The organism is Mucilaginibacter lutimaris (assembly GCF_042676625.1).
Taxonomy (GTDB): Bacteria; Bacteroidota; Bacteroidia; order Sphingobacteriales; family Sphingobacteriaceae; genus Mucilaginibacter; species Mucilaginibacter lutimaris.
The window spans coordinates 516,892-574,562 of sequence record NZ_JBHTIA010000003.1 but is presented as its reverse complement, the minus strand read 5'-3'; the positions used below and the strand labels follow the sequence as shown (position 1 = coordinate 574,562).

At 40.4% G+C, this 57,671-nt stretch carries 50 protein-coding genes (2 of these 50 only partly in view); 11 read left to right on the top strand and 39 right to left on the bottom strand.

Annotated features, from left to right (window positions below):
• Together tamL and ACFQZI_RS03400 are read left to right on the top strand one after the other, a co-directional pair.
• Window positions 1-1,463, top strand: the 3' portion of a protein-coding gene (tamL, locus tag ACFQZI_RS03405; RefSeq protein WP_377138414.1) for a translocation and assembly module lipoprotein TamL. 799 nt of this gene lie to the left of the window's left edge; 1,463 of the gene's 2,262 nt are visible here — the last part of the coding sequence; its start codon lies off the left edge, out of view; the stop codon is at window positions 1,461-1,463.
• A gap of 70 nt (window positions 1,464-1,533) precedes the next feature.
• A complete protein-coding gene (locus ACFQZI_RS03400; protein WP_377138408.1) occupies window positions 1,534-1,965 on the top strand; it encodes an aspartyl protease family protein in 432 nt (143 codons plus the stop codon).
• Here ACFQZI_RS03400 and ACFQZI_RS03395 read toward each other — a convergent pair whose 3' ends face one another.
• The 3 genes from ACFQZI_RS03395 to gyrB all read right to left on the bottom strand — a co-directional run bounded on the left by ACFQZI_RS03395 (window position 1,966) and on the right by gyrB (window position 5,055).
• Window positions 1,966-2,634 carry a hypothetical protein gene (locus ACFQZI_RS03395; RefSeq protein ID WP_377138405.1) on the bottom strand — a complete coding sequence of 223 codons (669 nt, stop codon included), beginning with the start codon at window positions 2,632-2,634 and terminating at the stop codon, window positions 1,966-1,968. It abuts the gene before it with no gap.
• Window positions 2,631-2,969, bottom strand: coding sequence for a PadR family transcriptional regulator (locus ACFQZI_RS03390; RefSeq protein WP_377138403.1), 339 nt, complete (start codon window positions 2,967-2,969; stop codon window positions 2,631-2,633). Before ACFQZI_RS03390 ends, ACFQZI_RS03395 begins: the two co-directional genes overlap by 4 nt.
• A 127-nt stretch (window positions 2,970-3,096) precedes the next feature.
• On the bottom strand, window positions 3,097-5,055 hold the full coding sequence (gene gyrB, locus ACFQZI_RS03385) for a DNA topoisomerase (ATP-hydrolyzing) subunit B (protein WP_377138400.1): 1,959 nt from the start codon (window positions 5,053-5,055) through the stop codon (window positions 3,097-3,099).
• A 181-nt stretch (window positions 5,056-5,236) separates the two neighbouring features.
• Here gyrB and ACFQZI_RS03380 point away from each other — a divergent pair, with 181 nt between their 5' ends.
• On the top strand, window positions 5,237-5,830 hold the full coding sequence (locus ACFQZI_RS03380) for an OmpH family outer membrane protein (RefSeq protein WP_377138397.1): 594 nt from the start codon (window positions 5,237-5,239) through the stop codon (window positions 5,828-5,830).
• Between the two features lie 73 nt (window positions 5,831-5,903).
• Window positions 5,904-6,383, top strand: coding sequence for a nucleoside deaminase (locus ACFQZI_RS03375; protein ID WP_377138394.1), 480 nt, complete (start codon window positions 5,904-5,906; stop codon window positions 6,381-6,383).
• Between the two features lie 93 nt (window positions 6,384-6,476).
• Here ACFQZI_RS03375 and kdsA read toward each other — a convergent pair whose 3' ends face one another.
• From kdsA to ACFQZI_RS03225, 30 genes are all read right to left on the bottom strand, one after another.
• Window positions 6,477-7,256 carry a 3-deoxy-8-phosphooctulonate synthase gene (kdsA, locus tag ACFQZI_RS03370; RefSeq protein ID WP_377138391.1) on the bottom strand — a complete coding sequence of 260 codons (780 nt, stop codon included), beginning with the start codon at window positions 7,254-7,256 and terminating at the stop codon, window positions 6,477-6,479.
• Window positions 7,243-7,983, bottom strand: coding sequence for a 3-deoxy-manno-octulosonate cytidylyltransferase (gene kdsB, locus ACFQZI_RS03365; RefSeq protein ID WP_377138389.1), 741 nt, complete (start codon window positions 7,981-7,983; stop codon window positions 7,243-7,245). Before kdsB ends, kdsA begins: the two co-directional genes overlap by 14 nt.
• Before the next feature lie 3 nt (window positions 7,984-7,986).
• Entirely contained in the window at window positions 7,987-8,922 is a 936-nt protein-coding gene (locus ACFQZI_RS03360; protein ID WP_377138386.1) for a KpsF/GutQ family sugar-phosphate isomerase, read from the bottom strand.
• A gap of 106 nt (window positions 8,923-9,028) precedes the next feature.
• Window positions 9,029-10,984, bottom strand: a complete 1,956-nt coding sequence (locus tag ACFQZI_RS03355) for a polysaccharide biosynthesis protein (protein WP_377138383.1) — start codon at window positions 10,982-10,984, stop codon at window positions 9,029-9,031.
• Between the two features lie 297 nt (window positions 10,985-11,281).
• Window positions 11,282-12,229: an MraY family glycosyltransferase gene (locus ACFQZI_RS03350; RefSeq protein ID WP_377138381.1), complete on the bottom strand. Its 948-nt coding sequence runs from the start codon at window positions 12,227-12,229 to the stop codon at window positions 11,282-11,284.
• 12 nt (window positions 12,230-12,241) lie between these two features.
• Window positions 12,242-13,174: an NAD-dependent epimerase/dehydratase family protein gene (locus ACFQZI_RS03345; protein ID WP_377138378.1), complete on the bottom strand. Its 933-nt coding sequence runs from the start codon at window positions 13,172-13,174 to the stop codon at window positions 12,242-12,244.
• Window positions 13,174-14,340: a glycosyltransferase family 4 protein gene (locus ACFQZI_RS03340; protein WP_377138376.1), complete on the bottom strand. Its 1,167-nt coding sequence runs from the start codon at window positions 14,338-14,340 to the stop codon at window positions 13,174-13,176. The genes ACFQZI_RS03345 and ACFQZI_RS03340 overlap by 1 nt, the downstream gene beginning before the upstream one ends.
• Window positions 14,340-15,938 (bottom strand): heparinase II/III domain-containing protein, encoded by a 1,599-nt coding sequence (locus ACFQZI_RS03335; RefSeq protein WP_377138374.1) that lies wholly within the window; start codon window positions 15,936-15,938, stop codon window positions 14,340-14,342. The genes ACFQZI_RS03340 and ACFQZI_RS03335 overlap by 1 nt, the downstream gene beginning before the upstream one ends.
• Window positions 15,938-18,070 (bottom strand): hypothetical protein, encoded by a 2,133-nt coding sequence (locus ACFQZI_RS03330; RefSeq protein WP_377138370.1) that lies wholly within the window; start codon window positions 18,068-18,070, stop codon window positions 15,938-15,940. The genes ACFQZI_RS03335 and ACFQZI_RS03330 overlap by 1 nt, the downstream gene beginning before the upstream one ends.
• A 14-nt stretch (window positions 18,071-18,084) precedes the next feature.
• On the bottom strand, window positions 18,085-19,176 hold the full coding sequence (gene wecB, locus ACFQZI_RS03325; RefSeq protein ID WP_377138367.1) for a non-hydrolyzing UDP-N-acetylglucosamine 2-epimerase: 1,092 nt from the start codon (window positions 19,174-19,176) through the stop codon (window positions 18,085-18,087).
• 4 nt (window positions 19,177-19,180) lie between these two features.
• Window positions 19,181-20,197, bottom strand: a complete 1,017-nt coding sequence (locus ACFQZI_RS03320; RefSeq protein ID WP_377138364.1) for a glycosyltransferase — start codon at window positions 20,195-20,197, stop codon at window positions 19,181-19,183.
• A gap of 15 nt (window positions 20,198-20,212) precedes the next feature.
• The gene (locus tag ACFQZI_RS03315; RefSeq protein ID WP_377138362.1) at window positions 20,213-20,560 is read right to left on the bottom strand and encodes a serine O-acetyltransferase; all 348 of its coding nucleotides are present in this window, start codon (window positions 20,558-20,560) and stop codon (window positions 20,213-20,215) included.
• An 89-nt stretch (window positions 20,561-20,649) separates the two neighbouring features.
• Entirely contained in the window at window positions 20,650-21,717 is a 1,068-nt protein-coding gene (locus ACFQZI_RS03310; protein ID WP_377138359.1) for a glycosyltransferase family 4 protein, read from the bottom strand.
• Window positions 21,707-23,038 (bottom strand): O-antigen ligase family protein, encoded by a 1,332-nt coding sequence (locus ACFQZI_RS03305; RefSeq protein WP_377138356.1) that lies wholly within the window; start codon window positions 23,036-23,038, stop codon window positions 21,707-21,709. The genes ACFQZI_RS03310 and ACFQZI_RS03305 overlap by 11 nt, the downstream gene beginning before the upstream one ends.
• The gene (locus ACFQZI_RS03300) at window positions 23,035-24,039 is read right to left on the bottom strand and encodes a hypothetical protein (RefSeq protein WP_377138353.1); all 1,005 of its coding nucleotides are present in this window, start codon (window positions 24,037-24,039) and stop codon (window positions 23,035-23,037) included. The genes ACFQZI_RS03305 and ACFQZI_RS03300 overlap by 4 nt, the downstream gene beginning before the upstream one ends.
• Window positions 24,032-25,219: a glycosyltransferase family 4 protein gene (locus tag ACFQZI_RS03295; protein ID WP_377138350.1), complete on the bottom strand. Its 1,188-nt coding sequence runs from the start codon at window positions 25,217-25,219 to the stop codon at window positions 24,032-24,034. The genes ACFQZI_RS03300 and ACFQZI_RS03295 overlap by 8 nt, the downstream gene beginning before the upstream one ends.
• A 5-nt stretch (window positions 25,220-25,224) precedes the next feature.
• On the bottom strand, window positions 25,225-25,779 hold the full coding sequence (locus tag ACFQZI_RS03290) for an acyltransferase (RefSeq protein WP_377138347.1): 555 nt from the start codon (window positions 25,777-25,779) through the stop codon (window positions 25,225-25,227).
• Window positions 25,780-26,033: 254 nt separating this feature from the next.
• Complete coding sequence (locus ACFQZI_RS03285) at window positions 26,034-27,521, bottom strand: lipopolysaccharide biosynthesis protein (protein ID WP_377138344.1); 1,488 nt, start codon at window positions 27,519-27,521, stop codon at window positions 26,034-26,036.
• Between the two features lie 59 nt (window positions 27,522-27,580).
• A complete protein-coding gene (locus tag ACFQZI_RS03280; protein ID WP_377138341.1) occupies window positions 27,581-29,182 on the bottom strand; it encodes a capsular polysaccharide export protein, LipB/KpsS family in 1,602 nt (533 codons plus the stop codon).
• A 22-nt stretch (window positions 29,183-29,204) separates the two neighbouring features.
• Window positions 29,205-29,840 (bottom strand): acyltransferase, encoded by a 636-nt coding sequence (locus tag ACFQZI_RS03275; RefSeq protein WP_377138339.1) that lies wholly within the window; start codon window positions 29,838-29,840, stop codon window positions 29,205-29,207.
• Between the two features lie 17 nt (window positions 29,841-29,857).
• Window positions 29,858-30,856 carry a hypothetical protein gene (locus ACFQZI_RS03270; protein ID WP_377138336.1) on the bottom strand — a complete coding sequence of 333 codons (999 nt, stop codon included), beginning with the start codon at window positions 30,854-30,856 and terminating at the stop codon, window positions 29,858-29,860.
• A gap of 20 nt (window positions 30,857-30,876) precedes the next feature.
• A complete protein-coding gene (locus ACFQZI_RS03265) occupies window positions 30,877-31,347 on the bottom strand; it encodes a hypothetical protein (RefSeq protein WP_377138333.1) in 471 nt (156 codons plus the stop codon).
• On the bottom strand, window positions 31,347-32,519 hold the full coding sequence (locus ACFQZI_RS03260) for an N-acetylneuraminate synthase family protein (RefSeq protein ID WP_377138331.1): 1,173 nt from the start codon (window positions 32,517-32,519) through the stop codon (window positions 31,347-31,349). Before ACFQZI_RS03260 ends, ACFQZI_RS03265 begins: the two co-directional genes overlap by 1 nt.
• Before the next feature lie 5 nt (window positions 32,520-32,524).
• On the bottom strand, window positions 32,525-33,385 hold the full coding sequence (locus ACFQZI_RS03255; protein WP_377138329.1) for a hypothetical protein: 861 nt from the start codon (window positions 33,383-33,385) through the stop codon (window positions 32,525-32,527).
• A gap of 11 nt (window positions 33,386-33,396) precedes the next feature.
• A complete protein-coding gene (gene pseB / locus ACFQZI_RS03250; protein ID WP_377138327.1) occupies window positions 33,397-34,410 on the bottom strand; it encodes a UDP-N-acetylglucosamine 4,6-dehydratase (inverting) in 1,014 nt (337 codons plus the stop codon).
• Window positions 34,410-35,126, bottom strand: a complete 717-nt coding sequence (locus ACFQZI_RS03245; RefSeq protein WP_377138325.1) for a cytidylyltransferase domain-containing protein — start codon at window positions 35,124-35,126, stop codon at window positions 34,410-34,412. The genes pseB and ACFQZI_RS03245 overlap by 1 nt, the downstream gene beginning before the upstream one ends.
• 15 nt (window positions 35,127-35,141) lie before the next feature.
• Window positions 35,142-36,470 (bottom strand): nucleotide sugar dehydrogenase, encoded by a 1,329-nt coding sequence (locus ACFQZI_RS03240; RefSeq protein WP_377138322.1) that lies wholly within the window; start codon window positions 36,468-36,470, stop codon window positions 35,142-35,144.
• A 55-nt stretch (window positions 36,471-36,525) separates the two neighbouring features.
• Window positions 36,526-38,883 (bottom strand): GumC family protein, encoded by a 2,358-nt coding sequence (locus ACFQZI_RS03235; RefSeq protein WP_377138319.1) that lies wholly within the window; start codon window positions 38,881-38,883, stop codon window positions 36,526-36,528.
• A gap of 33 nt (window positions 38,884-38,916) precedes the next feature.
• The gene (locus ACFQZI_RS03230; RefSeq protein WP_377138317.1) at window positions 38,917-39,738 is read right to left on the bottom strand and encodes a polysaccharide biosynthesis/export family protein; all 822 of its coding nucleotides are present in this window, start codon (window positions 39,736-39,738) and stop codon (window positions 38,917-38,919) included.
• 219 nt (window positions 39,739-39,957) lie between these two features.
• A complete protein-coding gene (locus tag ACFQZI_RS03225; protein WP_377138314.1) occupies window positions 39,958-40,353 on the bottom strand; it encodes an RNA-binding S4 domain-containing protein in 396 nt (131 codons plus the stop codon).
• 164 nt (window positions 40,354-40,517) lie between these two features.
• Here ACFQZI_RS03225 and ACFQZI_RS03220 point away from each other — a divergent pair, with 164 nt between their 5' ends.
• The 7 genes from ACFQZI_RS03220 (at window position 40,518) to ACFQZI_RS03190 (ending at window position 47,711) form a co-directional block, all read left to right on the top strand.
• Window positions 40,518-41,333, top strand: coding sequence for a 2,3,4,5-tetrahydropyridine-2,6-dicarboxylate N-succinyltransferase (locus tag ACFQZI_RS03220; RefSeq protein ID WP_377138312.1), 816 nt, complete (start codon window positions 40,518-40,520; stop codon window positions 41,331-41,333).
• 116 nt (window positions 41,334-41,449) lie between these two features.
• On the top strand, window positions 41,450-42,427 hold the full coding sequence (locus tag ACFQZI_RS03215; protein WP_377138309.1) for a glycosyltransferase family 9 protein: 978 nt from the start codon (window positions 41,450-41,452) through the stop codon (window positions 42,425-42,427).
• Window positions 42,420-42,986: an L-threonylcarbamoyladenylate synthase gene (locus tag ACFQZI_RS03210; RefSeq protein ID WP_377138306.1), complete on the top strand. Its 567-nt coding sequence runs from the start codon at window positions 42,420-42,422 to the stop codon at window positions 42,984-42,986. Before ACFQZI_RS03215 ends, ACFQZI_RS03210 begins: the two co-directional genes overlap by 8 nt.
• A gap of 55 nt (window positions 42,987-43,041) precedes the next feature.
• Complete coding sequence (locus tag ACFQZI_RS03205; RefSeq protein WP_377138304.1) at window positions 43,042-44,454, top strand: CCA tRNA nucleotidyltransferase; 1,413 nt, start codon at window positions 43,042-43,044, stop codon at window positions 44,452-44,454.
• Window positions 44,455-44,491: 37 nt separating this feature from the next.
• A complete protein-coding gene (locus tag ACFQZI_RS03200) occupies window positions 44,492-45,136 on the top strand; it encodes an IS1096 element passenger TnpR family protein (RefSeq protein ID WP_377138301.1) in 645 nt (214 codons plus the stop codon).
• Between the two features lie 82 nt (window positions 45,137-45,218).
• Complete coding sequence (gene miaA, locus ACFQZI_RS03195; RefSeq protein ID WP_377138299.1) at window positions 45,219-46,112, top strand: tRNA (adenosine(37)-N6)-dimethylallyltransferase MiaA; 894 nt, start codon at window positions 45,219-45,221, stop codon at window positions 46,110-46,112.
• Window positions 46,113-46,208: 96 nt separating this feature from the next.
• Entirely contained in the window at window positions 46,209-47,711 is a 1,503-nt protein-coding gene (locus ACFQZI_RS03190) for a N,N-dimethylformamidase beta subunit family domain-containing protein (protein WP_377138297.1), read from the top strand.
• A gap of 28 nt (window positions 47,712-47,739) precedes the next feature.
• Here the strand turns inward: ACFQZI_RS03190 and rfbA are convergent, their stop codons facing one another.
• The 6 genes from rfbA to rpoB form a co-directional block, all read right to left on the bottom strand.
• Window positions 47,740-48,603, bottom strand: a complete 864-nt coding sequence (gene rfbA, locus ACFQZI_RS03185) for a glucose-1-phosphate thymidylyltransferase RfbA (protein WP_377138294.1) — start codon at window positions 48,601-48,603, stop codon at window positions 47,740-47,742.
• Between the two features lie 116 nt (window positions 48,604-48,719).
• Entirely contained in the window at window positions 48,720-49,580 is an 861-nt protein-coding gene (gene rfbD / locus ACFQZI_RS03180; RefSeq protein WP_377138292.1) for a dTDP-4-dehydrorhamnose reductase, read from the bottom strand.
• 36 nt (window positions 49,581-49,616) lie between these two features.
• Window positions 49,617-50,552 (bottom strand): GDP-L-fucose synthase family protein, encoded by a 936-nt coding sequence (locus tag ACFQZI_RS03175; protein ID WP_377141728.1) that lies wholly within the window; start codon window positions 50,550-50,552, stop codon window positions 49,617-49,619.
• Window positions 50,553-50,659: 107 nt separating this feature from the next.
• Complete coding sequence (locus tag ACFQZI_RS03170) at window positions 50,660-50,971, bottom strand: DUF3467 domain-containing protein (RefSeq protein ID WP_377138289.1); 312 nt, start codon at window positions 50,969-50,971, stop codon at window positions 50,660-50,662.
• 75 nt (window positions 50,972-51,046) lie between these two features.
• Entirely contained in the window at window positions 51,047-55,333 is a 4,287-nt protein-coding gene (gene rpoC, locus ACFQZI_RS03165) for a DNA-directed RNA polymerase subunit beta' (RefSeq protein ID WP_377138287.1), read from the bottom strand.
• Between the two features lie 134 nt (window positions 55,334-55,467).
• Window positions 55,468-57,671, bottom strand: partial view of a DNA-directed RNA polymerase subunit beta gene (gene rpoB, locus ACFQZI_RS03160; protein ID WP_377138285.1) — the 3' portion only. 1,600 nt of this gene lie beyond the right edge of the window; 2,204 of the gene's 3,804 nt are visible here — the last part of the coding sequence; its start codon lies beyond the right edge, outside the window; the stop codon is at window positions 55,468-55,470.

Sequence of the window (57,671 nt, the reverse complement as noted above, 5' to 3'; positions counted from 1 at the left end):
CAAAGCCATACCGCTGGTATAATATTGTTGATCCACGTAATACCGCGAGGCCATACCTTTTTGCCAATACGGTGTTGCTGCACCCTAATGATGCATACAGCCGCACCACGCATAATAATTCATTAAACAGGTTCATTAATTTAGGCCCGTACCGTTATGTTAAAAACAGGTTTGAAGATGTAACCCCAGACTCGCCAAAGCTGGATGTTTATTATTTCCTGACGCCGTACAAGCGTAAATCTTTACAAGCCGAGATCATTGGCCGTACTACCTCTGCAAATTATACCGGTACGCAAATAAATTTAAGCTGGAAAAACCGTAACGCATTCAAAGGTGGCGAACTACTCACTGTTACCCTGTTCGGTAGTACCGACGTGCAGATAGGCGGACAAAACAATGGCTTTAATGTGTTTCAATATGGTGTGCAAACCAGCCTGTCGTGGCCACGCTTAATTACGCCATGGCGCGTAAGCTCTTCAAACGCTTACATCCCGCGCACGGTGTTAACCTTGGGCTATACGTCTGTAGTTAGGCAAAAATTATATTCGCTAAACTCGTTCACCGGCTCATTTGGCTACCAGTTTAAAACCAACCAGCATAAGCTCCATGAGTTAAATCTTTTGGAGGCAACCTTTGTCAAACCAAGGAATATTACAGATTTGTACCGGGATAGCATAAGCAATTCAAACAATCGTAACCCTTCTCTTAAACACGTTATAGATCCCCAATTTACCTTGGGCCCAAGCTATGCTTATACTTATGACAACACTACCGAAGATTACCGCACCAACAGTATCTTTTTCCGTGGTAAGGTAAGTTTGTCAAACAACTTATATGGTTTAATTACCGGTGCCGACACACTTGCCGGTAAAGAGAAAAAACTCTTCGGGACGATATTTAACCAGTATGCTAAAGTAGAAAGCGAGATAAGGTTCTTCCATAAATTAAGCGTAGGAAGCAAAATTGCTACAAGGCTTTTGGTGGGAGTTGGCTTACCTTATGGCAACTCCACCATATTGCCTTATAACCAGCAATTTTTTATTGGCGGCCCAAACAGTTTAAGAGGTTTCAGGCCGAGATCCATAGGCCCCGGTACGGTTGACCCTACCCCGCTTAGCGGCAACAGCTTTATTGCCGACCAAAGTGGTGATATAAAACTGGAGGCTAATATTGAGTTTCGCCAAAAACTATTTAGCATAGTGTACGGCGCACTATTTGCCGATGCGGGTAACATCTGGAATGCGAAGCCACACCAGCCAGGCGGCACATTTGGGCCTAACTTCTTATCTCAACTGGCGGTTGATGCGGGCGCAGGTTTAAGGTTTGATGCTACCATATTGGTGCTACGTGCCGACCTCGGCTTTCCATTGATGAGGCCTTACACCCCTGCGGGTGGCACACGGTCTATCAGTCCAAGCTTTAAAAACGCTATTTTAAATATCGCGATAGGTTATCCGTTCTAATTAATTAGTGAGTTAGTGATTGTAATATAACAGGTGGAATCGCGTCTAATCACTATCTACGAATTGTTACATGGCTAAAAATACGATAACCGTACCGCTCAATATCATCGACCTGCATGGCGATGGTTTCCACCCCTTACTGGATGTTGTTATATTTGGCAAGCCCTTTAAAGTTGTGTTAGATACCGGGGCATCCCGTACAGCGTTTGACAGGGACCTGCTGATGGAAGCGAATGAACAAGCAACTATTATTTTAAGTGATAGGCTTTCAACAGGATTAGGGACCAATACTATGGAATCGGCCACAGCGCTGATAGAAAACATTTGGATAGGCGACCTGTTGATACCGGAACTTGAGGTAGCTGTACTCAACCTATCTACCATTAATATAGCCTACCACGAAATGGGCCACCCGGAAGTACTGGGCGTTTTAGGCAGCGATATACTGATGAAGTATAGGGCAGTAATTGATTTCAACAAGAAGGTGTTAAAGTTGAAATAATTATTTATCCCCCTTAAGTCTCATTTCTTTCTTGTAAAGCTTAAACATCGCCATGTTATAAATTAGCGGGATTAATAAACACAACGTTGTGGCAACAGGATAAATGTTGTCCCAAACACTGAATTTGGTTATGCCCCATATGTGCGGATATATTGTGACCGCGCTAAACAAAAACATAGGTCTGTATGATAAATATCTAAAAGATTCGTCTTTTATGGTGTCCCCTTTGTCGCCAAATAAATAGCCTATACTGTAATACCTTATAAACGATAATAACGGCGGCGTAAAGATGATCGCAAAGCCAGCAAAACTTAATGCCAGTGGAGATATATTTTGTGTACTGAGCACCCTGTAAAGAATGATGCCCAGTATAAGTGGATAACAAATAGAAGGGAATGACAATATATCTTTAAGGCAAGCCCAGTAAGCTCTTTTTGCCTCAGCTATCATAGCAGTTTTAATGCTTTGCTCTATTTTCAAAAGATTGTCGTGCCCTCCAAAATCATTTTTGATAATGGTGTTTATCGCTTCCTCAAAATCAGCATCCTGAGGTAAGGTTTCCAAAGCGGAAGTGATGTGATCATAAACCTCCTCGTAACTTTCCCGATAATTCATAGTTTTCTGCATGTAATCCTGCAATACTTTCATTTGCCTTGCGTCCGGTTTCATTTGGTTACAGGTTTAAGGTTTAATACTGTTTGTAACTGCGCTATAAATGCCCGGGCTTCGTTAATTTTGCTGGTAACCTCTTTGCCTCCCTGCTCAGTTAGCCTGTAGTATTTACGCACCCGGTTATCAACTACCTGCGTAAATGTCTCTAAAAAGCCATCTGCTTCCAGTTTATGTAAAGCGGGGTATAATGCACCCTCAGTTAACATTATTTCTCCTTCAGACAGCCCTTTAACCTTTTGCGTTATTTCATAGCCGTACATCTGGCCATTATCTTCCAACAATTTTAAAATGATGGTTTGTAAACTGCCTTTTAGCATTGTGTTAGTGCTCATACTTCAAATATAAAAAATTTATGTATATACATAAGAAAATTATGTATATAAATTTAAAGGCATTGGGTTTTAGTAAATAAAAAGCCCCGATTAATCGAGGCTTTAGTAAGTTATTACGTATCTATTATTATGTATCTATACGTGCATATCGCGCGTTCTTCTCAATAAAATCGCGGCGAGGGGCAACTTCATCGCCCATCAGCATTGAGAATGTATGATCACATTCGGCAGCATTTTCTATTGTTACTTTTTTAAGCGTGCGATGTTCTGGGTTCATGGTTGTATCCCATAACTGCTCGGCATTCATCTCACCCAAACCTTTATAACGCTGTACATGCACACTATCTTCTTTACCGGCACCCTTTAGGCGTTGTATAGCAACATCACGTTGTTCGTCTGTCCAGCAGTACTCAAATTCCTTACCTTTTTTAACCTGGTAAAGTGGTGGCGAAGCGATATAAACATAACCATACTCCACAAGCTCTTTCATGTAACGGAAGAAGAAGGTTAAGATAAGCGTGGTAATGTGCGATCCATCCACGTCAGCATCCGTCATGATCACAATTTTATGGTAACGTAGTTTAGACATGTTTAATGCTTTAGCATCCTCGGGCGTGCCAATGCTTACACCAAGGCCGGTAAACATGTTTTTTATTTCTTCGTTCTCGTAAATTTTATGCTCCATGGCTTTCTCCACGTTCAGGATCTTACCACGTAACGGCAAAATAGCCTGGTACTCGCGGTTACGGCCCTGCTTGGCGGTACCACCCGCCGAGTCGCCCTCCACAAGGTAAAGCTCACATAAGGTTGGGTCGCTGTTAGCACAGTCAGACAGTTTACCGGGCAAGCCGGAGCCGGTCATTACACTCTTGCGCTGTACCATTTCACGGGCTTTGCGGGCAGCCGCGCGGGCTGTAGCAGCAAGAATAACCTTCTGCACTATCATTTTAGCCTCGCGTGGGTTCTCTTCCAGGTAATTACCTAAAATCTCGCCTACGGCCACATTAACGGCACCACTTACCTCGCTGTTACCCAGCTTTGTTTTGGTTTGCCCTTCAAACTGAGGTTCTTGCACTTTAACGGAAATTACGGCGGTAAGCCCCTCGCGGAAGTCATCACCGGTAACATCAACCTTAACATTTTTCAGTAAACCTTCTTTATCTGCATATGCCTTAAGCGTACGAGTTAACCCCATCCTGAAACCCGCCACATGCGTACCGCCCTCAATGGTGTTAATATTATTAACGTAAGAGTGTACATTCTCTGAGTATGTATCGTTATACTGGAAAGCTAACTCAACCGGGATACCCTGTTTAATACCTTCCAGGTAAATTGGCTCCGGTATGATAGGCACACGGGTACCATCAAGATATTTAACAAACTCTTTTAAACCACCTTCAGAGAAAAACTCTTCAGATGGGAATGCCCCGTCTTCATCAGGTTCGCGTTCGTCGGTTAAAGTAAGGCGGATGCCTTTATTCAGGAACGCAAGCTCGCGCAAACGGGTAGCCAGTGTTTCAAACTTATACTCTGTAGTCAAGGTAAATATCTCTGGATCGGGCTGGAAAGTTTGGCTGGTGCCGGTTTTATCGGATACACCAATCTCTTTTACCGGGAATAGTGGTTTACCACGCTCATATTCCTGCGTAAATATCTTACCCTCGCGTTGTACAACGGTTTTAACATGGGTAGAAAGCGCGTTAACACAACTTACCCCTACACCGTGCAAACCACCGGATACTTTGTAAGTATCCTTATCAAATTTACCGCCTGCGTGCAGTACGGTCATTACAATTTCTAATGCCGATTTTTGTTCTTTGGTGTTAATACCTGTAGGGATACCACGGCCATTATCTACAACCGTAATAGAGTTACTTTTGTGAATGGTAACATTGATGGTATCGCAATAGCCGGCAAGCGCCTCATCTATAGAGTTATCAACTACCTCGTAAACTAAGTGGTGAAGGCCTTTTACCCCTGTATCACCTATGTACATCGAAGGTCTTTTACGTACGGCTTCTAAACCTTCTAAAACCTGTATATTATCTGCTGAATAATTTGATTTATCCTGAATTTCTTCGCTCATAATTGATTAATACAATAACCCTCAAATTTACGAATTTAGCTCCGCATTAAGCTAAATTATGTGCAACATTAGTACGATTGTGGATAAATATGACCTATATTAAACATCTTAATTAAGAGTTAGGAAACTTGTGCCGAAAGATTATATTTGTCAAAATTTTTTTAAGACAAACCCAATGAAAATGAAGGCCTCAATTGTTACAAAATCAGTATTAGCATTACTAATTGCTGCAGGTGTTTCTGCTTGCAACCAAAATAAACCAGATACTAAGCCGGCTGCTGCTACAACCACATCAACAACTGTAGGCACTCCTGAAATTGTATATATAAACCAAGATTCATTAGTATCTAAATACGATTACATAAAAGACATGGACAAACGCCTGGGCGATAAAGGCAAAGCTGCACAGGCAGATGTTGCATCGCGCCAGCAGGCTATACAACGCGAAATTGCCGAATACCAAAAAGCAGCCCCTACTATGGCTGCAGACCAGCGTGCCGCTACCGAGCAACGCCTGCAGCGTAAAGGCCAGGAGTTTCAACAATACCAGCAAAATGCCGGTGCACAAGTACAAAACGACCAGGTAAGCGAGCAGACCAAACTTTACGATAAACTGGTTGACTTTACTAAAGCATACGCTAAAGAAAAAGGTTATAAAATGATCCTTACTTACCAAAAAGGTAACGCTACTGTGCTTTACGGCGACCCAAGCCTTGATGTAACCGCTGATGTTGTTAAAAGGTTAAACGAGGCTTACGCTAAAGACAAAAAATAATATGTGCTGCTGCACAAAATATGAATAATAAAAAACCCCGGCTTGTAGTTGGGGTTTTTTAATTTAGATGGAAATGGAAGACAAAGGCAACGAAAAGTTTATGCAGATGGCTATAGACCTGTCTGAATACAATGTTAAACAAGCGCAGGGCGGCCCGTTTGGTGCGGTAATAGTAAAAGACGGGATGGTTGTTGCACGCAGCGCTAACAGGGTGGTGCCCAATAACGACCCAACCGCACACGCAGAGGTATCGGCTATCCGTTTAGCGTGCCAGGAGCTGGGGACGTACAATTTAGAGGGCTGCGAAATTTATACCAGTTGCGAACCCTGCCCTATGTGCCTTGGCGCTATTTATTGGGCCCGGATAGGCAAAATATATTATGCCAATACTAAGAAAGATGCAGCCGAAATTGGGTTCGACGATCATTTTATTTATGATGAACTTGAGCAACCTATGGAGAACCGCAAATTACCATTCGTACAAATGATGCATAATGAAGCCCTTGCAATCTTTAAAGAGTGGCAAATATCGGAAAGTAAGAAGGAGTATTAAGCTTAATGCGGACAGCATAACGGGATTACATCCCCGATATGCTTGTCGCTCACTTATCGAAAATTGCCATGTCCTGCAACTACACGTTACAGGTTATGCTATTAACGATTTGATCAATTCTTCCAGGTCTTTCAGATATAGCATATTCGGGCCATCGCTCATCGCATGATCAGGATCGGGGTGTGTTTCTATGAAGTAGCCGCTTGCGCCAAATGCCTTTGCAGCGTGCGCCATGCCGGGTACAAATTTACGGTCGCCGCCGGTTTTGCCGCCTGCACCACCCGGGCGCTGCACCGAATGGGTACAATCCATACAAACGGGGTAGCCAAACTCCAGCATATCTGCAATGTTCCTAAAATCTACCACCAAATTATTATAGCCGAATGAATTGCCACGCTCAGTCAGTATTACCTGATCGTTGCCTGATTCTTTTACCTTTTGCGCCGGGTAAAACATATCCTGCCCCGATAAAAATTGTGCTTTTTTAACATTTACAATTTTACCGGTCTCTGCCGCTGCCACAAGCAGATCTGTTTGGCGGCACAAAAATGCCGGTATCTGCAAAATATCTACCACCTCGGCACATGCAGCTGCCTGGAATGGCTCATGTATATCTGTAGTAACCGGCAGGTTGAATTTTTCTTTCACGTTATTCAGCATTTCCATGCCTTTAGCCAGGCCGGGGCCGCGGTACGCGTTTACACTGGTACGGTTAGCCTTATCAAACGATGATTTAAAGACTACTGTTACGGGATATTTACTCCCAATTTCGGCTACTTTTTCGGCTACAGTATATAGTAATTCTTGGTTCTCCATTACGCATGGGCCAACTATAAAAAAAGGTTTCTGGGTGATGTCGTTATACAATGCCATTATCTTTTATCTTTTTACGTGCAAGTTCAAGGTCTTCGGGGGTATCTATCCCCTTTTCAATTCCCTTCACTTCAATCATTTTAATTTTATATCCGTTCTCAATCGCTCTAAGCTGCTCCAGTTTTTCGGTGCTTTCTAAAAATGAGACAGGCATAGTAATAAATTCTTTCAGGAACGATGCCCTATACGCATATACGCCCATATGCTTTTTATAAACCGTTGTATCTTCCACTTCCCTATCTCTCGAAAAAGGAATAGCGAAGCGTGAGAAATAAATGGCGTTACCATTTACATCTGTTACAACTTTAACCAGGTTAGGGTTGTTTAGCTCGCCTTTATCCAAAACAGGGGCGCATACACTTGCCATAGCTGCGTCGCTATTTTGCAGGGCGGTTATCAACCTGTCAATAATACCGGCATCAAAAAAAGGCTCATCTCCTTGCACATTTACAACTATATCGCAGGGTACGGTTTCAATTACTTCGGCAATACGGTCGGTACCGCTGGGGTGTTCCTCTTTAGTCATCAACACGTTTGGGGTAAACATCTTACAAACGTTAAAAACCTCGTCACTGTCGGCTGCTATCCATATCTCGTGATGAAAAGTGGCCTTCAGGCAAGCCTCGTAAACGCGTTGTATCAACGGCTTGCCGCCAATATCAAGCAGCATTTTGCGTGGTAACCGGGTAGATTGCAACCGGGCAGGTATAACAATAATCGCCTTCATTTGCTAAGCCTGGTTAAATATCTGGTAAACGCCTGTTAATATATTTTCGTTATTATGAACCAGCAAGGTGGTTATCTTACGCTCCATCATCAACTCTTCGGCATCATAAACCAGTTCATGTTCATTAATGATCTTTGGAGAAGGGTTCATCAGGTCGGTTATAGGCAAATGATATATATCCTGGTATTTTACTAAACCACGGCGCAGGTCGCCATCGGTAATTACGCCTTCTACTTTTTGAGGGCTACCCACAATTACCATCCCCAGTTTCCCTTCGCTCATTTGCAGCACCAATTGGGTAAAGGATGCCGTCCTGTCAATAAACGGAAGTTTATCGGTACGCATTAGATCTTTAACCCTTACTAATAACTTGCGGCCAAGCCTGCCCCCTGGGTGAAAGCGCGCAAAATCTGCAGGCGAAAAATCCCTTGCTGTCATCAACGCCACCGCCAATGCATCGCCCATAACCAATGTAGCCGTAGTTGATGAGGTAGGCGCCAATTCGAGCGGGCATGCCTCCTGCTTAACGCAAACATTTAAATGATATGTTGCATTTTTTGCCAGCGTAGATCCGGAATTGCCTGTTATGGCAATAAAAGTATTTTTATTATACTGAAGGTAAGGCACTATTTTAAGCACCTCTTCAGTTTCGCCAGAGTAAGACACTAATATTACCACATCTCCGGCGCTTATCATTCCCAGATCACCATGGAAGGCCTCGGCGGGATGCATAAAGAAGCTTGGTGTGCCGGTACTGGTAAATGTTGCAGAGATTTTGCGGCTTATATGGCCCGATTTACCCATGCCGCAAACCACTAACCGCCCGTTAGATCTTAAGATAGCATCAACGGCAAGGCTAAACTGCTCATCTATCATTGAGGCTACATATTGTAGCGATGAAATTTCTATATCGAATACTTTTTGGGCAATACTTTTCATAAGCTGTGGTAGCTCGGGATACTATTTGTATTGCAATTATACTCAATAAAATCAGATAAGATAAATAACCACCTGTAGTGCGCTAAGGCTTAAGTAATAAAATTACTTAGGCTTGTAGTACACGCAGCTTTTTAGCATCAACGTCTACCTGTACTGGCGAGGTAGGCTTGTTATTATCCAGATGCTCGAACTGTGAATTTTTACTGATAAATTCAGGGACGATCTCTTTCATTTTGTTAACCATGGCCATATCATCACCTTGTTGGTTTAACAAAATAAGCTCGTTAATATCTTCTATCACTTTTTTGTATGGGTATGATATAACTTCAGATATCTTGATCTTTTCGTGGTGCGTAGGCATGGTGTGTTCACCCTGATTAAGAAGTTCTTCGTAAAGTTTTTCGCCCGGGCGAAGGCCTGAGTATACAATCTTAATGTCGCGCTCGGGTTGCAGGCCTGCAAGCTTGATCATTTTAAGCGCTAGGTCAACAATCTTAACCGGTTCGCCCATATCAAATATAAATATCTCGCCACCAGTACCCATTGTACCCGCTTCCAATACCAGATGCACAGCTTCTGGTATGGTCATAAAATAACGGGTAATTTCGGGATGGGTTACCGTAATAGGTCCCCCTTTTTGTATTTGCGCCCTAAAACGCGGTATTACCGAACCATTAGAACCTAGTACGTTGCCAAACCTGGTTGTAATAAATGCCGTACCCTTATTAATTGGATTATCTTTAAGTGACTGTATATAGATCTCGGCGATACGCTTGGTAGTACCCATGATGTTTGATGGGTTTACAGCCTTATCTGTAGAAACCATTACAAACTTGTTAACCCCGAACGCTACAGACAGGTCGGCAATGTTTTTGGTGCCTAATACGTTCGCCCTTACTGCTTCTGACGGGTTCTCTTCCATCATTGGCACATGCTTATATGCAGCGGCATGGTAAACAACCTCCGGTTTATACTCAGAGAATAGTTTTTGCATGCGGTAATAGTTACGGATATCGCCAATAAAGATCTTAACCGGTACATGTGGAAACTTCTCTTCAACCTCTAATCTTACATCATGCAGGGGAGATTCGGCCTGGTCGCAAAGTACAACCATAGCAGGCTTATATTGCAATACCTGCTGCACTATTTCTGAACCAATAGAACCCGCCGCGCCGGTGATCAATACACGTTTGCCCTGCAGATCCTGAGAAATACGGGTAGTATCTATTTGGATGGTTTTGCGTTGAAGCAGATCTTCAATCTTAAGATCCTGAATTTGCTGCAAATTTAGCTTACCGTAGATCCATTGGTCAGACGGTGGTACGGTTAATACCTGTATGCCTAGTGCCAGGCAAGCTTCAAGCGCCGTTTTTTTAGATTGCTCATCCAAATGGTGGTTCATGATGATCATCTTATCAATAGCGCGCTTTTCTTTTAGTTTACTCAGTTTATTTATATCGTAAACCCTTACCTGCTGTATCTCCTTATTTATCTTGTTTGTATCTGTATCAACAAAACCCACAATAACAAAGTTGGCTTTCGCACTGGCCTCTAAAGCTTGTTTAACCAATACCGCGCTGGTATCTGAACCGTAAATAAGTACCGATGTTTTTTTAGAGCTGGAGTAGTTATGAATATAGTTATACGCGCTCTTTACCGCGCTTCTTAACAGGATAAGCAATGTGCTGGATACCGAAAAGTTAACCAATAACACCAGATCGATAGTAGACGAACTAATTGCTAATACAGGTTTTACCCATAAACTAACAACTATTATATATGCCACGCTACTAATAAATACTGAGCCAAAGATACGAAGCACGTCTCTGGTGTTTGAATATCTGATAAGGCCGGTATGCACCCGCATCAGGTACATTACTATAGCCGCTATAATACAATATAAACCCGTATAAATAAAAAAGTAACCTCTAAGTATATTAGCAAACTCGAAACGGTTTACAATAAGGTAAGATGAAGCAAATGACCAGGTTACGATAACAAAGTCTAATAACATTATTATCCATCTTGGTATTACCTTACTAAAAAGTAAATATTTTTTCATAATATTTTATTGTAGATATAATGAGTAATCACGTTTTATCACAACACTTGCAACCAAAGTTTTAGGTATTGTTTAATGTTTAAATACGTACCCACTCTCATTTAAAATGCCTTAATTATCGTAGCTAATAATGATAGTAAATCTCTTAAGATTCACTTTTGCTAATTACTGAGCCAACACCGGCAGTTTAATCAATACAATAACGCTATCGGGGGGAAAATGTGTTATTATGATGCAAGTATAATTATATTAAAAGAAAAAAACAATTGTAATTATTTAAATGACATCCCCTATTTATTACTTTAGTTTCATTAATTGAGGCTTAATAATTAAATAACTTAATATTAACGGACCAATAACTACGGCGCTGATGATTGCCGGCGGAAGGTCATTCTTTACTATAATTAATATAATAATAGCCAACTGAACCACCCCATAAATTGACGAAACAACCAAATGAGGCATTTTATATTCGTTAGATAATAATTGATAAAAATGCAGCCGGTGAGCCTTAAAAATATTCTGCTTTAATATTAAGCGGTGTATAATAGTGAGCACAGAATCGACCCCATAAACTGCCAGAAAAAGTATATATATATAATTATTAGTAATAAATATAAGCTTTAATAATAAAAAGGTTATCCAGAAAGCAATGGTTACGCTTCCTACATCGCCCGCAAAACACTTTGCTTTTGTTCTGAAATTAAATATCAGGAATACGGCACATGCCAGCATTGGCACCCATATCATTTCAGGCACTATAAAGTTAAGATGCTGTATGTTAATATATTGCAATCCGCCTAAAATTACAAAACTGTACAATCCGGTAATGCCATTGATACCATCCATAAAGTTATAGGCGTTAATGATCCCTATAACTAACACATATAAAAACGCGATACCGGCTACATGATATATCGAGTATACATTAAGCGATAAAAACATAAGGCTTACTGCAACCACATGCACGGCAAGGCGCAACTTATTAGGCAAGGTTAATATATCATCGGCAAAGCTTATGGCACCTATAGCTATAGCTCCAATCAGCATTAAATAAAACTCACTAAAATGCCATCCAAGTAAAATAATAGCCGCCAAAGTAAATATAATGCCACCACCACGAATGGTAATTGCACTATGTGAGCTCCGCTCGTTAGGATGATCAATAATATTATATTTGTCTGCCACCTTAAAGTACAACAACATGGCAACAAAAAACACTATAAACAAAAGCGGATATATCATTATTCTATATTATTAGTTATTAAAACTTTCGATGGTTTTTTTAAGCCCATCCTGAGTTTTAAATGGCAGGTTTGCTACCTGCAAAGCATCTTTTATTTTTTGATTTGATACAACGTAATTTTCCGTTAGTTTCTTTAACCTTTCGGAATTAAGGGGCAGCCTTAGTTTATCACCAATAGTAGCCGCAAACTTTAAAACAGCCCGGTTAACAAACCATAAATTGGGTTTGCGATTTAATGTTTGCGATATTATTGTCACAACCTCAACTGTTGACAAACTTGCATCGTCGGCAACATTATAAATACCTGATGGTACTGTGTTGCCTTTAATAAGCAGGCCAATTATAAAGTTCAAATTCTCGATATATAAGAACGACCGTCGGTTTTCAAATGCTGCCAGCGGATATGGGATGCCTTTACTAACAAACTTGTACAGTAAATTTAGGTTCCCCTTATTGCCTTGCCCATGTATCATACACGGCCTTATAATGTAAACAAACTTACCTGCCGGCAATTGCTGGTCTGATATATACTCCTCTGCCTTAAGCTTCGACTTACCATAAGGAGTATGAGGGTTGGGCTTAACTGTTTCGGTTAAAACACCATCAACCGTATCTGCCGCGGCTTTAACACTGCTAAAATATATAAAATGAGTTGCCTTGCTTTTTAAGAAATTGTCAAATAATTGTGTAGTAAGCCCCGTATTCACATCAAAATACTCTTGCGGTTTACTCGTATTTTTAAGGTCATGAGCTTTACCGGCCAAATGAATAATTACATCAACATCTGCTGTTATAAGCTTATCAAGTTCGCTCCATAATAGCTCATTATTACCGGGTTGGTTGCTCCTAACCAATTTAGTTATGCCGTAACCCAAATTTGCAAGGTGTGCGCTTAAATTACGGCCCACAAAGCCGGATGCGCCCGAAATTAATACATTACTCATTATAAGTAGCTTAATATTGAAGTTGCCATTTCCTTATTAATTTGCTCTCTTTTAAAGCTGTGCAGAAACTCATTCCTAAAGCCTAAAGAGTATTCATAATTATTAAGCTGCCCAACCATATCATTAACATCGCCGGGCAAGAAAAGGATACGGTTAGGAATATTTTTGGCAATAAACTGGTTGGCAAAGCCGGCCACACCCGCAATAATAGGTTTATCATAAGCGCCCAATTCAAACACCTTTGATGGCAGCACCTTTTTAAATGCATTGTAATCATTTAAATGCAAAAACAAAAAGTCCGACTCTGCATATATTGCAAGCAACTCCTTTCGAGATACGGGTCCCCTTAATTCAACATTTGTTACGCCGTGCTCTGCTATCCCGTCTACCAATTTCTGCTTCACTCCGCCATCGCCAATAACTAAAAATTTATACTTGCTTCCAAGCGCCTTTGCCGCCTGGGGTATAATTTTGTGCAGCCCCTGCCCTTCGCCCATGTTACCTGCATAAGTTATCAGGCGCTGCTCTTTATTAGCAAACACCGTAGGGCTCAAGTTCATAAACTCGGGATCTATTCCGTTAGAGAACGACGAGTACTTAGCTTTTTTGTACTTTGTAAAGTAAGGCTCAAACCCACCCGAGATAAGATTAATATGGCTGGCATAATTAAACACCCGCTTTTCTATACTTTTTAACACGGGTATTACGCCTGCTTTTACCGCTTTATTTTGCAGTACATCCTGCATGGTGTCAATAAAAATGTCGCGTATATCCAGGTATAGTGGAATGTTCTTCTTTTTGGCGATCTTATAACCCAAATAAGCTGTAAACAAGCGCGAAGATGATGCGAACACCAGATCGTACTTTTTACTTTTAACTATTTTTTGAGCTTCTGAAAAGTATGTTTTGAACGAATTGATCTGATCCATAAACCCGCTTTTGTGTTTTGGTATCAGGATGCGGTTTATAGTGATGTTCCCCCGCTCTTCAAAAGCCGGTGCCTCGGTATCAAACGTATTATAACGATTGGGCAACGTGGTAACTATATCAATTGTAGCTTTACCCTCGGCCTGCCTGGCAAGCTCTTTGGCTAAAGGAGAGTTTCGGAAAGATCCTGCACACAGGTCTGGTTCAAAATAAAAGCTTAGGTAGAGTATTTTTTTCATTAAATTGAGGTAAACGCAATAATACTTTTCAAATCATTATTAAATGATACGGCCAGGCAAATTGCCGGCAGGTACTTATTATAACCATCTGCCATTTCGTAGTGCTGCATTTCAAGTCGGGTTGCACCGCTAAACGCCATGGTAGCTATATTATCTATCAGTACTTTATCGTTGCCCTGTATCTGGACATTACAATTAGGGTGAAAATGGAACAGGGCTTTGCAAACCAAGTTTGCACTTCCGGATATATTATCTTCTATTTGAATAAGATCGCCGGCAAAATTAAAATTTCTTTGATGATTAGCCGCAAACTTTTTTTGATAACCGTTATGCACTGCGGTTAGCTCGTTCGCAGTATCCTTAATTATGGTAACTTCGGCGCGCCTCCCTACTCTAAAACCACCCCAAACTTCCGACTGGTTAGTTCCTTCAATTTCTACAGTATTGTGCGCGTTTGTAGACCTTTCATGGTTTCTTTTATCGCCGATCTGATAGGTTGAGGTACCGGTATCTACAATAACGGGCAAACTGTTGTTATATAATACAAATGACAAAGCATCAGAATGGCTGTGGCCCGGTTGGTATGTTGGACCTACAGCGCCAACATCAATAATACATTCGTAATTATTGAACTGATACTTACGATAGCCCGACCCGGCTAATTTTAATTGCGTTACCGGCTTAATTCCCAGTTGTTGTGCAAATTCAAACAGCTGGCTGCTGTTATAGGCTATGCCATCTGCGCTATCATTAAAATGTGGGATGTCGCCATTACTAAAGGTGATATTTTTAAGCCAGCCCAACATATTAGCTGCAGTTGTTTTAATAAAGGTTAGAAAAACCGTGTCATTACCGTCTGCATTACTGTACCAATCGGCCAGTTCTAAAACCCGGAAAAGGATGATCTGATGATACATCGGGCTTAACTCAAAGTGCGCCCCATCATTCAGTATTTGTTCTTTAAGTTCACTGTAAAGTACGGCTTTTGCTTTTTGCCGCCAGGTATCCATATTAAAAAAATGTGCGCCCATAAACAGCGCGAAAGCATTTTCTAAAAGGTGATTACCTAAAATATGATATTCGAGGTTATGATTAAGATACGATAATTGTGCGAACAGATCATCAATAATAACAGGCTCAACCTGCTTTTGGTTAGTGATAAAACGAATGGTGTTCATCACACGTAAAGATACCGGATACGGTTCGGGCTTTAAATGTCCATCTTTTAACCACCCGCCAATTTGCTTTAACCATGCCTGCTTGGTGTGGTTTGGCAAATCATGCTGCTGCAGATAATTAAAGTACTGCAGGTTATAGTTCCACAGCTTGCCATTACCCTGGTAGTCCCAATCAATATTATTATTAAAAACCACCTGCAGATTCAAAAAGTTAAATGTCGCATCATTAGTTGCAGAGGCCACCTGAGGTGTTTCTACCTTAAAGGCAAGGTGTTTATTATGTAGTGGAGCAACAAGAGGTTTTAGGCTTTTTACAGTGGCTATACGGTACTTTAGCTGGTAAAACACCTGGCTAAGTTTTAAAAATTTTACGGTGTGATATATTCTTACCCCCTTGTTTATTATTCCGTTTAAGCTCATTATCGTTTTAGTGATGCAATCATCTGGTTACGTATTTTATCGGCCTTGCTATAATCATCAGGATTATTTAAAACTGTCGCAGCTAACGCCTTCGCTTTAGCCATTCCGAATTTTTTAGCGTAAAATCTTAATAATTCATAATCGTCCATACCCAAACTAAAGGCTTCCCACCGCCTGGTAGATATAATGCTTTTACCAGGGCCCATATAAATTACCGAATAATTGGTATTATTTGTTCCGTTAAAATTTGTTAAAAAAGCTTTATTACCGGCATTGTTCCTGTAATCGGCATAGTTCCAAAAGCCTATCCCTTTTATGTCGTTTAAAAAAGCACCCCATGCCATTAAACGGTAATATGAATATGGCGACAGCGTTTCGGCGAAACCCTTTATATCGTACATCCAAATTTCCTTTTGGCTACCTTTAACGGCAGCTATCATAGCGGGGGTATTACGAATTTGAATAATGGAAAGCAATGCCCCTAATTTTTGCCACCTGGCTGTTGATGCTATTGTTGCATAAGTTTTTATTGACGGATGATCGCTTTTTAACCATGTTAAAAAATTATAAAAATCGTCCAGGTCTTTGTCTGCTACTTCGTCATAAGGGTACAGGTATATTTGCGATTCGCTAAACCCTGCCACTTTGGAGTTTTGCACTAAACTGTTATACCAGGTAATAAATTTACTCTTCCAATCGGCCGACATAAATGTTGTGCCGTTAGCATTATTTTTGTTTGGGAAATTTATATAAATAAGCAGTTTGCTAAACGCACTTACATTTGCTAAATAAGCGCGATAAGCCGTAAAATCTGAATTTACCACATAGGGTAGCGCGTTAGGCGGGATAACAATAGTATTAATATCATGGCTTATCAGGTCGGCGGCCGCCTCTTCTCTTCTGTCTGTTAGCATCGGAAAGTTTAGATAAGCCCAATTAACGGCATTTAACAACGGTTTTTTAGGCGTAACCACTCCGGCAACACTAACATTTACAGGCAGGGTTAGCGCGAATGCCTGCGAACTGATCTTGATATTTGTTAATGCACTGCCTGCAGCTTTACCAGTGATCTTAAAAAACATTACACGCGATTCGCCGGGGCTTAACGAGATAGTGTCCTTAACGTTGATCAAAGGATCGGCAATTTCATCATAGTTTTTGCCCGTCATCACATAAGGCACGGAATATAAAGCTGTACTACTAACCGCCGCAGAACTACTTGTGGCCGCTAATTTTACAACACGTTTACTATTTGCCAGATTGGTTATAACAAATGCTCCATATTGTTTACCATTTACGGTTGTAGCTATGGTGTACTTATAATTTGTAGTGTTATTAGGCTTGTAAGGAACGGCTACCCTGTCCCACGGATTTATTTTGCTTACTACAATATCATTTTTAAATGCGTTTCGTTGGTTGGCCGCCCATTTATTTTGAGCCTGTTTTAACTGTTCATCTACACTCCCGCTCCTATCGGCATTACCATTAGCAACTGTTTGCAATTTATTAATATGCGATAATGTTGAAACCATCACATCAACATTCCTGTCGATATCGGTTGCAAGCACATTTTTAGAGTTGGCATTATTGCTCTTATTACCTTTTATAACTTCAATTTCATCACAAAAAACATAAGAACCATTAGGCACAATAGCCAGCTTAACATACGCGGCCTTCGCGTTAATATTGTCTAATACAAACTTCCTTACAGCATAATCTCCAGACGTATTATTGGGATCGGCTGCAATATCACCCTGGTACTGGTAATTAATGTTATCAGTTGATGTAAATGCAAATATATGCGACGGGTACTCCACCCCGGCAGATTTCCCCCTGGCTGTGTTAAAAGTTATCTTACCAATATTACTTACATCGCCTAAGGGTATGGTTATATAAATACGGAGTGTAAATTCCCAGCCTGCAGTGGTGTTGGATTTCCAGAAAAAACCATTTGTATAGTTGCCATCGGTTAGCAGGGTATGGTTATTATCGGGCGACGTTAAGCTATAATTGCTATTTTTAGATACTGTATAAGTTTTATTTAAAGCTAAATTTTGCGCGAAAGCAGATCTTACAGCTACACTAAACAGCACTAACAAAAATGTGCAAGCTAATTTTACCTTATATACCATACAATTGTTAACGTTTAAAATAACCTTAACAATACATCAACTATACGTCCGGATGTTTTACCATCCCAAAGGTCGGGAATAGCGCCTTTTTTCCATTCGTTATTAAAAAGTATATCGAATGCGGGTGGTATAGCAACCGGATCCGTCCCTAAAAGCTCGTTAGTACCAATGGTACATGTTTCGGGCCTCTCTGTGTTGTTACGTAAGGTCATACAAGGCACATTCATAACGGTAGTTTCTTCGGTTATACCGCCAGAGTCGGTAACTACAGCTTTAGCGTGCTGTACCAAATAGTTAAATTCCAGGTAACCTAAGGGATCTATCATATGCAGGTTTGGTGCCTCTATACCCACGCTCTTTAGCATTTTAGCTGTACGGGGATGTACGGGGAATATCAAAGGTAAACCCCTGGATGAATCAACAATTGCACTCATTAGCTTCCTTAAGCCATCTTCCTCATCTACGTTGGCAGGGCGGTGAAGCGTCATAACTATATACTCTTTAGGCTTTAAACCCAATTCATTCCAAACAGGTGGTTCCTTAAAGTTTGGCATTTGTGTTAGCAGCGTGTCTATCATGGTATTCCCTACAAAAAATATGCGGCTATCATCAATTCCTGCTTTTTTAAGGTTAATGTTGGCTGTTTCTGATGTCGTGAAAAAGTAATCGGTTATGGCATCTGTAACCATACGATTAATTTCCTCGGGCATCGTCCAGTCACCGCTGCGAATACCAGCCTCTATGTGGGCAACTTTAATATTGTTTAATTTTTTGGCAGATATGGAGCAAGCCATAGTTGATGTTACATCGCCAACAACCAAAACAAGGTCGGGGCGGTGCTCCATCAATACTTTTTCGTAGCGGATCATGATGGCTGCGGTTTGCTCTGCCTGGGTGCCACCGCCAGCCTCCAAATTAATATCTGGTTCGGGGATGCCTAATTGTTCGAAAAAATCGCCCGACATTTTTTTATCGTAATGTTGGCCGGTATGTATCAAACGGTATTTAATATCTTTCCCTTCTAAAGCGGCTTTTTTGATTGCTGCAATAATTGGGGCAATTTTCATGAAGTTAGGGCGGGCACCGGCTATTATATCTACAAGCATATTTTTATATTAATAAGGTTTTAAAGATCCGTTTAGATACTACGCTGGAATCAAAATCGTAAAACTTAACGATCGCATTCTTTCTAAGTACCTGGTAATTATCATTGTTAATTTTTGTTATGGCTGCTTTTAACTCGGTTATCGACCGGGGTGTTATCAAATACCCGGTTGAACCATCATCCACTATCTCCGGCACCTGTTTCCAGTTGGTTGATATAACCGGTTTGCCACAGGCATAGGCTTCTATCAAAATGCCCGGGTACCCCTCTCCGGCATAATAGGTGGGTAACACAATTACATCGTATTTGTTTATAGTATCGTAAACATTTGCCGGCAATACCTGGCCTTTATATTCTATGTTCGGGGTACTGGTTATCAGATCAAGCAAAGCGGGCTCTACAACTGCGCCGTAAAAATGAAGGCAGTAAGAACTATCCAGATCTTTAAAAGCATTCAGTAACTCGTTAACACCTTTGCTGGCCTTTATGTGGCTTATAAATGCAAACTGTTTATTATATGTGTTAAGATCGCCATTAGCCGTATTTTTCTTTCGTACATTAGGAAACCAGTGCGTATTGACATTATATTTTTTAACCGCGTTAAGCAATAGTTTCGATTCAACAAATAACACGTCGAGCCTTTTTAAAAGAGATTTGATAATAGCGCCTTTAACGGGCTTAGTCAAATCCTGGTCAAGTTCGCCGCCAAATTTTCGTAGGGCTATTTTTTTAGGGCTAATAATATTAAAGAACAGAAATAGGGGCAGCAGGTAGATATAATCGCGAGATGAATTAAAAAACACAACATCATGTTTTTTACGCAGCAATATGTATTGATAAACAATGTTTAGGATAGACAGGCTTTTACGGCGGTAATTATTTTTATTGGTATCTATAAGGGTATAACTAAGCCCGGCTAAGTCTAATTCTTCAATTAAGTTTTCGAATAAAACTACCGCCCCCCCGGCACCTTGTTTATGGTTTATCCTTGGGCCAAGTACTAAAAACTTAATATTACTCATTGCTTTAAAGCTACGTTATACAAAATCGCGCATTACAATCCCGGTTTTTACAATTTTACCCGGTACACCTACCACAATTGACCCTGATGGCACATCAGTTAACACAACGCTATTGGGGCCAATAACCACTTCATCGCCAATAACAATGTCGCCTAAAATGCGGCACCCTGCACCTAAATAAACATTATTGCCAATTTTGGGCACCTCTACTTTTTTTGACCGGCCACCAATAGTAATACCCTGCCCAATTACACAGCCTTCGCCAATAATTGCACGGGCATGCACAACAACACCTATGCCCCCGTAAGCAAACGTGCTTTTTTTACCTATTTGTGTACTTGCAGGTAAACTGCTGTTAAACATTAAAAACTGTATATAGTATAACAGTTTAGGCAAAAGAGGGATTCTTTTGCGATGTAAAAAATTAGCTATCCGGTGCAGGTGTATTAAATTCATATCAATATTTTTTCGGCAATATCTTTGGCCCGTCTTTTATCAGAAAAATACTCGAGCGTATTTTTAGCCTGTGCTGTTATCATCTGCTTCTCTTTAGCATCCATGTTAAGCAAATAATTAATTTCTGATATTATCTCTTCAGTATTATTCAGATCAATTGCTTTGTAAGATGTGTCTTTTAACACTTCAGGTATCCCGCCAATGTTTGATGTAACTACCGGCAGGCCTGCTGCAAACGCCTCCAGTAACACTAACCCAAAACCCTCATGCCTTGCAAGGTGTACCATTACGTCGCATTGTTTCATAATGGTATATACCTCTTTGCACTGGCCAAGTAACACCACACGGTCCTCAAGTTTAAGTTGCTGTATAATGCTTATTATTTCATCGCGGTAGTTGGCCGCACCTTCTTCAATCGCTTTATCAAAGCTATCGCCGGCAATAATTAATGACACATCATGAGGCAGTTGCGATAATACATTCAATAAAATATCTATCCCCTTCCTTTTTACCAAGCGGCCAATAAATAGTAGTTTTTTCCCTTTTACCGCATTTAGCTTTTCAGTAATATCTGTTTCCTTACCAGCATCATTGGTAAAGGTATTTAGGTCAATAGAGTTATGTATGGTTTGTATTTTATCCGGGGCTATTGAAATGTATTTGAGATTTTCATTCCTGACAAAATCTGATATGGCGTAAGCTTTAAATAAACTCTTAACAACTAACGACCGCCAAAGCTTAAAACGAGGGGCTTTTGTTACCGAACCATGCGGATAATCATGCAGGGCTACTAAATGTTTAAATTTTATAAAAAACCGGGCTATCGCGGCTATTGTATCTAAACCTGTATTAGTTGTTATAACATAATTGTATTTGTTGGTTCTGATAAGATTAACCAATTTAAATACGGCAGAAAAAACACCTCCTAATGTGTTTGCATTAAGCCAAACAATTTGAGGCACGCCGGCGTCCTTCCATTTTTTAACATCATTTGGGGTGTCTAAAAACCCTAAATTGTATTGGCTTAAAATATCTGCGGGGACACCTATTTTGTTAAGCTCCACTGCTAACCTCGACTCCAACATCTCCGCTCCTCCCGCCGAAATTTTCCGAACGCATATTAGTACTCTCATCATTTAATTTTTGAGAAAAATAAAAAAACACAAAAAAGATCAATACGAAGTACATACTCCTGTCAAACGAGTGGTAGTAAGACTGGAATGTTATGATATTGAAAATAAAAAGCATTGTTAAAAAATCGGAAAGCGGTTTATACAGCGATCTCCACTTTTTGGTTTTCCGATAGAAAAAGAAGATGTTCACCAAAGCGGCAGACAATACACCAAAGCCAAGCAGGCCAAAATCTAAAAGGTTATTTATAAAGTAATTGTGGCTGTTAGTTGGCTTGTTACTTATAGTTGGCGCATATTTAAAAATTACATTTTTTCCATTGTCCAGCCCGAAGCCGAATATGGGTTTATCAGTAAAATGCTCAAGGCCTACTTTAATAGCATTCCATCTAAAACTTGATTCATCTTTATCCTCTACCTGCCGCTGGTATTTTAAGTTATATGCATTTATTTGATTTTTATAAATATCGCTTTGCGTGATGTATGTAACAGAAGCCAGGGCCAGCACAACAATTGCACCTATCAACGGAACCGATCTTTTTATATTCCCCATGAATAGTAAAGCATATACAAGAATAACCCCAAAAGAAAGGATTACAGATGTAGAGTATGAGAACAGTAAAAGAAAAGTGCATAACAGCGCGATACCCTTATATAGTAACGATAGCCTGATCTTATTTAGGTAAAAACTCAGGAAAATAACCGGGCCAAATAAAATAAATGATGAAAAATCAAACTTATCTCTAAACCCGCCTCTAATGTAAAAATTGTTATCATCAAGGCCCACTTTCATGGCGCCGCCTAAGCCCTCGGGGAAGAGATATTTGCGGGTAATAAATTCATAACTGCCAAAAATAATACTTGGAATAAGGCAGAGCATAAGCCTTTTTAGCACCAAAGTGTAATCGTCTTTCTTGATCTTGATCTTAATTAATGCAGATGAAACACATGTCACCCATACCAAATTAAACATTAATGTTAAGCAGTATAAAGCTATTTCGCCTTCATTTAAAAGCTTCACGAACGTGTATAATACAATCAACAACAAAAATCCATAAAACAACGCCAACTTATTGTAAACAAAAGACGACCAGTATTTAATGGTCATGATTATTCCTGCAATAATGGCTATTTGAATTGGTGTAACAGGTATACCACCAAAACTAACAGATAAAGGGTCGTTTATTTGCGAGGCAATAAAGTAAAGAAAAAAGGCTTTTACACCTGGGTGTTTAAAAACACTATTTTTTGTCATATACGTTCAATAAGGCTTCTTACATTATTCTTCCAACTGAAACGATCAAGAAGTTTATCAAAATCAAATGCGGTGTTATAGTTGAGCAGCAGGCTATTAATGGTTTCCTGCAAATTGTTATTATCGTACAAATATATCATACCCTGCTGAGAATGTAATTTAAAAAAATCAATATTAGTTGCCAGCACAGGCTTTTTAAAGGTTAATGCCATAAAGTAAAAACCCGATGTAGTGATCCTTCTGTAAGGCATCCATACAATATCGGCCAGTTCAAAAAAGTTGGCGAAATCGGCATCGTTCAACTTACCGTCTATTACAATTACTTGAGGAATTTTATGCAGCCGGGCTTTGTGCTCATCAGATATGCTTCCTATTAAAACGAAAACCAAATGCTCCGGCAATTGGCCGTTTATTAAAAACTCAATAGCATCTGCGCTGCCCTGATAGTCCTTTTTACTGCATTTTAAAAGCACAATCTTTTTAGTGGGTGGGACATTTAACTTCTCCTTTGTGTATCTGTGGCCAGACTTGTAAAAATCTTCGTAAGTGCCATGTTCTACCAACACATATTTGTCGCTAAAATCTGTCTGTACAACCTTTTGCAACTCGGTATAACTATTGGTGGAATGGCCTACAATAATTTCGAAGTGCTTTACAATAAACTTCCTCATCCATACCTCCAGGTTGTATGAACGGTACTCGTGTGGCAAAGCGTTATGTGCAGACCATACAAGTTTATATCCTAACGTTTTAGCCACAATGCAGTTAAACCTAAAATAAAGGCATTTAATAAAAGATCTTAACATACCACCCTTGCGCCAGCTAACCTGTGGCCAATGGAAATAACACACCTGCACCTTACCGGCGTTTTTAATAAGATTGATGATGTTAAAATTAAATACGCAAAGTTCCCATCCGTAAAAATTGAGCCATTTGCATAAAAGCGCCAGAAACGGATTATCGGAATATTGCGGTGGTGGGTATGATGCGTATTTAACCATTTATAACTGCCTCCGCCAATTTATTCCAGCTGTATGTATCTGCAACCACCTGTTTATTTATTTGATATGCTGCATAGTTGCTTCTTATTTCGGCCATAGCAGCCGCGTATGCCTCTATATTATATTGAGTAAGTATACCGGAGCCGCTGTCAATAATTTCTGAACTGGCGGTTTTTATGCCCGGCTGGTTAGAATCAAACGCTACAACGGGTTTACCCGCAAACAAAGCTTCTATAATGGTTTGCCCAAATGTTTCGTGTACAGATGGCAGCAAATAAACATCCGCAAGTGTGTAAAAAATGTTAGGGGTAAGTGTTTTGCCCATAAACAAAACCTTATCTGTCAGTTCAAGATCAGCAGCGAGTTGCTTAAGCGTACTTCCCTCTGGGCCGTCGCCTACAATTAGCAGTATTGCGTTTGTATGATCAATGGCTTTAAAGGCTCTAATTGCAATATCAATAGCCTTTTGACGCACAAGTCGTGAAAGGATGAGGTACACAAATTTATCCTTATCGATACCTATCTGTCTACGTGCCTCATCTTTACCCGGCAAGTTTGCAAAATAATTGGTATCGATACCAGGCTGGGCTATTACAATTTTATCCTTTGATGCCGGTGCCACACTTAACACTTGCTCACCCATGTTTTTACTAAACACAATTATCTTTTTGCAGGCATTTAATAACTCCACTTGAATACCCTCAAGATACTTCATAAAAACATAGCTAACTACTATGTCTTTTAGCTTCTTAACAAAGTAACTCGATGACTTAATACCGGCAAAGCCCCTGTCCTGAATTTTAACTACCCCAGGTATTATGTAAACTATGTTTTTAAATCCGGCTTTTACAGCCGCATAGCCGGTTATGTGGTTACGCGTCACTACAACATCTGGCAAAAAGTTAAGCTGCTTAAAAAAGGAAGCACAGGCCTTTACCTCATTATAGAATTTTAAAATTTTGAGTGCCGATATTTTAGGGTTATAGGAGCGGAACCTCTTTACTTTAATATTGTCAATAACTTCTTCGGCAGGCAATCTACTATCGGCCGGCCCGCTATCGCTTGCTACAATTAAAACTTCGTGCCCTTGCTGCTTGTAGGTTTGTGCTAAATAAAAAAGTGAGTTTTCTATTCCTCCAAAATGAGGCTTGTAATAATATGACGTGAGTAAAATTTTCATTTAAATTACCGGAATAAGGGTTTATAGTTCATTTCGTAAAGCAACCCGCTTCTCCTTTTGCCGATAGGTTTAGCAGGAACCCCACCCACTATTGTTAACTCTTCTACATTTTTGGTAACAACGCTATTACACGCCACTACAGCGCCGCGGCCAATGGTAACACCCGGTAGTATTGTAACCCGGGATGCTATCCAAACGTGGTCTTCAATAATTATATCATCGCCTTTAGATTTATGGTAATCGTCATGTACATCATGCTCCAGCGTCCATATGTTTGTTTCCTGGGCAATGTCAACATTGTTGCCTATAATTAGTTTGCCCCCCCGCCCGTAGAGTAAAACTTTTTGGTTTATAATGGTATTGTCACCAATACTAATATTCTTTCCCGAACGGATCTCGACGCCCATCAAAATAGTCGATTTTTTACCGAAAGAATGTATAGTTCGCCTGACAAAAAACTCCCTAAAGGTGTGCGACGGGAAATACATCGCCCATTCATTAAAAAGATAACTTTTTAGGCTTATATATACCTTTAAAAGTCTAACTAAAAAACTTTTCATATTCAGTAATTAAGATCTTCTGTTTTGGCATGTTTATGATTTACGCCAGGATATGAACTCTTGGCGCAAGAGTTACATCGTCGCCAACTTCAATATGCCAGCAATGCGAATTATCAATAATGCAACCCTGTATTATTTTATAATTTTCACTAATTGTAAGCCCGCGTGCAACTAACGCTTCTATATCAGACTCGCCCCTTAGTTTATCAGTTATTTTTTTAGCATTGGTGTAATTATTAACACTTAATCAATCCTTATCTTTTCTTCAGATTTAATAAAGCAAACACGTTTTCGCGGTATAAAAAGCCTGCAAACCCTGCTGTAAGCAGTACCATTTCTAACGATATCGTTAAAATATTGGCTTTAAATAACCAATGAGTATGATAGCCTATGGCCACTATCAAAGCCGAAGCGAATACAATAAAAGCATTAAGGTTTACGGTGAATATTTGGTTTAATTTCACCCCATACAGATCATTACCAGCCCTATAGGTAAATATACTAAGAAATACAGTTTGTATTGTTGTACCTAATATTACCCCATAAAACCCCATATAATAGGTTAGTAAAATAGAAAAGGCGCCATTCATCAATGCAGTAACCGAATCTATTCTGAATATTCTTTTAGTATCTCCTGTAACAAACATTGTACGATAAATGAGGCTGTAAAAACCTGATAATGCCCAGTTGAAAACGGCTATAAAGGCCCATAAAAAGTATTGATCATATTCGGCGGTGCGCATCCAGAGTTCAAAGAATTTTTGCCCTACAAGCGCAAAACTGGCTAATACAAATAAAAATAATGCGAATATCATTACTGTGATACGCACAATTAATTTACTGACATCTCCGCCGGATGACTTGGTTCGAATAATATGCGGCTGTAAAACCGAATAAAGGTTTGCTGTTAACGATTTTAGTAAAAAAAACGGCCGTGTAATAATGGTGTATATTGAAACCGCCGATACACTAATAAGGCTGCCTACAATAAATTTATCGGCTTGAGAAGAAAAGAACCCAACCAATGAGAGCAGGAAAATTTCTTTAGTGTATTTAAAGGATGACTGTTGAAAAAGTTTTTTGCTGATAATAACTTTTACACGGATACCATCTAATATGCCGTTCTTCTTCACCAGGAAAAAGTCTATCAGGTAGGTTATTACATAAAGTGCCATATTGGCTATACCAAACGCCGTAATAGAGGGCTTAAAGTAAAATACCCAACCAATAATGAGCACATTTACAGCTATGATTAATATCTGGTAAATATTTTTTTCGTGGAATATACCTGCCCCCTGTAATATGTTGGCAGGTATAAAATCCATAAAAACAAATAAGGTACTAAATATGGCTATAAAGAATAATATGCGCGCTTCGTCAACATCCCCGGCGCTTATTTTAAAAAATGAAGCCGCATTGAACATAATGATAAAGCATATACCTAGTACAATAACCATCGATATAAGATTAATGGACAAAGCCGTACTTAATGACGACTGAAATTTAGCCTTATCCTTATCATATAGGTACTCTGCCGTGTACTTTATAAGCGATTTACCTGCTCCAAAATCCAGAAACGTTAACGAGGTTGCCAAACTGGTTGATAGGATAAACAAGCCGTACAATGCCTTACCATAAACTATCAGATAAATAGGGGTAGTAAAAAACGCTAAAAATAATTTTATAATTAAAATGCCGTAATTACTATATGTATCTTTTATTACCTTTTTCTTATCAAACATTCTCTCGCATTATCTTGTTATCTTCTCCACTTTTAAGCATATGGCATAGCTATTGGGTATCAATCCCAAAAAATAAAATCCTGCAGGTTAGGATTATCAAGGCTTTTAATTATTTGCACTATACTGTCTGTTTGGTTAATACTTTTTAAATTATTAAAAGTATATCCATTAAATTTTCCATGTTTAAACTTAACAGGAATATTTTTTTGGTAAAGAAACATCATCATGTAAAAATACTTTTGTGCAAGTTGTGCCTGGTTTTCCAACAGATCGTTATTTACCAATAGCTTCTCTAGCATTTCAAAGTACTGTGCCGTATTAACCGGATCGTACGTGAAGCCCTTATTACGATAATGCGTTTCAGATATTAACACAATTGGTTTAGCCATCATAGCAAACTCAAGGCCTACTGTAGAAGTATTTACAACACCAATGTCAGACATGTCTATCACAGTAAACGAGTTAATATCCATCTCGGGGTCAATTACACTTACATTGGCAGGTAATTGATTGTTAAATTTCTCTCGTATTAGGTTACCATAGCGCTCGTTAGTACCTAACACCTTTTCTGCGGGGTGGCTGCGCACCAGTACATGCACACTGGGGTTATCCTTAAAATAATTGATGGTTTGTTCGATACAGTTTAAAGCAGAAGGAAAAGCAATATCGCGCGCTACGTTAGCAGCATCCCATATCAGGTTTGTAAAAATGGTTATTACTTTTGCATCTGGCTTTATTCCAAGTTTGTTTTTAACAGCTAATACATCCGCTTCTCTCGGAGCTGGGTTATACGAATATACGTCGCCTTTTTGTAATTCCCTGTCAACCATGTATTCCTGCACCATATCATGTTCTTTGGGCGTTAGTTGCTTGTCTGCGTACCTGTCCCAGGCGGTATCAAAGCTCCAGTCTGGCGATGGCTGGTTAACGTTAAAGTTAGTGGATGCGTTTCGTTTACCCCTATCGTAACAAATGTATTTGATGTTGTTACGTACACAATATTCTGCAACAGGCTGCCATGTACAATATATACCATGCGAGAACATTACATATTTGTATTCCTTTTTTTGGCAAAGGCTTTTAACCTGCATATAATTGGCCAGCGCTGTTTTCAAGAACTCTGCAGCCCTTTCAGCAGCATCCGCTTCAAAGTTGGTTGATTTGTAAAACCTATACATCACTCCCAATACAATATCACCAAAGTCTATCCCATCATATTTAAATTTTAATATTTCGTCCAGGTTATTCTTTACCGGGGCTATCATAACATCAATCTCTTTGGGGAAATTAATATATTGATACTTAACGTTTGCCGATTTTAACCAACGCCGAGCTGTTTTAACAAGATCGTTCCAAAACGTGTCCTTCCCAACGTCATTAAGAATTCTTTTTGTAATCAGTTCGTTAAGCGGGACGGCCTCATCATATATCAAATAATCAACGTTATAACCCTCCAACTTTAACAAATGGTACATCATTATCTCCAAAGGAGTTAAATACATATATCCTATACCCGAGTACAACAGAATATTACCCTTAGATGCTGGCGGCGATTTAACATCTTTATACGCATCATAAAGTTTTTTACTTTCTATTAAATTTTTTACAATACGTTTTGCTTTAGATATAATAGAACTATTTAAAGCCTTTTCATTTTTCATAGTAGGTACATTAATGGCTTAATTAAGCCCATTCAATATCATTTTTAATTATTTTAGCCGGTATGCCCGCAGCAAGAGAATGTGCAGGCACATCTTTACTTACTATACTTCCGGCTGCGATGATAGCTCCATCACCAATAGTTACTCCCTTTAATATCTTAGCGCCTGCACCTATCCACACGTTGTTACCTATTGTAATAGGCCTGGCCGATGGAAGCTTCTCTGAGTTTACAACGATGCAGTGCATATCATCATCAACTATTTCACATTTCCAGGAAATGGCACAATTACTACCTATTTTCACTTCGGTACGTGCAAATATCATCGAGTTTGGGTTGATGTATGTGCCATCACCTATACTTAGTTTGCCGGGAACATATATTTTACAATCCCTCGCAATCCTAACCTTGCCATTAATGCTAACAACGGCATTTTTATATATTCTTAATACCCCTTTTGCGTTGGGTGTTAAAGCATTTCGGTTAGTAAATGTTCCTAAGAAAAGTTGCCCGTTGATATCAAGTGTGCCCTGGTTTTTGTAATTTACTTTAAACGACCGATAAAACTTAGAGCCGTTAAATAACGCACCCCTTATAACAGACAACAGGTCATCAACCTTACTTTCGCTTTTAGCCAGTTTCTTTAATATCTGTTTCATTTAAAGCAGCTTAACTATTATGCAACCAAACTTAAGTTTTTAATAGCGGCATTAAAACGTTGTTTAGACCGCCCGTCTAACGCTTCAATTTGTTTGGTAACCATTTCTGTTTGTTTAACCATGTCGGTATAAAACTGGTTAAACGGTTTAATCATATTTAAAATATCATTGTGCTTTTGTACATAACCGGCACCACATACCAAACCCATTTGTGTTAAACCGGTATATATAAACTGCTGATTATCTACATAATAAGCGGCAAAAATTGGTTTGCGCAATGCTACAGCTTCGAAGCTTAAGGTACTTGTTGGTACAACTACAACTTTGCTTGCCTGCATATACTGCATCATCTGGTTCTGATTGAGGTTATGTAGTACGGTTATATTTTGCTGCGGATGGTAATTTTTAAAAGAAACATCTTTTGTAGCCGCTACAAAGTAAATAGGTGAACTAAAACCACTTTTTAAAAGTTCATCAGCAAAATTATAACCGATACCAAGTGGGTCTGCACCACCAAAGCATATAAATACCCCTTCACCTAATAAATCAACGCTTGTTGTTTGTTGTGCTGCTTCTAAAAAAGCCGGCCTAAGCATCGCGTATTTTAAGCCAAGTAAATACGTTTTAGGGTTGATACCTTTGTAACTTTCACTGCTTATACCGGGGCAATGGTTTACAATAACATCGCCACCATAAACATCCTGTGGCAGGTCGCTTATTTCTATAACAGATGCCACAAAGGATTTAATGGCTGCTACCCATTCTTTGGTAAAGTTGTAACCATCTATCCATAAATTGTCCTGCCTGGTAAGCAGCGTTCTTAAATGCGCGTCATCCTGTATATACTGGGTATGCCAGTCTGCCAGCAGCGGGGCACAATAATCTTTGTTCTCTGCTGCTATTAAAAATGATACTTCGAAATCATCTTTAAACATTTCGGCAAGTGCAAGCGTACGCGACAGGTGCCCCCTCCCGATAGTTTTGTTAGCATCAACCCTAAACAGCATCCTATTCATAAAGTACTATATATGATCGGTTACTCGTGTATGTAACCGCAAAAACCGGCAATTTTCCAACTGCCAACATGTTTTAGCAAAAATAAGCTGCGCCACTTTAACGGTATTATTTGGCCATTGGTAAGTGTTAAGGTGCCATCAAATACCTTATGTACCAGAACCGTATCATCATGAAAATCAAAATTTTCCAGGCGGGTAGTCTTATAAAATACTTCTCGTGGGTTTGATGCAAAATCATTTTTTGCAAATCCCTCGCTGTCTTGCATCCATTGAACTTTGTAAGACTCTAATGTTGGGAAAGTTAGTTTCCAGCTTTGCGGATCGGTACTTTTACCCATGTCTACCCCAAAAAAGCCTTCAGAAATATACCCGTCAGCAACCATATCCCAGCTTTGTGCTATAAAACCATCAAAGTCGCCGCGGATAAGCACTTCCCATATCTCATAATGATCGGTCCCTTCCTCATACGGGTTTACTTCCCAGCTTTCCATTAGTTTATTGCTGATGATTTAATGTACTCACCCTGTTCAATATCCGCATTCAATGTTTTACCAATAAGCGACGGCAATTCATAAGGTGGTAGTGCATCTTTAGGGCATGGCCTTAATACGGTAAGATCAGCCTCGGTTAAAACGTCGCCTGCCTGCAGTTTGCGGGTAGCGCGTACAGCCCTGCGTTGTACAATTACCGTATTCTTTTCGTTATCCTCTACTTCTTTAATACCGGTACCTACCGATAATTGCAGATATTCTTTATTATCTACATGCTGCGCTGTAATAGCGAAACGCTCTTCAAATGATAAACCCGGTTTCAGGTCGGCCTTTAGGGCCCTGGTTTCGTCCACCATTTGTTTCCACTCTTTAGGCATCATAGAAAAGGCATGGTCCTGGCCTTCAATTGTGCTATCGAATGTAAAGTGTTTCTCAACCGCGCAGCAATCAAACAAACCTACAGATGCCAATACGCTTAGGCTACCGTGCGTATGGTCTGAAAGGCCAACCGGGATACCCGGCCATAATTTATTATAAGTATCAAGCACCTTTAAATTAAGGTTGCTGAAACGCTCCCTGGTAACAGCCTCCGGCTCGCCATACCTGGCGGTATAGTTGGTGTTACATTGCAGCAATAAAATGTTATCAGTTTTTTTAAGCGCTACGGCCATCGCCATTTTTACTTCGTCGAGGCTGCTTGCACCGGTTGCAATTATTAAGGGCTTATCGTATGATGCCATTAATTCTATTTCCTCGTGCCAGGTAATGTCACCCGAACCAAGTTTAAATGCAGATACATAAGGTTCTACTGCCTTAACCAACTCAAGCGAGTATGGCGAGGTAAAGTACGACATGTTTAGCTTCTCGGTCAGCTCTTTTAATTCAAGCGTCCACTCAAAGGGGATCGAAGCCGCTTTGTACGAGTCGAAAACCGACGTTTTCCAACCACTTTGGTGTGTTTTAACATTCTCAAGGTTTTTAAAACCATGGTCAGACACGATAGTTTCGGCGCTAAAATTTTGCATTTTAACCGCATCCACACCAGATTCTGAACAGGCATAAATTAATTCCTTGGCTTTGCTAAGATCGCCACCGTGGTTTGATGCAATATCGGCTATAAAGTATACCGGGTTATTAACATCAATTTGCTTATTGTCTATTTTTACACTCATGGTATTTAGTGCTTAATGTATTTTCTTAATTCGGGTATTTGCAATATACCCTGTAAAGTATCTTGCTGTGTGGTCATAAAATTGTGACCAAGCACTTCGTAAATGCGTTTTGGTATGGCAACCAGGTTAACATCGCGCGTTGCACCGCCAACAATTAATTCGGTAGGGTAACCAAATAACTTTGCCTGATCCTGTAAAAAGGTATATTCTTCTGAACTATCTGTTGTACCAAAGTGAATAATCCCTGTTACGCGCTTTTCAATAAGCGCGGCTACACCATCTATCATGTGCGATGCCAGCATCCTGTTTTGCACAACCCCTCTGTCAACTGTAATGGTTTGCCCGTCTTTCAACTTTTTAAGCAAGCCCTCGTTACGGGTTATACGATGAGGCACCCAGCCCTGTAACGATGCAAATCTTAAAGCACACCAGTTAATTGACGAGGCTTGTAAGGTTTCTTCACAAGCGGCTTTAAAAGCCCCATATTCCGATATCCCGTTCGCTTTAAGATCTTCGGTAAGCGGAACACCGCTGTAACCGTCTAATGCTAATACAGACGATGCATACACATAATAGCCACTCTTTTTTGCAATGTGTGTTATGCAATACTGGTGTATACCCGCACCCTGCTCGTCCTCTCCACGCAAAAAATTAACTATAACATCCGGATCGTAATCATCAATCACCTGCTGATAATCTGACAGATCAACAGGTTTAAATTTCTTAACCGGGGAGGTAAAATCAACGTCGAGGTTATGCAGCGTACCCCCTAATGCAAAAGAAGGTTCTGATAAGGCCAGCTTGTTAAGTAATAAAAAGCCTAACCATGATGCCGCGCCTAAAACTAAAACCTTCTCTTGCTCCATTATTAAATTAATTAATATTGAAATTCTGGATCAATATGGTCTTTTATCAAAGTTCTGATGCCTTCAACATCCAACCATTCGTCGTTAGAGCCGGAGTTGTATTCAAACTCGGCAGGTACCTCTTTAGCATTATTTGCTTTAAGGTAATCTTCTTTAGTATACCTGAATGTTTGTGGTAATATTACGTAGTAGCTACCAACATCAACGGTGTTATATGAATCTGAAGCGGTGATCATTTCCTCGTGGATCTTCTCGCCGGGGCGGATACCTGTAACTACTTTCTCGCAGTTAGGGCCAATAGCCTCAGCAACATCGCCAATACGATATGACGGGATCTTTGGAACAAATATTTCGCCACCCCATGAGTGCTCTAATGCGTGTAAAACCATTTTAACGCCATCCTCAAGAGAGATGTTAAAACGGGTCATTTTTTCATCGGTAATAGGTAACACACCCGAATCGCGTTTTGAAAGGAAGAACGGAATAACCGAGCCGCGTGAACCCATTACGTTACCATATCTTACTACAGATAATTTTAAATTGCGCGAGCCTTTCATATTGTTGGCAGCAACAAATAATTTATCTGAACACAGTTTGGTTGCGCCATAAAGGTTGATAGGTGCCGCGGCTTTATCTGTAGATAAGGCAACAACATCTGTTACACCAGAGTCGAATGCCGCGTCAATAACATTTTCGGCACCAAATATATTGGTTTTGATACACTCCATAGGATTGTACTCGGCGGCGGGTACTTGCTTTAATGCAGCGGCGTGGATAATGATATCAACGTTTTCGCAAGCTCTTTTTAAACGCTCTTTATCCCTAACATCACCTATAAAATATCTAAGCGCGCTATATTTTTCAGGACTAAACTGTTGAGCCATTTCAAATTGTTTCAGCTCATCGCGCGAATAAACAATTACTCTTTTTACTTCAGGATAGTTATTTAATACAGTTTCGATAAACTTTTTACCAAAAGACCCTGTACCACCTGTTACAAGAATTGATTTTCCTTTTAAATCCATTATAGTGTTTCTATTTTTTTATCAGTGTAATTAATTTCAAGCCATTTGTATATTTTATTAAAATTCAACTCAGGGCTCGTATCGTATTTTATATCAATTATCATTTGCTCAATGCGTTTATGATCGTCCGGGCTATCTACTGTAAGTAGTTTATCAACCGTCGGGTTTAAACCGTCTATCGTATTATCATAACTTAACAGTTTAAATCTATCTCGGTTATCCCTAAAATAAGGGGTAACGTGCTCTTTATGGTAATCATTAAGATCGGGTTGTGCCCAAACTTTTCTTAACGCGCCAACATTTATGTTCTCATAAGCAATGTGCGATAACCCATCTACATAAGTATAATCATTACTTCCGCTTATGTGTTGCTTAAATAAAAAAGCGCTCACGTCATGCCGGTTAAACGGGTTATCGGCGGTTACCCTTATTACTTGGTCGCCATTTTGCAAATCTTCAGCAGCTTTTATAAACCTGCTTAACACATCTTTACTATCACCCCTTACACATTTTGCTCCTAAATAAGCGCAATAGGCCTCAATAGGGTCATCCTCTGTAAGGGTTGAGGTAGCAACCGTAACGCCTGTTATAAAATCGTTCCTTTTTACTGTATCAATTACCCGCTTTAAAAGCGGTATGCCCGCTAATGGCATTAAGGATTTACCCCTTAATCTGGAGCTACCCATTCTTGCCTGAATAATTGCTTCAACTACCATAACAGTGTATATGTATTACAACCTGGCATCAACCATGTTACGGTCTAAAGTTCCTTTTATATCAAATATTACCGAGTTTTCGTTAGTGTACTTTTTAAAGTCGAACTCTTTAAACTCATCATGCGATACTGCCGCTACAATGGCATTATATGTTTCGCTTTTATCTAATTTGCTTGTAATATCTATACCGTACTCTTTTTTAACTTCGTGCGCGTCAACCCATGGGTCGTATATTTCTACATCAAGGCCAAATTGCTTAAGCTCGTTGTAAATATCAATAACCTTGGTATTCCTAAAATCGGGGCAATTTTCTTTAAATGTAAAGCCCATTATTAAAGCTTTTTCGCCGTTAATTTTATGATCCTTTTTGATCATCAGCTTAATAACCTTGTTGGCTACAAACTCAGCCATATTATCATTAACACGCCTGCCCGATAAAATAACTTCGGGGTGATAACCTAATGATTCCGCTTTGTGCGCCAGGTAATATGGGTCGACACCAATACAATGGCCACCTACCAAGCCCGGTTTATATTTTAAGAAATTCCATTTTGTGCCGGCAGCGTCCAAAACGTCGTTAGTATCAATACCTATTTTATCAAATATTAAAGATAATTCGTTTACGAATGATATGTTAACATCGCGCTGGGCGTTTTCAATAGCTTTTGATGCCTCTGCAACTTTAATGCTTGGCGCCTTGTGGGTGCCCGCAGTAATAATTGCTGAATAAAGTTCATTCACCATATCGGCAATTTCGGGAGTTGAACCCGATGTAACCTTTTTTATAGTGGTTAAGGTATTTACTTTGTCGCCCGGGTTTATGCGCTCCGGAGAGTAGCCTATAAAAAAGTCTTCGTTAAATTTTAAGCCCGAGGCTTTCTCAAGTACAGGCACACAGTCTTCTTCGGTACATCCCGGGTATACCGTACTTTCGTATATAACCAGATCATTTTTTTGCAAGGCTTTACCCAGCATTTCAGATGCTTTGATCAATGGGGTAAGATCCGGCGATTTAAACTGATTGATAGGTGTTGGTACAGTTACAATAAAAACATTGCATTTTTCAAGGTCTGTTTTATCAGAAGAAAAATGAAGGCCGGTATTACCGGTTTTGGCCATATCAATCACCTTGTTAAGGTCTTCAAGATCAGCCTCTAAAGTGCTGTCTAGCCCTTTGTTAAGTTCTTGTACCCTGGCATCATTAATATCAAAACCCAGTACATTAAATTTCTTACCAAACTCAATAGCTAATGGTAACCCAACATAACCTAAACCAATAATTGCAAGGTTAATATCTTCTGAAGAGCGGTTAGCTAAGTACTTTTGAATATACGTTAAAGGCATAAAAATTATTCTTATTATGTTTAAAAGTAATACTGTTATTTTAGGTAACTGTTAATTATTTATTAAAAAGGTTCTTAAAAAACCCTTTTTTCTCTTTTTCATCTTCCTGATAATAGCCGCCATAACCATAGCTATATCCATACCCGTACCCATATCCATAGGTCTTTTGCAGGTTAATAGCGTTCATTACAATATTCAGATTTTTGAATTTGCGGGTAACGTAGTAATTGTTTATTGCGTAAAGCTGGCTCTTGGCTGTATAATCGTGCCTTACAATGTATAGTGTAGTATCTGAGAATTTACCTAAAATCTGCGCATCAGTTACCAAACCAACCGGAGGTGCATCAAGCAGTATGTAATCAAATTCTGTTTTTAGCTTCTCTATCAGCTCATCTATCTTGCCGTTAACCAACAACTCGGCCGGGTTTGGCGGTATAGCACCGCTGGTAATAATGTAATAATTTTCTTGTATAGGTACTTTCTTTATTATTTTAGAATAATCTACCTGCCCTATTAAATAATTTGACAAACCATTGTCATTACTAATATCCAAGCTCTGGTGCAACTTTGGTTTACGAAGATCCAGCTCAAGGATAACCACTTTTTTGCCGGACATGGCTAAACTTGCGCCAAGGTTAAGGGAGATAAATGATTTACCCTCACCACTCATACTTGATGTAAACAACAATACCTTTTTACTTGGGTCGGAAATAACGAACTGTAAATTTGTTCTTAAAGATCTCACCTGTTCGGCTATCATCGAACGCGGCTTTGTAACAACTAACAGCGGGCCAGATTCGCTTGAGTGAGATATCTCGGCAAGGATAGGCGCCTTCGTAACCTTTTCTATGTCCTGCTTACGAGTTATCCTGAAATTAAGCAGGCTGCTTATATAAATTATGGCTATAGGTAATAAAACACCTATTAATAAAAAGAAGGTATAAATAACACTTTTTACAGGCTTTACCGGTGTGCTGCTGCTCCAGGCGGCATCAAGCGTTCTGCTATCGGCCACACCCGATGCAAGTTGCATGGCAGTTTCCTCGCGTTTTTGAAGTAAATAAGTAAATAAATTATTTTTAATTTCCTGCTGACGCATCACATCAAGCAAACCGCGTTCTTTTACCGGCACTTTTTTAATTACCGATTCAAAACTATTGTTTTTCATCTCCAGCTGCTGCCTGGTTATCTGTAAGCCTTTCTTCAGATTTTCTACGGCCGAGCTAATCTGCTGTTTTAAAGATGTTATCTGGTCGTCAAAGGATGAAACTATAGGGTTAGTTTCGGGTACGGTTTGTAAAAGGCTTTGCCTTTTAAGCTGAATATCGCCTAACTGTTGTACCAAACCTAACAAGGTTGGGTCGTCAATACCAAACATTGATGGTAATGAGGCGGAACTTTTACCAGATGTTCTGAGGTAGTTCTCTAAATTTGAAAGAACACTTATCCGTATACCAATTTTATTTAATTCGGCATCATTGGCACCTATACCTGTTATAAACTCTTTAGATTCGGCACCAATATCTGTGATCTGGTTAGATGATTTATATTGCTCCACATTTTTTTCTACAGAGCTAAGGTCCTGAGCTATAACAGATAGCCTTTCATCTATAAATTTTAATGTGTTAGACGTTATTTTATTCTTGTCTTCAATTGCAGCCTGGTTGTACTCTAATATTAAATTATTTAAAATGTCCTTTCCGCGTTGAGGAATGGCATCTTCAAGTGATATATTTAATACGGTTGCCTGTTTACTAACCGGGTTTATCCTGAGTTTTTGGCTAAAATATTTCGCAACATTTTCTACGGTGTTAAATCTAACCTCATATATCGTGTTCTGCTTTTTGTTCCAGTTAGGGTTAAGATTTACCTGTAAAACACCAATCTCGGTTTTAATTGGAAACCCTACTGGATATTTAACACCATTTATTTCAACTACACTATTATTTAGTAAATGTATTTTAGTGCGGGTGTTATAATCTACATTACTATTTTTGTTTATAAGTTGTACTGTAAATGGTATATTACCGTAAGCCTCACTCTGTTTAATTGTTTGGGTATAGTAGTAAAAAGTTTCCAGATTTAGTTTTTCAACCACTTTTTCCATTATGGTTTTCGACTTGAGTATTTGTATCTCGTTGTCGATGATCTTACCAGACGAGAACATATCAAGGTCCTTAAGCAAGTCGTTTGAATTACCTGCACCCTGCTTATTATCCTTTATAAGCAGGTCTGTCTCTACTTGGTACAACGGTGTAGCAAATTTCACATATACATAACCAAGGCATAAGAAGAAAATTATTGATAAAAATATCCACGGCCAATACCTTAAATATCTGAATAGCAATTCACGAAAATTAGTCCCTTCTCTTTCCTGATCTATAAAATCATTCAAATTATCATTATTGGTCATATTATTTCAATTGGTATAAAAAGAAGCGAACGCTTATTTACGGGTATAGTTAAGGATAATAGCAAAAAAGGATAATGCACTTAAAATAATTGGGATGATCTGATATGTTTTATCGGTTTGTGCAATCCTGCCTTTACCTGGTTCTACGTATATAACATCATTGGCATGCAGGTAATAATAAGGGGAGCTATACACACTGCGATTGGTAAGATCTACCCTGCCAAATTCTTTTTTACCATCAACATCCCTTATTACTAATATATTATTGCGTTTACCGTAAATGGTTAAATCGCCGGCCATGCTCAGTGCTTCGGGCAGTGTTATCTTCTCATTGGCGATAACATAAACCGAAGGCCTTGCAACCTCGCCCATAACAGATATTTTATAGTTCAGAAAACGAACGTTAACCGTTGGTTCTTTCAAATACTTTTGCTGTAAACGCTCCTTAATAAGGTCTTTGGCCTGCACGGTGTTTAACCCCGCTACTTTTATTGACCCTAAAAGCGGAAATTCAATTGTACCGGCTGCATCTACAAGATAGCTCTGAACCAAATTTGGCTGAGAGGCAGACGTAGTAACGCCCGACGCTGATGCTGAATTATCTGTGGTTGTATTACTGGGAACTGAAGCGAACGGATTAAAGAAACTACTGGCGACAGGGTTTAATGAACTAACGTATATACCTAAAATATCGCCGCTTTGTATGGTAGGTATGTAGGTTTGGGCAACAGAAACAGTATCTGACTGGTTAACCCCTTTTTGAAAATAAGCAATTTCTTTTTGATTTATGCATGAGGATAAAGCAAAAACAATAGTTAAGAACAAAAAAACATTAAAATAAATATTTTTTTTCATATTGATGGTGGTAGAATTGTCGCAAAAGTATTGTTTTATATGTAATTAAGCAACGCTAAAGTAATGTTTGTATGTTAAAAATATTATCATTCTATAATATAAATATATTAATTATTAGGATTTATTGCTTAATTTACAATTAAACACGCTTTTTTAATATAAAATTCTCAAGAAAATACCACTTGCTGCGACGATAAACAATTTGGTTTTATAATTGTTTTAATTATTAAAAAAATCATCTTTAAGGTCGTCAATTTCACGCCTGTCACGTTTTGTAGGGCGGCCAGCTCCCCTGTCGCGTGTAAGAATTGGCGCATGAAAAACCGATTTAAAGGCGTGCGTTTCTTCCATCGGGGTTATATCCTCATAAAACATAACGGCCGTTTTGGCATCGGTTCGGCTTTCCAGCAACCCTGTTACTTTCAGTACACGTTTATCGGGTCCTTTAGATACGGTGTAAACCTCTCCTATCTTTACCTCGTGCGATGGCTTTATATTATTACCATCAAGCTTAACACGCCCTGCCTTGCAGGCATCAGATGCCATAGTGCGTGTTTTAAACGCACGGATAGACCATAAATATTTATCAATTCTTAACTTTTCTTTCTCAGCCATATTTCTCATTCATTTTTCACCAGTTCATTAGTTTATTGGCATTGTAGCTTACAATTTGCATCGCGTTTTATGAAACACAAATGAACAATTGAACTAATGAACCATTGCACAATGAAACAAATCTCCTTAAAATTCCTTTAATTTGACAAAATTTATATACTGTAATGATCGACCTTAAAAAAATGATTGAGGATGCCTGGGATAACCGCACCCTTTTAAGTGAAAGCGACTACATTAATGCTATAAATACCGTTATTGAGCGACTTGACAAAGGCGAGATACGGGTAGCTGAACTTATTGGCACACGCTGGCATACTAACGACTGGATAAAGAAAGCCGTGATATTATACTTCCCTACCCGCGCCATGGAAGAAATTAAAACCGGCCCTTTTGTGTTTCATGATAAAATGAAACTAAAAACCAATTATAAAGAACTTGGCGTACGCGTAGTACCTCACGCAATTGCCCGTTACGGCGCTTACCTTGCACAAGGTGTTATTATGATGCCATCATACGTTAATATTGGCGCTTACGTTGATGAAGGCACCATGGTTGATACCTGGGCTACTGTAGGTTCATGCGCGCAAATTGGCAAGCATGTTCATTTAAGTGGTGGTGTTGGTATTGGCGGCGTGTTAGAGCCGGTGCAGGCTGCACCTGTAATTATTGAAGATAACTGTTTCCTGGGTTCTCGTGCCATTGTGGTTGAAGGTGTACATGTAGAAAGTGAAGCCGTATTGGGCGCTAACGTAGTATTAACCGCATCTACTAAAATTATTGATGTAACCGGCCCCGAGCCAATTGAATATAAAGGGCGTGTACCTGCCCGCTCTGTAGTTATACCAGGCTCGTACACTAAAAAATTCCCGGCTGGTGATTACCAGGTGCCATGTGCATTAATTATTGGTAAACGCAAAGAATCGACCGATAAAAAGACATCGCTTAATGATGCTTTAAGGGAGAATAACGTAGCGGTGTAGTTATAGATATGAGACATGAGATATTAGATTTGAGATTACCTTCAGCATGGTTCAATAAAAATTAGATGATGCGGCCTGTCTCAAATCTCATATCTCATATCTCAAATCCCAAAATATTGATAAGACTGCCCAACTGGCTTGGCGATGTGGTAATGAGCACCGCTTTTATCAACGCAGTAAGGCAGCTTTATCCCGATTCACTAATTGATGTTATCATCAAAAAAGAGCTTGGAAGTATCGCCGCGCTCATTCCCGGTTTAAACAATATATATCTTTTCTCGAAAGAAGAGCACAAAGGCCTTGGCGGCGTTTTTCGTTTCGGCAGATCGTTGCGTAAAGGTCAATACAATATTTTTTTAAATCTCCCCCATTCCCTGTCGTCGTTTGTAATGGCCCGGGCAAGTGGCGCAAAACAGCGTGTTGGTTTTAGTAAGGAAGGCGGCATGTTTTTGCTAACCCGGCCGGTTACAAAACCAGCTAATCTGCACCGGGTTGATGGATACATTTACTTACTGGAAAAATTTGCCGGAAAGGCAGTGACCGAAAGGCAGGTTAAACTATCAGCAGATCGGGCTGCCCATATAAATGATACTGTAGTTATAAATTTTAATTCCGAGGCTTCATCACGCAGGATGCCCTTAGAAAAAGGGCGTAGTATAATTAACACGCTAACAAATACATTTAAAAATATAACATTTGTTATTGTTGGTTCGCCAAAAGAAACGGCATTTACAGATGAATTATTAATAGGGCTGGATAACCCCGACAGGCTACAAAACCTGGCCGGTAAAACTAATTTAAAAGGCCTTGCCGAAACTATGGCCGCCAGCAAAGCTGTACTAACAACAGACTCCGGCCCGGCACATCTGGCAAACGCCCTTGGCACACCTACTGTAGTTTTATTTGGCGCGGGCGATGAAACCAACACTGCACCATACAACACAAACAATCTACAGGTGATACGTTATGGCAAGCTGGAATGCGAGCCATGTGTGCGTAATACCTGCAAATTATATGGCGTACCCAAATGCATGGAAATGCTGGATGAAATAAAAATAATAAAAGCATTAGATTTGCACCTCAATCATGCTTAAAGACGAAGTAAACAAAGCGCTAAAAATTGTGCAGGATGGTGGAATTATCCTATATCCTACCGATACCATATGGGGCATAGGCTGCGATGCCACAAACACCGATGCCGTTAAAAAGATCTACGCCCTTAAACAGCGTGAAGAAAGCAAGAGCATGATCATTTTGCTTGATATAGATAATAAGCTGCAAACGTACATCAGCGAAGTACCTGACATTGCTTACGATCTGATAGAGTATGCCGAAAGCCCTTTAACACTGGTAATGCCCGGCGCCAAAAATATTTCGCCCGCACTTATTGCCGCAGATGGAAGCGTGGGTATTAGGGTTACAAGCCACCCATTTTGCCAGCAGCTTATACAGCGCCTGCGCAAACCTTTGGTATCAACATCGGCTAATATTAGCGGTAAACCCTCGCCCGAATACTTTTCTAAGATAGACCAGGATATTATTGATGGGGTTGACTATGTTGTTGACATTGACCAATATAGTACCGAAGTTAAGAAACCATCTACCATCATGAGGTTGAACCCAAATGGCGGTTTCGAATTTATTCGCCGTTAATTTTTTTATAATCGCTAAATTTGCGCTGTAATACAAGCCTGTTAGCAGCCTACTTATGAAACAACACCTGCAACATCCGGTATTTTCTGTTATTTCTAAACTTGCTGCCGAACAAAATGTACAGGCCTACGCAATTGGTGGTTACGTGCGCGATATTTTCCTGAACCGCCCTTCTAAAGATATAGATATTGTAATTTTAGGCAACGGTATTGATTTCGCCGAAGCCGTTGCTGCAAAGCTAAATGTTAAGGTATCGGTATTTAAAAATTTTGGCACTGCCATGCTTCGTTACCAGGACGTGGAAGTTGAGTTTGTAGGCGCCCGTAAAGAAAGCTACCGGTCTGACTCGCGCAAGCCTATTGTAGAAAACGGCACACTTGATGACGACCAAAAACGCCGTGATTTTACCATTAATGCACTTGCAATAGCCCTTCATTCGTCACAGTTTGGTGAATTGATAGACCCTTTTGGCGGCATTGCAGACCTGGAGGCAAAAATCATCCGCACACCCTTAAACCCCGTCGAGACATTTTCTGACGACCCGCTGCGAATGATGAGGGCTATCCGTTTTGCAAGTCAGCTCGATTTTAAAATTGACGAAGAGGCCATTGCCGCCATAAAAAGCAACCTTCATCGCATTAAAATTGTATCGCAGGAGCGCATAACAGATGAACTGAATAAGATCATCCTGTCCACCAAACCATCAATAGGTTTTAATTACCTGTTTGATACGGGTATGCTACATATAATTTTCCCGCAGATGGCTGCGCTGTACGGTGTAGAGGTTATAAATGGCAAAGGCCATAAAGATAATTTTTACCACACACTGCAGGTGCTGGATAACATTTGCGAAACTACCGACGACCTTTGGCTGCGTTGGGCCGCTATATTGCATGATATTGCCAAACCCCCAACCAAACGCTTTGAGCCAGGCCATGGGTGGACATTTCACGGACACGAAGACAAAGGCGCCCGCATGGTGCCCAAGATCTTTACACAGTTAAAACTGCCGCTGAACGAGAAAATGAAGCTGGTACAAAAGCTGGTGCAATTGCACCTGCGCCCTATTGTACTTTCGCAATCAATTGTTACCGATTCTGCCGTGCGCAGGTTATTGTTTGAGGCGGGCGATGATATAGAAGCCTTAATGCTTTTATGTAAAGCTGATGTTACCACTAAAAACGAATACAAGGTTAAAAAGTACCGCAACAATTTTGAACTGGTACAGCAAAAGCTAAAAGACGTTGAAGAGCGCGATAATATCCGCAACTGGCAGCCACCTGTAACAGGGTTGGATATTATGCATCTTTTTGGTATTGGCGAAGGCCGTGAAGTGGGTATTATTAAAAACAAGATCCGCGAAGCAATATTGGAGGGCGAGATACCAAACGAACGCGAGGCGGCAATAAATTTCACAATTGCAAAAGGGCAAGAAATTGGCTTGAAAGTTGTGGCGAACACAAATTAATTTAACATATTATTTTTGACAAAAAACTACTTATAAAATGGCACTATACAGGTTCAGGGTTACCTTTGAAGATTATGACGACGTTTCCCGGGATATCGATGTAAAATCTAACCAGACATTCGAAGATCTTCACAAGGCTATACACCAATCTACCGGTTATAACCCCGAATTTCCGTCCTCTTTTTACATCAGTAACGACCAATGGATGAAGGGTGAGGAGATCACCTACCTGCCAAATCAAAAGCGGATAGACCGTAAGATCCCTTTAATGGAAAATATAAAGCTGAGCAGCTTTATTGATGATCCGCATCAAAAATTTTATTACACCTTCAACTTCGACAGGCCTTTTGATTTCCATGTGGAGTTAATGAAGATCATTTTGGAAGATGCACCGGGTGTTACTTATCCTGCTGTTGTGCGTTCTGTTGGCGAAGCCCCAAAACAGTTTGGCAATGTGTTTAACCCTACTGTAGCAGCAACTGAAACCGGCGATGAAGATTTCGACTTTTTAAACGAGATGGCTTACAACCACGATGATGCAGATGAGTTCTCTGAAGTGACCGATACAGGTGTTGAGGACGAAGAAGAAACCAAAGGCGACGAAGAGGAAGAAGATGAATTTGGTTTTGGCGACGACGAGGCTTTTGAAGACGACGAAAAACCCGGCCGCGACGATTATTAATAAATTTAGTTGATGGTTGATAGATCATAGTTCATAGGACCAACGTGTTTATTATTACTGTAACTACTACGAACCATGATCTATGAATCATAAACTCCCCACTCTCATTGTAATTGCCGGCCCTACGGCTTCGGGTAAAACCGCGGCCGCCATTAGCCTGGCGCAACATTTCAATACTGTAGTAGTTTCTGCCGATTCAAGGCAGTTTTTCCGGGAAATGTCTATCGGTACGGCAAAGCCAACCCCTGAGGAGTTAGCCACGGTACCACATTATTTTATTAACTCGCATAGTATTACCGAGCCGTTCTCTGTTGGTGATTTTGAGCGCGAGGGAATGAAGTTATTAACCAAACTTTTTGAAAAGCGTAATGTGGTAATTATGGCGGGCGGATCCGGCCTTTATATCCGCGCAATTACCGAAGGGTTTGATGAATTACCCACTGCCGACCCCAATATACGAGAAAGGCTAAATCAAGAGCTTGCCACCAACGGCATCACAGCCCTGCAAGAGCGATTAAATGAGGTCGATCCCATCTACTATAACGAAGCTGATATAAACAATCCACAGCGCGTTATAAGGGCCCTGGAGGTGTATGAGGCTACGGGCAATCCTATTTCATCATACCGTAAAGCAAAGGTAAATCAACGCCCGTTTAATATCATCAAATACGGTTTAGACCTGCCGCGCGAAGAATTATATGACCGTATCAATAAACGTGTAGATGTAATGATACAGGATGGTTTAATAGATGAAGTGGCAGCATTGGTGCCATTTCGGCAATACAATGCCTTAAACACTGTAGGGTATTCGGAACTTTTTGATTTTTTCGACGGCAAAACGGATATCGACACCGCCATAGCCCTTATAAAACAAAATACACGCAGGTTTGCCAAACGGCAATTAACCTGGTTCCGAAAAGATAAAGACATAATTTGGGCCTCTCCTAACATGGTTTTAACATTAGCAAAATCCTAATTTAACCTACCCATTATTTTATTGTTTTATAAGATATTTATTATTTAATCACTTGATTATTATATATCTTAGTACCCTAATTAATTAACACATTTGATGACACCCCCTACTATTAACAGGAGAGCTTTCCTTGGCTCTCTGTCGGCTTTTCTTGTGCTTGTTGGCTGCAAAAAGGCCGACCCTAAACCAGCTACCGCTCCACCAACAACCACAACGCCTATTACTAACGGTAACGCAAACCCTGTAATACCGCCCAAAGTATATGACCAAAGCCTATATACAACAACCGAGTTAGGGCCAAACTTAATAAACGGCACCGACTTTAGCTCTACCCTTTATGGATATACAGATAAACTGGCATACAAAAGAGGCGATATGCTGGGTTTATATTACTCCGGACCGGCTAATCCAAAGCAGGTAATTACGCTGTCGGATTTTAACGGGAAAATAATGGGCTATTACTCGGCACCGGTAAGTGTACAGAAAATGAAAACCAATAAACCATGGCTGGATGGTTGTAAATTTGATAAAACGGCCGATATAAAACTTCCCGATAATTTAAAGCCCGGTGTTTACAGGTTTAGAGGGACTAATTATTTCGTAATATCTGATAATGACAACTACCACGATATTACCATAGTTTACCCAACTAATACCGACAACGCATACAACTATGGCGGCGGTAAAAGTATATATGACCCGGCATTACCCGATAGGGCTACAGTATCGTCATTTGCCCGCTATCAGGACGGTCTCTTAAATCGCAAGGATTTTACATCAAGCTTCTTCTTTTGGATGATGACTCAAAATTACGATGCTAATTACATTACCGACGCTGATCTTGATGATTACAAAAACATCGAAAAAACCAAGGTTTTAATGATTGTAGGCCATAGCGAGTATTGGACACGCGCCGCCCGAGAGAATGTAGATAAATTTGTTGCGAGCGGAAGAAACATGCTGGTATTATCGGGCAATACAATGTATTGGCAGGTTAGGTATAATAAACCCGAAAACCTCATGATATGCTATAAGGATAATAATTTAGACCCGCTTAAGGATAGCCCTTACAGTACAACCCTTTGGGATAGTCCTTTCTTAAAGTATCCTATTATAAATAGTATTGGGGCCGACTTTGCCGGCGGGGGGTATGGCAATAAACTGGAAAACAGGCAAGACGGTTATAAAATTGTAAATGATAAATCTCCCTTGTTTGAAGGTACTGGTTTAAAAAACGGAGATATATTATCTATACCGACAATAGAATATGACGGCGCGCCTGTTGTTAAAATGATCTCTCCGGGTTCTAAAACTATACCTGTTATTGATAACACCAAGCTAAACTTCCATCAGATAGAACTCTTAGGTTATGATTTTGCCGCTAATGGTTCTGACGCGGGGCCTAATGTAGCCTCTAAAGGGCTGGGCACCTTTATTGTATTTAAAAAGACACCTACATCAGGTACGGTTGTTAATGTTGCTACTACCGACTGGTGTAACAAACGTGGTATTGGCGGTAAAGATAAAGAAAAAGTAAGGCAGATCACCAAAAACATGATCGATAAATCGTTAAGCGATCAAACGCTTTTTGTAAGCTAACAACTTTGCTGTATAATACAACAGCTGCTTAATTTGATAGCAGCTGTTGTATGTATTGGCCGTAGCCGCTTTTAATATATTTATTTGCTAATACCTGTAATTGTCCGGCATCAATATACCCCATAAGGTATGCTACCTCCTCTATACAACCTATTTTTTTGGCCTGGCGCTTTTCTATCACCCGTACAAACTCTGTGGCATCACTAAGCGAATCGAACGTGCCGGTGTCCAGCCATGCTGTACCTCTATCCATTACACCTACATGCAGGTTACCCTGCTCAAGATAAACCCGGTTTACATCGGTTATCTCATATTCGCCGCGTGGCGATGGTTTTATGTTTTTGGCTATCTCAACAACACTGTTATCATAAAAATATAATCCGGGTACAGCAAATTTTGATCTGGGCTTTGTGGGTTTCTCTTCTATAGAAACGGCTATATTATTTGTGTCAAATTCTACCACGCCATATCGCTCGGGGTCGGCAACCGGATATGCAAATATAGCCGCGCCATTTACGTTGTTAAAGCTTTGGATGAGTTTACTGAAGCCAGATCCATAAAAGATATTATCGCCTAACACAAGCGCTACTTTATCATCACCAATAAATTTTTCGCCAATCACAAAAGCCTGGGCCAGTCCGTTTGGTGTTTCCTGTATAGCGTACTCAAAACGGCATCCAATCTCTTCCCCCGTGCCTAACAAACGTTTAAAGCCGGGGTTATCTTCCGCAGTTGTAATGATCAGTATCTCGTTTATACCCGCCAGCATCAAAACAGAAAGCGGATAATAGATCATGGGCTTATCATAAATAGGCATCAACTGCTTACTTATGGCCTTGGTTATTGGATAAAGCCGCGTGCCCGATCCGCCTGCTAATATGATACCTTTCATAGGATAATTAGTGATTTAGTGAATTATTGATTTAGTGATTGGTGCAGCGAGCGAGTACCGCGTTCGCCTTCAAATTTTTATAATCTGCACATCTGTAATCTGCACATTTGCACATCTTAATTTTGGTCAAGCCTGTTTATACAAACCTTTAAACTATCTCTCCAATACGGAATTTGGATGCCAAATGTTTGCTTTGCCTTTGATTTATCCATAACAGAATATGGTGGGCGCACCGCACGGGTTTTGTATTCGCTGGTTGCTACCGGGGTAACATTAACGTTAGTGCCCGCAAGCTCAAATATAGCTTTCGCGAAATCGTACCACGAAGCGATGCCCTCATTACTATAATGATAGATGCCGTAAGCTGTGCTATCGCTTTGGATGATATGGATAATAAACTCTGCAAGATCAATAGCATAGGTTGGTGTACCCGCCTGGTCGGCAATCACGCTCAGCTGGTCGCGCTCGGCACCAAGCTTGAGCATAGTTTTCAAAAAGTTATTCGCGAACTCGGAGTATAACCATCCGGTGCGAATGATAAAATATTTATCAAGCAAAACCGGGATTACGCGTTCGCCATCCAGCTTGGTTTGGCCATAAACGTTTATAGGCCTGGCTTCGGCATCTTCGCTTAACGGGGACGATCTATCACCCTTAAAAACAAAATCCGTAGAGGTATGGATAAGCGTTGCATCGTGCTTACTGCACAATCTCGCCAGGTTTTCAACCCCCGTTACATTAACTTTGGCAGCAGTTTCCGCATCGTCTTCGGCTTTATCTACGGCAGTGTAGGCAGCGCAATTTATAGCATAGTCTGGCCGGTGTAGCGCAAATAATGTTTCTAACCCTTCAACATCTAATATATTAGCCTCGCCCTCATCCGGGAATACAAAATGATCCAGCTTTTTATCGGCAACAAGCTTTTTAAAACATTGGCCCAATTGGCCCGAAGCACCAAATACGATAGTTTTACTCATAATTTGCAGTATGGGATTTGATATATCAGTAACCTCTTAACGCTCTACATGTTTCAACAAAAAGTCGTGATATGCAAGTTTAATACCTTCTTCTAATTCGGTCTTATAAGTCCACCCTTTTTCTGCTAACTTAGATACATCCATCAGTTTACGTGGTGTACCATCGGGCTTGCTGCTATCAAACTTAAGTTCGCCGGCGTAACCCACAATTTTTTTAATGAGCAGGGCAAGATCCTTTATGCTGATCTCTTTGCCGCTGCCAATATTTATAAAACCGGCTTCATCAAAATTCTGCATCAAATAGTAGCATGCTTCGGCCAAGTCATCGGCAAACAAAAACTCGCGCAAAGGCGAGCCGCTTCCCCATATCACAACCTCGGCCGCGCCACTCTCCTTAGCTTCATGAAAACGGCGGATAAGCGCAGGCAGCACATGTGAGTTTTGGGGATGATAATTATCGTTATAACCGTAAAGATTGGTTGGCATTACCGATATGAAATCGCAGCCATATTGCGCACGGTAAGCATCGCACATTTTAATACCTGCAATTTTAGCTATGGCATAAGGCTCGTTGGTTGGCTCAAGCAAACCTGTAAGCAAAGCATCTTCGTGCAAAGGCTGCGGTGCCATCTTGGGGTATATACAGCTTGATCCTAAGAACATCAGTTTGGTAACGCCATTTACATACGATGAATGGATGATGTTATTCTGGATCTGCAGGTTATCATACAAAAACTCCGCACGATAAGTATTGTTAGCTACAATGCCCCCTACCTTAGCTGCTGCCAAAAAAACGTAGCCTGGCTTTTCTTCAGCAAAAAAAGCGGCCACCGCAGGTTGGTCGCGCAGGTCAAGCTCAGCCGATGTACGCGTTACAAAGTTTGTAAAACCCTCGGCCCGTAGTTTCCGCATAATGGCAGAGCCTACCATTCCACGGTGCCCGGCAATATATATTTTATCTGTTTTGTTCATTGATTGGTTCATTGGTTCATTGGTTCAATATTTCATTGGTAGTATGGCGGCAACTATTGGTGAGCTTAGCACTAATAAACCAATGAACAAGTGAACTAATGAACTATTTACGCCTGCCCCATCGTTCCGCCAAAGTTCATTGGGAAACCGGTCGGCTCATTTTGAATTTTAATACGGCCATTAGCATCCTCAAACTTCTCCACGTTATCTTGCAATGCACTTAACAGGCGCTTGGCATGTTCCGGCGTTAGCACAATACGCGATTTTACTTTTGCCTTGGGCACACCCGGCATCACACGGATAAAATCTAATACAAACTCCGAGCTGGAATGAGTTATAATAGCCAGGTTAGCGTAAACACCTTCGGCCATCTCTTCAGAAAGTTCAATGTTGATCTGGTTTTCGTTTTGTTCTTCCATGGTAGTAAAAGTAATAAAAATAGCAAAGCCTCCCGTTTTCACAGAAGGCTTTGCAAAAGTATTTAAAAAATCTGATTAAGCTTCCACTTCCTCAGTTTTTGAAGCCATCAGGCGATCAAACTCTTCCTGAGAACCTACACGGATATTTTCGTATTCGCGTAAACCGGTTCCTGACGGGATTAAGTGACCAACAATAACGTTTTCTTTCAGGCCAAGCATGTTGTCTTTTTTACCTGCTATGGCTGCTTCGTTCAGTACTTTTGTAGTTTCCTGGAACGATGCGGCTGAAATGAACGATTTTGTACCTAATGATGCTCTTGTGATACCTTGTAACATCGGGCTCGAAGTTGCTGCAATTGCATCCCTTACCTCTACTAATTTTAAATCTTTACGTTTTAAAATAGAGTTTTCGTCCCTTAGTTTCCTCAATGATATGATCTGTCCTGCTTTAAGAGTTGTAGAATCACCCGGATCAACAACAACTTTCTTATCAAACATCTCATCATTTTCGGTCATGAAGTCCCAGCTGTCAACTGCTTCCCTTTCAAGGAAACGGGTATCGCCGGCATCTTCAATGGCAACCTTCTGCATCATCTGGTGAACAATCACCTCAAAGTGCTTATCGTTAATTTTCACACCCTGTAGGCGGTAAACTTCCTGTATACCGTTAACAAGGTATTCTTGTACCGCGGCAGGGCCTTTAATTGCAAGGATATCTGCCGGAGAGATAGAACCATCAGACAATGGCATACCTGCTTTAACAAAGTCGTTATCCTGTACAAGAATGTGTTTAGACAATGGCACAAGGTATTTTTTAACCTGGCCGTCTTTACTTTCAATAGTGATCTCGCGGTTACCGCGTTTAACACCACCTAAAGTTACCACACCATCAATCTCGGTTACTACCGCAGGGTTAGATGGGTTACGTGCTTCAAATAACTCGGTTACACGTGGTAAACCACCTGTAATATCTCGCGTTTTACCGGTTGAACGAGGGATTTTAGCAATAACTTGTCCGGTTTGTAATTTCTCACCTTCTTCAACAGAAATGTGGGCACCTACCGGGATGTTGTAACCTTTAATGATGTTACCTTTATTATCAGCTATTTGTATAACAGGGTTTTTAGTTTTATCCCTGGTATCGATAATTACCTTCTCGCGGTGACCGGTTTGCTCGTCACTTTCCTCGCGGAACGTGATGCCTTCCAATACCGATTCGAATGTGGTGATACCGGCAAACTCAGAGATAATAACCGCATTGTACGGATCCCATGAACATATACGATCGCCTTTGCTAATGGTAGCGCCATCCTTAACATACAGGTATGAACCGTATGGGATGTTGTTGGTAACAATTACTTTATTTGTACCGGCCTCAATGATACGGAACTCGCCTGAACGGCCCAATACCACGTCAACCAATCCTTCTTCTGTTTTGTATTCTACGGTACGTACGTTCTCAAACTCTATAATACCATCAAATTTAGCGTTGATCTGAGACTCGGCCGCGATGTTAGAAGCGGTACCACCCACGTGGAATGTACGTAGTGTTAACTGTGTACCCGGCTCACCGATTGACTGTGCAGCAATTACACCTACAGCCTCGCCCATTTGCACGCGTTTACCACTTGCAAGGTTACGGCCATAACATAAAGCACACACACCGCGCTTGCTCTCACAAGTTAATACCGAACGGATCTCAACACCCTCTAACGGTGAGTTTTCGATCTTCTTGGCAATCTCTTCAGTAATGTCTTCGCCTGCGGAAACTAAAAGTTCGTTGGTGATAGGGTCATGAACATCATGCAAAGTTGTACGGCCTAATACACGGTCGTATAACGGCTCAACAATATCCTCGTTATCTTTTAGTGCAGTTGTGTAAATACCGCGTAGGGTACCACAATCAACCTCACCAACGATCATATCCTGGGCAACATCATGTAAACGACGGGTCAGGTAACCGGCATCCGCAGTTTTTAACGCTGTATCCGCCAAACCTTTACGCGCACCGTGGGTAGAAATGAAGTACTCTAATACCGATAATCCTTCTTTAAAGTTAGATAAGATAGGGTTTTCGATAATTTCACCGCCCGAACCTGATTTTTGAGGTTTAGCCATCAAACCACGCATACCTGCAAGCTGACGGATCTGCTCTTTAGAACCACGGGCACCCGAGTCAAGCATCATGTAAACCGAGTTGAAGCCCTGGTTATCGTTGCTTAGGATGTTCATCACATTGGCGGTTAAGCGGTTGTTGATACGGGTCCAGATATCAATGATCTGGTTGTAACGCTCGTTGTTGGTAATGAAACCCATGTTATAGTTGTTCATTACATCTTCAACTTCTTTAGAAGCCTGGGCTATCAAAGTAACTTTCTCTTCAGGGATGTTTATATCCTTTAAGTTAAATGATAAACCACCACGGAACGCCATCTGGAAGCCTAACTCCTTAATATCATCAAGGAACTGGGCCGCGCGTGCCATACCGGTGTTTTTAACAACCTCACCAATGATATCACGTAATGATTTTTTGGTCAATAGCTCGTTAATGTAACCCACTTCTTCGGGCACGTGCTGGTTAAATAACACGCGGCCTACAGTAGTTTCAATGAGTTTGGTAACAATGTTACCTTCGCGGTCTTTTATCTTTCCTTTTACCTTAATAAAGGCGTGTAAGTCTATTTTCTTTTCGTTGTAAGCGATAATTACCTCTTCGGCAGAATAGAAAGTTAAACCCTGGCCTTTTACCACACGGGTTTCATCTGTTTTACGGCCTTTGGTTATGTAATACAAACCAAGCACCATGTCTTGCGAAGGTACTGTAATAGGTGTACCGTTGGCAGGGTTTAAGATGTTGTGTGAGGCAAGCATTAATACCTGGGCTTCCAAAATTGCCGCGTTACCAAGTGGTACGTGCACAGCCATCTGGTCACCGTCAAAATCCGCGTTGAAGGCGGTACAGGTTAACGGGTGCAATTGTATAGCCTTACCCTCAACCAGTTTTGGCTGGAATGCCTGTATACCTAACCTGTGCAGCGTAGGTGCACGGTTTAATAATACAGGGTGGCCTTTTAATACGTTTTCTAAAATGTCCCAAACTAATGGGTCTTTACGGTCTACAATTTTCTTTGCAGATTTTACTGTTTTAACCACACCACGTTCTATCATCTTACGAATGATAAATGGTTTGAATAATTCAGCGGCCATATCTTTTGGTAAACCACACTCGTGCAGTTTCAAGTTAGGGCCTACAACAATTACCGAACGTGCCGAGTAATCTACACGTTTACCTAATAAGTTTTGACGGAAACGGCCTTGTTTACCTTTCAGGATGTCTGATAGTGATTTAAGGGCGCGGTTACCTTCGGTTTTCACCGCGTTAACTTTACGCGAGTTATCGAATAACGAATCTACAGCTTCCTGTAACATACGTTTTTCGTTACGTAATATAACTTCCGGTGCTTTTATCTCAATTAAACGTTTTAAACGGTTGTTGCGGATAATTACACGGCGGTATAAATCGTTCAAGTCGGAAGTAGCGAAACGGCCACCTTCCAATGGTACTAACGGGCGCAATTCAGGCGGGATAACCGGAACGATCTTAACGATCATCCATGACGGGTTATTCTCTATCCTTGTTGCTGCACCACGGAAAGCCTCAACAACCTGTAAGCGTTTTAGCGCTTCGTTTTTACGTTGCTGAGAAGTTTCGTTAGCTGCCTGGTGACGAAGGTTGTATGAAAGCTCATCCAAATCGATACGTTTCAACAATTCTTCTAATGCCTCGGCACCCATTTTAGCCACAAATTTTTGTGGGTCTTTATCATCCAGGTACTGGTTTTCTTTTGGTAAAGTATCCAATATATCCAGATATTCTTCTTCTGTCAGGAAATCCATTTTAGAGATACCGTCAGCTTCTTTAATACCGGGCTGAATAACTACATATCTTTCGTAGTAAATAATCAGGTCTAACCTTTTGGTAGGTAAGCCCAGCAGGTAACCAATTTTGTTTGGCAACGAGCGGAAATACCAAATGTGCGCAACAGGCACCACCAAATTGATGTGGCCCATACGCTCGCGGCGAACCTTTTTCTCAGTTACTTCAACACCACAACGGTCACACACTATACCCTTGTAACGGATACGTTTGTATTTACCACAGTGGCATTCGTAATCTTTAACCGGACCGAAGATACGCTCGCAGAACAAACCGTCACGCTCGGGTTTGTAGGTACGGTAGTTAATGGTCTCAGGTTTTAAAACCTCACCGCTTGAACGCTCAAGTATAGATTCCGGAGAAGCTAAACTGATGGTAATTGTGGTGAAATTACTCTTGATTTTATTATCCTTTTTGTAAGACATAGTCTACTTTGATTTTTTAATGTTTGAATTAGTGATTTAGCGAATTAGTGATTTAAAATCACAGTTTACTAAGTTGAATTAGTGAGAGAGCGAATAGTGATAAATCACTACTCATTCCCTCACTAAATCACTAATTATTCTAAAGTGATATCCAAACCTAAGCCGCGCAACTCATGAACCAATACGTTGAATGATTCCGGTACTGACGGTGTAGGCAGGTTTTCACCTTTAACGATAGCCTCGTATGTTTTGGCACGGCCGATAACATCATCCGATTTAACGGTAAGTATCTCTTGCAAGATGTTTGATGCACCAAATGCCTCAAGTGCCCAAACCTCCATCTCACCAAAACGCTGACCACCAAACTGGGCTTTACCACCCAATGGCTGTTGTGTAATAAGTGAGTACGGACCGATAGAACGCGCGTGCATCTTATCATCAACCATGTGGCCCAGTTTAAGCATGTAGATGATACCTACAGTTGTTTGCTGGTCAAAACGGTCGCCTGTTAAACCATTGTATAAGTAGGTACGGCCAGATTCCGGTAAGCCTGCTTTTTTAATCCACTCCTCAACCTCTTCGTGGCTTGCACCATCAAAAATTGGGGTAGCGAATTTAACGCCCAGCTCTTTACCTGCCCAACCTAATACGGTTTCATAGATCTGGCCAAGGTTCATACGTGAAGGTACACCCAGTGGGTTCAACACAATATCAACCGGGGTACCGTCTTCTAAGAAAGGCATATCTTCGTCACGTACAATACGTGCAACAATACCTTTATTACCGTGGCGGCCCGCCATTTTATCACCTACTTTAAGCTTACGCTTCTTAGCGATGTAAACTTTAGCCATTTGTACAATGCCCGATGGCAGCTCATCACCCACGCTTATAGCAAACTTATCGCGACGGTAAGCGCCCAGTTCTTCGTTCACTTTAATGTTATAGTTGTGAAGCAAAGTTTTTATCTGCTCGTTTTTATCGTCATCAGTTGTCCATTTTGTTGGGTTGATGTTCTCGTAGTTAAGCTCAGCCAAGATTTTTTGGGTAAACTTAACACCTTTAGCTACAAACAGCTCTTTGTAAACATTATAAACACCTTGCGATGTTTTGCCGTTCACTATCTCAAATAACTTCTCAATTAAAGTGTTTTTAAGATCTTTTACGGCTTTATCATGCTTAGCATCAAGTTTCTCGATCTGAGCTTTTTCTTCTGCCTTAGTGGTTTTCTTAGCACGACTGAAAAGTTTAGTATCGATGACAACACCCGCTATTGATGGCGGAGTTTTTAACGATGCATCCTTAACATCACCTGCTTTATCACCAAATATGGCACGTAAAAGTTTTTCTTCCGGTGAAGGGTCTGATTCACCTTTTGGAGTGATCTTACCTATCAGGATGTCGCCTTCTTTAACCTCGGCACCAACACGGATGATACCGTCTTCGTCAAGGTCTTTAGTAGCTTCTTCTGATACGTTAGGGATATCCGGTGTCAATTCCTCTTCGCCACGTTTTGTATCACGTACTTCAAGTTCAAATTCTTCAACGTGAAGCGATGTGAAAATATCCTGAGATACTACGCGCTCAGATATTACGATCGCATCCTCAAAGTTATAACCTTGCCAAGGCATGAATGCCACTTTAAGGTTACGGCCTAAGGCAAGCTCACCATTCTGGGTTGCGTAGCCCTCACAAAGTACTTCACCTTTGGTAACCCTCTGGCCTTTTTTAACAATAGGCTTTAAGTTAATGGTAGTGCTTTGGTTAGTCTTTTTAAACTTGGTTAACAGGTAGCTCTTAGTATCGCCGTCAAAAGAGATAAGGCGGTCAAGTTCGCTACGGTCATACTTAATTTTGATCTCGTTAGCATCAACATACTCAACAACACCATCGCCTTCGGCGTTGATAAGGGTACGAGAGTCTTTTGCTACACGGCCTTCCAAACCTGTACCTACTATTGGCGCCTCGGGGCGTAATAACGGCACAGCCTGGCGCTGCATGTTAGATCCCATCAATGCACGGTTAGCATCATCATGCTCCAGGAACGGAATTAATGAAGCCGCGATTGACGTGATCTGGTTTGGAGCGATATCCATCAGATCCAATTTATCCGGGTCGATAATAGGGAAGTCACCTTCGAAACGTGCTTTAACACGTGGATTGGCAAATACACCCTTATCATCATAGTAAGCGTTAGCCTGGCCAATGGTTTTACCATCCTCATCCTCTGCAGATAAGTAGATAACCGGCTCATCAACCTGTACTTTACCTTCAACCACGCGTTTGTACGGGGTTTCTATAAAGCCTAAGTTGTTGATCTTGGCGTGTACACAAAGTGATG

What these genes read in the sequence shown, in the direction of transcription:
- ACFQZI_RS03400 (WP_377138408.1), top strand. Translation starts at nt 1,534, where the DNA reads ATGGCTAAAAATACGATAACCGTACCGCTCAATATCATCGACCTGCAT.
- ACFQZI_RS03395 (WP_377138405.1), bottom strand. Translation starts at nt 2,634, where the DNA reads ATGAAACCGGACGCAAGGCAAATGAAAGTATTGCAGGATTACATGCAG.
- ACFQZI_RS03390 (WP_377138403.1), bottom strand. Translation starts at nt 2,969, where the DNA reads ATGAGCACTAACACAATGCTAAAAGGCAGTTTACAAACCATCATTTTA.
- gyrB (WP_377138400.1), bottom strand. Translation starts at nt 5,055, where the DNA reads ATGAGCGAAGAAATTCAGGATAAATCAAATTATTCAGCAGATAATATA.
- ACFQZI_RS03380 (WP_377138397.1), top strand. Translation starts at nt 5,237, where the DNA reads ATGAAGGCCTCAATTGTTACAAAATCAGTATTAGCATTACTAATTGCT.
- ACFQZI_RS03375 (WP_377138394.1), top strand. Translation starts at nt 5,904, where the DNA reads ATGGAAGACAAAGGCAACGAAAAGTTTATGCAGATGGCTATAGACCTG.
- kdsA (WP_377138391.1), bottom strand. Translation starts at nt 7,256, where the DNA reads ATGGCATTGTATAACGACATCACCCAGAAACCTTTTTTTATAGTTGGC.
- kdsB (WP_377138389.1), bottom strand. Translation starts at nt 7,983, where the DNA reads ATGAAGGCGATTATTGTTATACCTGCCCGGTTGCAATCTACCCGGTTA.
- ACFQZI_RS03360 (WP_377138386.1), bottom strand. Translation starts at nt 8,922, where the DNA reads ATGAAAAGTATTGCCCAAAAAGTATTCGATATAGAAATTTCATCGCTA.
- ACFQZI_RS03355 (WP_377138383.1), bottom strand. Translation starts at nt 10,984, where the DNA reads ATGAAAAAATATTTACTTTTTAGTAAGGTAATACCAAGATGGATAATA.
- ACFQZI_RS03350 (WP_377138381.1), bottom strand. Translation starts at nt 12,229, where the DNA reads ATGATATATCCGCTTTTGTTTATAGTGTTTTTTGTTGCCATGTTGTTG.
- ACFQZI_RS03345 (WP_377138378.1), bottom strand. Translation starts at nt 13,174, where the DNA reads ATGAGTAATGTATTAATTTCGGGCGCATCCGGCTTTGTGGGCCGTAAT.
- ACFQZI_RS03340 (WP_377138376.1), bottom strand. Translation starts at nt 14,340, where the DNA reads ATGAAAAAAATACTCTACCTAAGCTTTTATTTTGAACCAGACCTGTGT.
- ACFQZI_RS03335 (WP_377138374.1), bottom strand. Translation starts at nt 15,938, where the DNA reads ATGAGCTTAAACGGAATAATAAACAAGGGGGTAAGAATATATCACACC.
- ACFQZI_RS03330 (WP_377138370.1), bottom strand. Translation starts at nt 18,070, where the DNA reads ATGGTATATAAGGTAAAATTAGCTTGCACATTTTTGTTAGTGCTGTTT.
- wecB (WP_377138367.1), bottom strand. Translation starts at nt 19,176, where the DNA reads ATGCTTGTAGATATAATAGCCGGTGCCCGCCCTAACTTCATGAAAATT.
- ACFQZI_RS03320 (WP_377138364.1), bottom strand. Translation starts at nt 20,197, where the DNA reads ATGAGTAATATTAAGTTTTTAGTACTTGGCCCAAGGATAAACCATAAA.
- ACFQZI_RS03315 (WP_377138362.1), bottom strand. Translation starts at nt 20,560, where the DNA reads ATGTTTAACAGCAGTTTACCTGCAAGTACACAAATAGGTAAAAAAAGC.
- ACFQZI_RS03305 (WP_377138356.1), bottom strand. Translation starts at nt 23,038, where the DNA reads ATGACAAAAAATAGTGTTTTTAAACACCCAGGTGTAAAAGCCTTTTTT.
- ACFQZI_RS03300 (WP_377138353.1), bottom strand. Translation starts at nt 24,039, where the DNA reads ATGGTTAAATACGCATCATACCCACCACCGCAATATTCCGATAATCCG.
- ACFQZI_RS03295 (WP_377138350.1), bottom strand. Translation starts at nt 25,219, where the DNA reads ATGAAAATTTTACTCACGTCATATTATTACAAGCCTCATTTTGGAGGA.
- ACFQZI_RS03290 (WP_377138347.1), bottom strand. Translation starts at nt 25,779, where the DNA reads ATGAAAAGTTTTTTAGTTAGACTTTTAAAGGTATATATAAGCCTAAAA.
- ACFQZI_RS03285 (WP_377138344.1), bottom strand. Translation starts at nt 27,521, where the DNA reads ATGTTTGATAAGAAAAAGGTAATAAAAGATACATATAGTAATTACGGC.
- ACFQZI_RS03280 (WP_377138341.1), bottom strand. Translation starts at nt 29,182, where the DNA reads ATGAAAAATGAAAAGGCTTTAAATAGTTCTATTATATCTAAAGCAAAA.
- ACFQZI_RS03275 (WP_377138339.1), bottom strand. Translation starts at nt 29,840, where the DNA reads ATGAAACAGATATTAAAGAAACTGGCTAAAAGCGAAAGTAAGGTTGAT.
- ACFQZI_RS03270 (WP_377138336.1), bottom strand. Translation starts at nt 30,856, where the DNA reads ATGAATAGGATGCTGTTTAGGGTTGATGCTAACAAAACTATCGGGAGG.
- ACFQZI_RS03265 (WP_377138333.1), bottom strand. Translation starts at nt 31,347, where the DNA reads ATGGAAAGCTGGGAAGTAAACCCGTATGAGGAAGGGACCGATCATTAT.
- ACFQZI_RS03260 (WP_377138331.1), bottom strand. Translation starts at nt 32,519, where the DNA reads ATGAGTGTAAAAATAGACAATAAGCAAATTGATGTTAATAACCCGGTA.
- ACFQZI_RS03255 (WP_377138329.1), bottom strand. Translation starts at nt 33,385, where the DNA reads ATGGAGCAAGAGAAGGTTTTAGTTTTAGGCGCGGCATCATGGTTAGGC.
- pseB (WP_377138327.1), bottom strand. Translation starts at nt 34,410, where the DNA reads ATGGATTTAAAAGGAAAATCAATTCTTGTAACAGGTGGTACAGGGTCT.
- ACFQZI_RS03245 (WP_377138325.1), bottom strand. Translation starts at nt 35,126, where the DNA reads ATGGTAGTTGAAGCAATTATTCAGGCAAGAATGGGTAGCTCCAGATTA.
- ACFQZI_RS03240 (WP_377138322.1), bottom strand. Translation starts at nt 36,470, where the DNA reads ATGCCTTTAACGTATATTCAAAAGTACTTAGCTAACCGCTCTTCAGAA.
- ACFQZI_RS03235 (WP_377138319.1), bottom strand. Translation starts at nt 38,883, where the DNA reads ATGACCAATAATGATAATTTGAATGATTTTATAGATCAGGAAAGAGAA.
- ACFQZI_RS03230 (WP_377138317.1), bottom strand. Translation starts at nt 39,738, where the DNA reads ATGAAAAAAAATATTTATTTTAATGTTTTTTTGTTCTTAACTATTGTT.
- ACFQZI_RS03225 (WP_377138314.1), bottom strand. Translation starts at nt 40,353, where the DNA reads ATGGCTGAGAAAGAAAAGTTAAGAATTGATAAATATTTATGGTCTATC.
- ACFQZI_RS03220 (WP_377138312.1), top strand. Translation starts at nt 40,518, where the DNA reads ATGATCGACCTTAAAAAAATGATTGAGGATGCCTGGGATAACCGCACC.
- ACFQZI_RS03210 (WP_377138306.1), top strand. Translation starts at nt 42,420, where the DNA reads ATGCTTAAAGACGAAGTAAACAAAGCGCTAAAAATTGTGCAGGATGGT.
- ACFQZI_RS03205 (WP_377138304.1), top strand. Translation starts at nt 43,042, where the DNA reads ATGAAACAACACCTGCAACATCCGGTATTTTCTGTTATTTCTAAACTT.
- ACFQZI_RS03200 (WP_377138301.1), top strand. Translation starts at nt 44,492, where the DNA reads ATGGCACTATACAGGTTCAGGGTTACCTTTGAAGATTATGACGACGTT.
- miaA (WP_377138299.1), top strand. Translation starts at nt 45,219, where the DNA reads ATGAATCATAAACTCCCCACTCTCATTGTAATTGCCGGCCCTACGGCT.
- ACFQZI_RS03190 (WP_377138297.1), top strand. Translation starts at nt 46,209, where the DNA reads ATGACACCCCCTACTATTAACAGGAGAGCTTTCCTTGGCTCTCTGTCG.
- rfbA (WP_377138294.1), bottom strand. Translation starts at nt 48,603, where the DNA reads ATGAAAGGTATCATATTAGCAGGCGGATCGGGCACGCGGCTTTATCCA.
- rfbD (WP_377138292.1), bottom strand. Translation starts at nt 49,580, where the DNA reads ATGAGTAAAACTATCGTATTTGGTGCTTCGGGCCAATTGGGCCAATGT.
- ACFQZI_RS03175 (WP_377141728.1), bottom strand. Translation starts at nt 50,552, where the DNA reads ATGAACAAAACAGATAAAATATATATTGCCGGGCACCGTGGAATGGTA.
- ACFQZI_RS03170 (WP_377138289.1), bottom strand. Translation starts at nt 50,971, where the DNA reads ATGGAAGAACAAAACGAAAACCAGATCAACATTGAACTTTCTGAAGAG.
- rpoC (WP_377138287.1), bottom strand. Translation starts at nt 55,333, where the DNA reads ATGTCTTACAAAAAGGATAATAAAATCAAGAGTAATTTCACCACAATT.